The following is a 56,427-nucleotide window of genomic DNA, read 5'->3' on the forward strand; positions in this document are numbered from 1 at the left end:
TCAGGGTGATTCCTCCGCAGTACCATTTGTCTTTATCGATGTGCGCACGCCTGAAGAGTATGCAGAGGGTCATGTAGAAAATGCAAAGCTGATTCCGGTTCAGGAGTTGGTTGAGCGTATCAATGAGGTGCCGAAGGATAAGCAGGTCTACGTTTACTGCCGTTCAGGCAAACGCTCTGCTCAGGCAGCAACCATTCTGGCAAAAGCAGGCTACATTAACATCGAGAATGTGCTGGGCGGTATAACTGCATGGAAAGACGCAACTTATCCGGTGGTGAAGTAATGCTCGATTCGATCAACGTGAACCAACTCTATCCGCGCTGGCTGGTCGCACGGGAAAACAGCCGTCCATTCGTGCTGATTGATGTGCGTTCGCCGGATGAATTCCGTGCTGTTCATGTGCCCGGTGCAAAACTTATCGCGCTCAATACATTGATGGCGCGTGCCAACGAGATCCCTAAAGAAGGAGATGTTTACCTGATCTGCCACTCAGGGGCCCGTTCAGCACAGGCGGCAATGTATCTTGGGCAGCAGCTTGGATATAATAATCTTATCAATGTTGATGGCGGAACCATGGCCTGGACCAATGCTGGTTATCCCGTTGAGAAGGGGGCGTAACAATGAATAACTACGGAATAAGAACGGTTTATAATGGCACTGTCGAAGCGGCAGAGGTTGCTATTACCGATGCGTTGAAAGAGGTGGGGTTCGGTATTCTTACCCGCATTGATGTTGCTGCGACGTTGAAAAACAAGATCGACGTGGATCGTAGGCCTTATGTGATTCTAGGTGCCTGCAACCCGAAGCTGGCCAATAGAGGCATAAATGCCGAGATCGAGCTGGGCCTTTTCCTGCCCTGCAATGTGATCATTTATCAGAATGAGAGTGATGAGACTGTGGTGTCGCTGATCGATCCGATGGCGATGGTCAGCATGCTCGACAAACCTGAGCTTAACCACCTTGCTGACGATGCCAGACCACTGCTACAGCAGGCGCTGGACAGCATTTAGTAGGATATAGAAAAAGAACAACATAAGGAGAGTAATATGAAAGCAAATGTAGGAACAGTTGATCGCGTACTTCGTCTGGTAGTCGGTTTGGCAGTCATTGCCTTCGGTTACATGGGTGGCCTAACTTCCCCGTGGAATATGGTAGCGATTGGTGCAGGCAGCGTATTTGTTCTGACCGCACTGATTAAATTCTGCCCGCTTTACCCGCTTCTGGGCATCAATACCTGCGGTAAAGAAGGTTAATTGAGCATTATGTACCTGGACGGTGAGTAAAGATGGCAAGGCTTACAGCTACATTTAAGGGTGGGGCGGCATTCAATATCGAATGTCGTGGCCATTCGGTCCTGACTGATCAGCCTGTAGGTAATGGTGGCGAGGATTCCGGCATGACACCGCCGGAATTTTTTGCCGGCTCACTTGCAGGTTGTATCGGCTTTTACGTTGCGCGTTATTGCCAACAGGCAGGCATCGCAACCGATGATTTGCGTGTCGATTGTGACTGGAGTGTGAGTGAGGATTCACCACGCCGTATTGGTGAATTCACCATAGATGTGCACCTGCCGGGGCTACCTGAGAAACGCAGGAAGGCTGTGGAGCGAGTGGCATCATCCTGTCTGATCCATGCAACCCTGCACCATACACCTGATATTAACATCAACCTGACAGCTGATTGATCAAAAGGAATGAGGAGGACTTAACCTGATGAGTATTGAGACACTTGAACAGGCAATAGAAGAGACACAGGCGCAACTGGATGGACGTGAATCCAGAAGGCTGATTGCCTGGGCCGTTGTGACAATAGTCCTCTTTTTTATTCCGATTGTACTGTTTTTTAAGCTTGCAGAAGGCACTCCTTATGAAACCAGCTATGCACCGATTGTGCTGGTATGGCTAATGGTTTCAATGGGCGTGGGCAATCTCATTGCAACAGCCCTGATTGCACCAAGAACTGTAGAGCTCAAACTTGCAGTGGCTACAGCATCATCTGTTCTGTCCCTGGTAAAAGATCGTGAGCAGGCAACCCCTCAGCCGCATAGTGACTGAAGGGTCAATACGTTGCTTGTAACAGAGACCATATTGAATTTGTGTGGCTGCACAGATGCGGTGGAGCAGCCTGATTACAGAGATATTTGATGAGCAGTCGGTTCAATCCCCAGTTCACCTATTACCGGCGCGACAAGCTGGCGGAGGTGTTCTTCTCAATATTCCTGGTCGGTCTCTTCTTTCCCAGGCGCATGTTCAGTGGTCTTCCAGAGGCTAAAAACCTAAAGGATAGTGGCATCTTATTGGGGATGTACCTCGCTATTCCCTCGATTCTGATGACCACTACGTTCGGGGCTGTAGCATCTACTATGGCGCCGAATATGGTGATTGGCGCTCTGATCTTCATCTCGATTCTGCCGCTATCGCTGGCTATTGGTCTTTCCACCTCACTGCTGTGGAGTAAATGGTTGAGCTGGTCGTTAAGCAGGCTCAGCGGCAAACCTGTTTCTATGATCTCGGTGTTTCAGGTTTGTGCTTATAGCGGTCCACCCTTTGTGATTGCCTGGGGGCCGTACCTTGGGCCAGTGATGGCACTCTGGAATCTAGTTCTGAACTGGAAGGGACTTCGTTTTCACTGCAGGGTGGATGGGTGGAAGGTGCTTCTGGCCATGGTTAGTGGGGTTGTTCTGCTTGCCCTGATGATCTTGATCCTTGCCATTGCACTGTTTCTGCTTCTGCCTGAAAATGTAAATATGCTGCTTGAATCGGTTGCGTTGATACTGCAGCAGAGAGGGTGGTTATAAGGGGGCAGAGATGCTGGCTGATGGAATAAGGAGTGGTTATCTTCCGATCATCTCCTGAATGGATTGAGAGAGCTGATCGAAATCGACGGGTTTATTGAGTACCTGACAGCGCTCATACTTTATTTCCTGATCAATAACATGGTCTTTGTCATAACCTGTGACAAGAATGACCGGCACCTTATCATCGAGAAGGCGAGCCGCACCGAGCAGGTCGGGTCCTCCCATGACAGGCATAATGACATCGGAGATTATCAGGTCGATTCTATTCTGCGGTACCTTGAATAAATCCAGGTTCTGCTGCGCCTTGAATAGATCCAGTGCTTCTTTCCCATTACCAGCTTCAATTACATGGTATCCCATGCTGGAGAGCACTTCACTTATTGTGCTGCGAACACTCTCTTCATCATCAACAAGAAGGATCCTCCTGCCTCGACCGATTTCATTTGAAGGGTACTGTTCATCTGGTTTTGTTTCCCTTTCGACGTTGCTTATGGGTAGGTAGATACGGAAATCCGTACCCTTGTTTACTTCACTTTCAACCTCAATTGCACCGTTATGTGTCTGCATCGCACCGTAGAGCATCGCCAATCCTAATCCTGTACCTTTGCCAACTTCCTTGGTGGTGAAAAACGGCTCAAAGATCTTGTCGACCACGTCGCTGGGCATGCCATAACCATTATCCTTAATGGAAATACAGGCAAAAGACCTATCCTTAAGCTCAGGGTGGTTCTCTATGAACAGCTGATCTGCTTCAAAAGGGGTAAGGCTGCATCGAATTGTCGGATGCGGAATGCCGGCTACGGCATCAACAGCATTGCTTAGCAGGTTCATTAGCACCTGCTGCAACTGGGTGGCATCGCCTTTGATATGCAGTATTTCTTCGCAGATTCTGGGCTGATGGTCGATATTTTCCGGAATAAGCGTTTTGGCTAGTTTATATCCTTCATCCATGAAACTGTTGAGGGAGAAGGTGCGCATGGAAACCATGCCTTTTCGGGCAAATGTAAGGAGTTGCTGCACCATCTCAGCGGCACGTGTTCCCAGCTTCTCAATGTTAGCCAACTTCTCCTTAGCATTGGGATGATCCATCAGCTGCATCTTGGCCAGAAAGACGTTACCCTGAATGGCGGCCAGCATATTGTTGAAGTCGTGGGCGATGCCTCCGACCAGCGTACCGACTGCTTCCATCTTCTGAGCTTGGCGCAGCCGCTCCTCAAACTGTTTGCGTTCGCTGATATCGCGGACGACACTGAAAAACACCTTCTCTCCATCCAGTTCAATAATTCGAGCATTGATTTCAACCGGCATGATGGAGCCGTCTTTGCGGTAATGGGCTGTTTCAAATGTCGCCTTGCCATGCTTATTAATCAGCCCCAGACGTTCAGGCACCTTGGCTGCAAATTCGGGTGGATCCAACTCGGTGAGTTTCATGGCGAGCATTTCATCTTTTGCATAGCCCAGTCGCTCATATGCAGTTTTATTGATATCGATAAATTCACCCTGCATATTGATAATAAACAGGCCATCACTTGAGGAGTCAAAGAGTTCTCTAAAGCGTTTTTGGCTTGTTTCCAGCAGGTCCTGCTGTCGTTTGCTTTCGGTGATATCTTGAATGACGGCCAGAACGGACGGTTCCTTGTCCTCTTCCAGCACAGGAGCAGATGCAATATGCAACATGCGACGTTCACCGGATTTGGTTACGATTCCGAAATCAAGACCCTGATTAATCTCTCCATCTAGTACTTTCTGCATTGTTGAATGCGCCTTGATCCTTTCGGATTCATCGGCATACATAGTTTGCAGCCAGCCCATCCGGTTAATCTCTTCACGCGAGTATCCGGTGATATCCTGCATGCGGCGATTCCAGATAAGGAAATCTATAAAGGTTTCGGAATTGCTGAGGCGCCACAAGACAACGCCTTCAGCTGCCTGATCAAGAAGCTGGCTGCGGAAATTAGCTTCTTGAAGCAGCCTCTCTTCCGCCTTCTGTCGCTCACTAATATCACGGCCGACTGCCACAAGCAGCTGGGTGTTGTTTTCCATAAAGGGTTTCAGGCGAATTTCGACTGCAAATTCGGAGCCATCTTTACAGGCATGAATCGTTTCGATTACACCGAACTCATCATTTTCACTGATCACCCGGTCAAAAGCCTCTTCCAGGTGTTCTCTAGTGAAATAAGGTTTGATATTGCTTGGGCCCATGGTGAGGAGTTCTTCACGTGAATAGCCCAACCGTTTGCAGGCTCCTTCATTGACATCAATGAACATCATCGTGTTACGATCGATGAGAAAGATCGAGTCTGCACTGTTATCAAGTGCGATGCGGAATCGCCGCAGGGCAGCTTCAGCTTTTTGACGCTCGCTTATGTCCCTGTCGAAGGCAACGTTGTAGGCCTTGTCGCCGAACTCGATGTAGTTGGCGATGACCTCTATGGGAAACCGTTCACCATTTTTACGACGGTGCTGGGTTTCAACAGGAACCGATTTGTTGTGTTTAAGATCTTCCCAGTGTTCGTCCCACACCTCCATCGGGAAGAGGGGGTCGATATCCGGGATGCTCAGTTGCAATATCTCTTCCTGCGTATAACCGAGCGTTTCACAGCCAGTTTTGTTAATGTAGCGGATGCGTGCTTCGGAATCGAGATAGGTGATATTAAGCGGCGCATTATCCATGACAAACTTGGCTAGCTGCAACTCCTCTTCAGCCTTCTTGCGCTCGGTAATATTTCTGCTGAATGAGATGTTGTATTCTTTATCACCGAATTTGACGAAGTTGGCCGAGACCTCAATGGGGAAACAGCTTCCATCTTTACGACAGTGCATAGCTTCAAACATGAGAGTGCCTTGCTGCTGTAATTTCTGCCAGTGGGTAGGCCACTCTTCAGGCTGAAGGTTAGGATTGAGGTCGTAGATCGACATATTAAGCAGTTCCATCTTCGAGTAACCGTGATCACAGCATGCCGATTCGTTGACGTATTGGATGCGTGCCTGCTCATCAATCCAGAGAATGCTATCGGGAGCGCTATTGGAAACAAACTGGGTCAGCAGCAACTGCTCCTCCTGCTGTTTCAGTTGGGTAACATCCCTTATTGTTCCTTCCACGCCTGTGACATTTCCCTGCGCATCTCGAAAATAGTGAGCGTTGGTCGAAACCCAGATGATTTGACCATCGACTCTTCTGATCTGTGCCTCAAAATTACTGACGCTTCCATCACCTTCACTCAGTTCACAAAGGAATTGTTCGCGTCTACTTTCATGGAGATAATACTGTGCAATAGGTTTTCCCAGTAACTCATCTGGTTCGCAAGCCATTAAAATGCCTGCTGATGGCGAAACCATTACGATTCGACCTTCAATGTCGGTGCGGTAATAAGCATCCTGCAAGCTGTTGAAAATATTTTTGAGTGTTTTTTCAGAGTTTTGTAGTGCAACCTGTTGCTGTTTTTCGTGGGTAATGTCTTCGTAAACACCTAAAATACCGATGACGTTTTGTGCATTGTCACGCAGCGGAACCTTGGATGTGCGCAGCCAGACTGTTTGTCCATCTGGGGTGCTCTGCACCTCTTCATACCCGAGTCGGGAAGTGGCGGTTTCCATGATACTGAGATCATCTGTTTGGTACGATTCGGCCTGATCTTTCCACACCATCTCAAAATCGGTCTTGCCAATCAACTCATCCGGGTGGGAGAGGCCAGCATCCCAGGCAAAAAGGGTGTTGCAACCCAGATAGCGGCACTCCCTGTCCTTCCAGAAGATGCGAGTCGGTACGCCTTCAACAATATCCTGAAGTAGGTTAAGCTGATTGATGATCTCTTTCATTCAGGCCATCCTTTCTGTTTATGCTTCGTTATCTCGATGGCTCCATGCCTTGGTTGATAGCTCCTGCTAAAGGTCTTGTTTTATAGTTATCAAATATCTGCAGCCAGTATCGTGCCACTATCATGATCCGTTAGTATCCATTTGAAAAGTCAGGCTATGCATGCATGGGGTGGAAGGGCGTTTACTTCTACTGTAAGCGAGTGGATGGGGGATGTTTGCTACCAGGGAGGGGCGTCATCCTGATGCTGGCATAATCAAGGTGACTATTGTGGCTACACTTTTTTGCTTCTGCCCAAAAATATGAATATGCTGCTCGAATCACTTGCGTTGTTAATTCAGTAGAGAGGTTAGTTATGACTTTGCAGAAGGAAGATCGGTGAGTCCGCTTTTTCAATCCCTGTTGATCTATGCGCTTGTTCTTGTCGTTTTTGCCACGATGGTCCATTCCAAAGGACGTCACTTCAATACCATTCATCCACTTGAGATTGCCTTTCTGTTTATGCCATGGCTGACGGTAGTCGGTATGGCCTATATCTTTTTTGGCTCGATCGATGCGCTCTATGAACGTACCGGCGTCTGGACCTTTTTCTGGATCATGCAGGTGATCGGGGCAGGGGTTGTCGGCAGCTTCGTTCTGACACCGCGTTACCTCGTTAAGGCCGATACAGTGGCCGCCAAGCTGCTGGTTAATGTGATTGCAAGCCTGAGCATCTCTGGGATCTTTGCGATGTCACGCGTCTTCCTTTTTGCACTATCCGGTGATGCCTACTTCAACGGTTGGCCGGTGGAATAAAGGACAATTAATCCGGGGCTATCAGAGCCTTTGGATTGGCAAAAGCTGCCATGAGAAAAAACATTTTCAGGCAGAGCAGGCCAACCAAAAAACCACTGGCAAGTGACACTGTTCCACCGGGAACATCGGAGCCGGTAAAGATAAGTCGCGGCAGCAGGGTGAGGCCACCAAGAAAACCGCCAATACCGGCAATCATGATTACGGCGACAGGATGAAACTCCATCTCCATGATACCCTGATGGATACTGCCGAAGGTCAGAGTAATGTAGATTAGTACCATCAGGAATGGCACTGCCATCACCACCGGCTCCCATATTTTCCAGTTGATACTGCGCTCCCTGCCCACCCAGAGGGTAAGGCCACCAACCAGTGTGGCTGGCACGGCATAGGAGATGAGGGTCAGAGAGGTAGGGGAGATCATTGATGGTTAGCGCTGCAGTCTCTCTGAACAGCTCTCAGCCTGGATATGTGCAGTACGGATTCATCTCCATCCTGCGCAGAGGTATCCACTATCGAGATGCTGATTCGAACGCGTTTCATGGTTAGAAATATATACACTTGAGTAACGTTGACTACAAATTACAGGCCTTTAGTCTTCATTGAATCGAATTCAAAGGAGTTTGCCTTGAAAAAGTCATCAATGATTACCTTAGCATTACTGGCGATGTTCTCCGTAGCAGCAGTGGGCTGTTCGGACTCATCCAAGGATGCACCCGCCAGCCAGCCAGCAGTACAACCTGAAGCGCAGCCTGCAGCTGCACCGACACCACCTGTCGATCTTCCAGAGGGCATGGGTGTTCTGCCATCCGATGTTCCTGTTCCCGCGGATAATCCGCAGACCGATGAGAAGGTAGAGTTGGGTAAAAAACTTTACTTCGAACCGGCTCTCTCCAAGAGCGGCATCTTCTCCTGTAACTCCTGTCACAACCTCGGAACCGGCGGCGTGGATAATGAGCAGTTCTCCATTGGTCACAAATGGCAGCGCGGTGGCCGAAATGCACCAACCGTACTGAACGCAGCATTCTGGAGCGCACAGTTCTGGGATGGTCGCGCACCACAGCTTGAAGATCAGGCCAAGGGTCCACCACTGAATCCCATTGAGATGGCCAGTATAGGTGAGGCTGAAGTGGTTGCTCGTCTGAGTGAGGCAGGTTATGGACCGCTGTTTGATAAGGTGTTCGGTGCCAATGCCTTAAGCTTTGACAACATGGCTAAAGCCATCGCCGCATTTGAACGCACTCTGATCACGCCGGATGCACCTTTTGATCTCTACGCTCAGGGTAAAGGAGAGATCAGTGAATCAGCCAAGCGTGGCATGCAGAAGGTGGCCGAAGTCGGTTGCACCTCCTGTCACTCCGGTGCTCTGTTCACCAACAACAGCTTCCAGAAGTTTGCCTATGGCACAGATGAAGGCGTGAAGTCTGTGAGTGGCAAGGGTGAAGATGACCACCTCTTCCGTGTACAGTCCTGGCGCAATGTGGCGCTTACAGCCCCATATTTCCACGATGGTAGTGTTAAAACCCTTGACGAAGCGGTACGTGTGATGGCCAAGGTCCAGCTTGATACCGAACTCTCTGATGAAGATACGGCGGATATCGTCGAGTTCCTGAAAACGCTCACCGGCAAACAGCCGCAGGTGACATACCCGGTCCTGCCACGTCCTGAGGGACATGCCTTAAGCTGGAGTGACTGATCTTCTGATCGTGTAATCATGAAAGGGCCTCTTCGGAGGCCCTTTTTTTCTCTTAAGACGTATTGAGAAGATCCTCCCCGCGATACTGCAGAGCCTCGGCAACATGGGTGGCATTGACACCTTCTGATTCGGTCAGGTCGGCAATGGTGCGGGCGACCTTCAGAATACGGTGATAGCTGTGGGCGGAAAGAGCAAAATGGACTACCCACATTTCAGTAGACGTTTATTATCTTCTAAAAAGCTCTTCTCATAGTCAACTGGTGACGCGGCGGATGATGAAGGTTATTTACCGTTCTGAGCTTTCCTTCTGGCGGTAGTCATTAATATCGACCTGTTTCTCATCCAGGAACCTCTGCCCGTAGTTTAGGTAGAGCTTTCTATCGACAAACAGATCGAAGATGTCGGGATCAATATGCCCTTCATTTTTCATGCTTTCCAAGATCGACATCGCTTTTGAGAGAGGCATAGGGGCTTTGTAGGGACGGTCCATTGCGGTCAGGGCTTCAAAAATATCCGCTACACCCAGAATACGGGCCTGAATGGACATCTGATCACGCGTAAGCCCGTTGGGGTAACCCTTGCCATCCATTCGCTCATGATGACCGCCGGCAATCTCAGGAACATTGCACAGATGTTTGGGGAAGGGGAGCCCTTCGAGCATACGGATGGTAGAAACAATATGGTTGTTGATAATCTCCCGCTGCTCATCAGTCAGTGTTCCCTTTTCAACATTCAGGTTATATACCTCATCCTCTGTAATGAATGGGTGAACTTTTCCGGAACTATCTCGCCAGGGGTACTTTGCTGCGATAGCGCGAATCCGGGCCTGTTTTTCCGGCGCCATGAATTCGCCACCCGTATTACACTGGTGCAGAAAGGCGATATCTTCATCAAGCTGCGACCAGGACTCCTGTAGCCGCTCAACGATTGAATCCGGCTCTTCATCCAGCCTCTGCTGAAGTTTTTCGATGAGCATATCGCGCCTTACCACTTCATGGCGCAGATCCAGAAGATTTATACGGTCATAAATGCATTCCAGCTTCGTTGATTTATCAACGATATGGACCGGTGTCGTGATCTTACCGCAGTCATGCAGCATGGCTGCAATTTTCATCTCATACATCTCTTCTCTTGAGAGGTTGAAATCGCCAAGTGCGGATTGCTTTTCATCATTTGCAGCCTGAGAAATCATCATCGCCAGTTCAGTGACACGACGGCAGTGGCCACCGGTATAGGGTGACTTTTCATCAATGGATTTGGATATGACATTAATGAAAGATTCCAGCAGCAGCTGTAGCTCTTCATTGAGCTGTTTGTTGGTCAGAGCAACAGCGGCTTGTGAGGCGAATGATTCTGCCAGTTGCTGATCCTCTGCTGAGAAGCTGATGATCTCGCCGCTGACCGGGTCTGTAGCATTAATCAGCTGGAGAACACCGATCAGCTCCTTCTTCTGGTTATGCATTGGCACGGTCAGGAATGACTGGGAGTGGTAGCCGTTTTTGGCATCGAAAGTTTTAGTGCCGGTGAAGTTATAGCCATCGGCTTGATATGCATCCGGGATATTGATGGTGGTGCTGTGCAGCGCCACATTGGCTGCAACAAGGTGGTCATTGGGCTGGCCACGCATATTGTAAAGGGGGATAGGCTCAATGTTGGTCAGGTTGCCGTCAGCACTGCTTAAATGAATATCCAGAGAGTCGGTTTGCATGACCTCGAAATAGAGCTTGTTTTCCCTGTGCAGATAGAGGGTGCCTGCATCGGCATATGTAAGTGATTTGGCACTGATCACTATCTCCTTGAGCAGCTCTTCAGTGCTCTCCTGTGATGATAAGGAAATGCCGATCTGATTGAGCTGTGTTACGCGGTCGAGAAGCTTCGTGGACTCTGCATTCATGCGCGAATTGGTGATATTTGTTCCCGCCTGAAATGCCAGTGCCTCAGCCAGAAGAAGGTCCGCTTCTGAGAATGACTCAATATTGCCACTCTCTTTATCAATGCTGTTGATAAGTTGCAGAACGCCGATGACATCCCATGTTTGATTGTGAATGGGTAGTGTCAGCAGTGACCTTGTCCGGTAATTCATCTTTTCATCAAACTTCTTAATGCCTGATATTCGAACGCCTTCTGCAGCATAGACATCCGCAATATTGGAGCTGCTATTTTCCAAGGCTGCCCGGGCAGCAAGATTTTCCTGATTCGGAGTACCTTGCTTGTCATACAGGGGGATGGGGTCGAAAGAGGAGGTCTTCTCAGAGGCCTCTACATGTGAAATGTTCAGCGACTCATTCTGCATGACTGAAAAGTGGAGATGCTTATCGCTACCCAGCAGGTAGATGGTGCCACCATCAGCCCCGGAAACCTTCCGGGCCCCAGTCAGCAAAGAAGAGAGCACATCGCCCGTACTCTGTTTCGTGGCAAGCGTATGCGCGATGTTCTGAAGTTCCGAGAACCGGGTAAGCAGCCTGCCTTTCATACAACTTCTCCTCTTAGGCTATTGATGATCATCGGTTTCCAGGGTTGCCCATCACAGTCATAAATCGATGATCCCTATTCCTGATATGGAATGGTACATCCCTTGCGAGCTTCTCTGAAATGATTCTTGCGCGTTGTCTGGGGTTGCCGTGGGTGCCGGATACCCCTGTGCCTATGCTGCTAAGTTTGCTCAGAACACGTGGAAAGCGGGTAGGGTCGTAACCCGCGGTGCGCAGCATGGACAGTGCCACCAGATCCGCCTCTTGCTCTTTTGAGCGGCTGTAACCCTTGGCGGCAAAATCGACCATCATGCCCGAAAGGTTGTTCAATCCGCCGGCAAGATCTGCCAGTTTTTTCACATCTTCCGATGCATATCGATCACTCGCTTCACTGAGAATATCCTTCATCAATTTGTCCCTGTACTGCTTTTTGACCGAACTGATGGGGTGATCGAGAACGAGGTGGGATATTTCATGCGCAAGAATCGCTGCCAGTTCGTCCTCGCTCTCCGTTTTTGCGACAAGCGCGGTAGTGATAAAGATGAATCCGCCCGGCACAGCATAGGCGTTCACACGGCCTGGTTCATCGAGCACAATAAAGTGGTAGCCTGCATAGAGCTCCGGCCTTGCCGAGGCCATTGCCAGGGTCTGGCCGATTGCAGAGACGTAGTTCTGCAGACCCTTCCGGCTGAGCAGGCGGTGATCTGACAGCAGGCGTGCGCCGCTGGCGCGCCCGATGTAATAACGTTCCTCTTCGGAAAATGACCGTGTTGCCTTGGATACGGTCTGGCCGTATTCAAGTACCTTGCCTACATCAATGTTCTGTAAATCTTCGAGACTGAAGTTAAAGGCGTGGAGTGCAGATGCCGGGAATAGCAGCAGTATTAGCAGAGCAAGGGGTTTTCTACTCATTTGCATACTCCCCAAGCCTTCCTTCCTTGCGGAAACCCTTCAGGCTTGTTTCAGGGCGTGTCACGGTGGAAACCTGTTCGGCCCTGTCCATCAGGTCGTAACGCAACCTTCTGTTCTTGCGGTTTTCCCTTTCGACCTCAGGCGAGAAACCTTTGGTGGCAGCAGCCATATCCGACTGGGTCACTTCCCCGGAGCGGGAAAAGCTTGTGAAGCCTGTGGATTTTACTACTGATTTTGATGAGATATAACCAGTGTTGCGACCGTCATTGACCTTATAGTAGATGCCTGAAGTGCCAAGATAGGTGACAGCTGCGCCTTTTGGAAGGGTTCTGATTAAGCTGCTGCCAAAGGCTCTTGGCGCACTTTTCATGACCGCTTCGGAGAGTGCGATGCGCAGAGTACTTCCTTTGTTAATATTGTCCGCTGCACAGGCTGGCGAGAGAAGCAGGAAAAAAGCGGCCAGACTGCTACTTAGAATCAGCTTTAAATACACCATTCCAATCTCCTTGGGATTCTGTTTTATCCAACGCCTCTATTCTGCGCAGAAATTCGATTGCGGGTGGGTCGCCCGGAACCTGATCGAACACTGCTGTGAAGTTTGTCTTTGCAGAGACGAAGTCACCTTTACGATAGCATGTTAAACCCTCTTCGAACAGCAGGGTGGCGGCTAAACGGTTTTCTGCAACGTCGCCTTTTTTGCCAAGAAGCTCATAAACATGAACCGGTTTTTTCTTGCCAACCACCTGAATGGCATCGAGCTCCCTGACGGTGAACTGATCGCCTGCAAGGACCTTGGTTTTTTGCGAAATCATCAGATGGGTGCCGTAGAACTTGTTTGCCGCCTCAAGACGGGAAGCGAGATTCACGGCATCGCCCATGATGGTGTAGTTCATGCGGGTGCGTGACCCCATATTACCCACCAGCATCAAACCGCTGTTGATGCCCATTCGTACGTAGAGTTGATCCTTGCCTTCAGCAGCCCATTTGCCGCGCAGCTCTTCAAGCCTCTGCTGCATCTCCAGTGATGCCAACAGGGCAAGGTGGGCATGATCATCCCTGTAGATCGGGGCGCCCCAGAAGGCCATGATCGCATCACCCTCAAACTTATCTACGGTGCCGTGATACTTGCCGATGATGTCGCACATTTCGGTGAGGTACTCATTGAGCAGCGAGACCAGCTCTTCAGGCGTTAGCTTCTCAGAGATCGTTGAAAAACCTGCAATATCGGAAAAGAAGGCGGTCATGGTCCTAACCTCACCACCGAGTAACAGGCGTTCAGGATTATCGACCAGTGCCTTCACCACATCGGGTGAGAGGTACTGGCCGAATGCACTGGTAACAAAGTGGCGCTGCCTGGCCTCAACCATATAGTTAGAACCGGTCGCCAGAATAAAGCAGCCGATGAGGTTGACCGAGGTTGCCGCCATATCGATCAGCATGCCATGGTGTTTGAACAGGTATACCGCAACACCATTGACCAGAAGTAAAAGCAGGAAGGTGAAAGAAAAACCGGTGGTGGCGCGGTACTTGGCTGCAACAAAGGCCAGGAGCATGGAGGTGAGAAAGAGAATGGGCAGCACATATACCGCCTCATATCGACTCACCAGAAAGCCACTCTCCAGAATATTATGGATCGCGGTGCCATGGTAGTGAGCGCCGGGATCATTCGCCTTGTTGAACGGGTTAGGTCTGAAATCTTTCAGTTCGGTCGCATCGGCCCCGATAATAACGACCTTGTCTTTAAACAGCGCCGGGTCGTAGTAGGGGGCGTCACCCTCATCCATTCTGATCTGTGACTTGATGACCCTAAGTAAGAGGTATTTGTCGTAGATGCTGGAGTCGCCAAAATAGAGGGGGCGTGCCATGCCTTCGGAATCAAGCGGAATCCGCCGCTGGACCGAGGGGCCGGAGAGCAGCAGGTCGCTTCCCTCCATTTGATAGGAGGTAATGTTGAGTATAGAGGCTGCTGCAGCAAGAGAGAGTGAGGGATGGTAGCGATTGCCGCTGCGGACCAGCAGGGGGATACGCCGGCCAACCCCATCACTATCCTGCACAAACTTTACATCCCCAAGCCCTTTTGCATGGTTTGTGAGTTCTGAAACAGGTGCTCTCAGGTAAGGGGTGTCATGAAACATCTTTTCATCAGCACCTTCAACATGTAACGCGAACCGTTCTGTTATCAGCCTGTTATTCTCTGCTGCTTTTTCTGACATGCTGCTTTGGCGATTGCTGGAGAGTTTTGCCAGTATGACGCCTGCATCCTCGATGGCATTTCCGAAGCCGGTATCATCTTCAAGACCATGCACTGATCTCTCCGTGAAAATCATATCGAAAACAATTTCGCTGGCGCCTGCGTTTTTCAGGAAGCGTACCGCTTCAGCGTAAGCGGAGCGCGGCCAGGGCCAGCTGATACCGTCCACCTCGTCAGCCTCGATCAGGCTGGCATCAGTGATCAGAAGGTATACGACAGGTTTGCTGGCAGGGGGTGAAGAAAACTGGATTTGCAGCAGGTCTGATAAGGCATCGTGGGCAGATTGAAAGGCACCACTAAGGTAGAACATGGATAGTAACGAGGTGAATGCCATGCATAACAACAGCAGCCGGGGAGTGCTTGAGGCACTCCGCTTAACTGCTACAGAGGGGCCAAGATTAATCTCCGACTACCTGATGCTGAAACAGCTGGTGCTGATGACAGCAGGAAAATCGAAGGAGGGACTCCTCCTGAGCACTTCTGGCACAAAGCTTTTTAAAGAGGGCTGAGTTTGATCGTTTTAACATACTACTATTCTAGACCAACATCTGATCATTTTCATGAATAATCCCAAATCCAACCCTTGGAAAATAGCCCGGATCAGGGAATTTAACTTTCACTATTCAAATAACCCTAAGATGCAGGCATTTAAATAAGGGGTGACGGAGGTGTGAAGCTGTTGTTAATGGGAGAGTTTTTTGAGCTGGGCTTCCAGTTCGGCAACCCGTGAATCCAGAGCATGCAACTCCTCTTTCGCTTTTCTCAGCATTGCTTCCTGCACCTGCATGCGTTCATGCGTAACGACATCGAACTGTGACAGGGCATTTTCGACAATGCTGCGTACCTGTGCTTCGGCACCCTGTTTCAGGCCGCCAAGCATGCGAATGCCACCGGCAATTTTCTCCGCAATATCATCCAGTGGTTGCTGATTATCTGACATCTTCTACTCCGATTTACTCAGGATTATTTTTCTTTTCTGCTTCTCGTCATCGTCAATAATAGTGCCTTTCAGGTAGGCGGTCTCTCCTGAAGGCAGCTTGACCTTCAGCCACTGTTTGACGTTGCTGTTGCTTGCTTCAAGGCGGGCACCAGGGCGAGCCCATCCAACACGTGGTGATTTACTGCTGGGGTCCTGTCTCAGGCTGTTGTACTTCTTGGCATCGAAGCGGGCCTTCTTTGGAAGGTTCTGCAGTTGGCCATCAATCATCTCGATGATGGCATGTTCAACCGATGCTTCACGCGTACTCTGCTTGGCCTTTACATAAACTGTGGTCAGCGCAGGCGTCTGTATTCTCAACGTGATTTCACCATCGAGACGTTCGTTGCCGAAACCTATGCCGTAACCCCCGTCACTCTGGATCTCCAGTATATCAACATCCAGTTTCATTGCCTGAAGACTCTTCTGCACGGCAGTCAGAGTTTTGCGCATGCTGGCGGGATAACTCCTCTCTTCACCTACAAACTGACTTCCCACAAACTCAAACAGTGTACCGGGGATGGCGGACACAGCAGATAAGGCGACACAGCCTGAGCACGAGAGAAGCAGGAGAACGGCTACAGTCCGAAGTATCATGATGTGCCCCATTGCTTTGCCTCAGGGTTAGAGATGTTCAGGTGGTCGAATACGCGATCAACGAGAAAGTCGGTGATCTCTTCAAGCGATTGGGGACGATGATAAAAAGCAGGCATGGCTGGCATTATATCTACTCCCAAACGGGAAAGCTTCAGCATATTTTCCAGGTGAATGGACGACAGCGGTGTTTCCCGGGGCACGAGGATCAGCTGTCGCCTCTCTTTAAGTATCACATCGGCAGCACGTTCAATCAGGTTGTCCGATAAACCTGCTGCAATCCGGCCGAGCGATCCCATCGAGCAGGGGATGACCACCATGCGCTTGATGCCTGCAGAGCCTGAGGCGGCGGGTGAAAACCAGTCGTTCAGTTCATAGCAGCGAATAAGAGAGGAGGGGATATCAAGGTGGCTGGATAGTGCTGTAACCGTAGCGTCCGTTCCACCGGGGAGTTCCAGATCAGCTTCCTGTTTGAGCACTACCCGTGCAGCATCAGAGAGCAGAATGTGCTGTGGTACGCCTGCCAGGGCAAGACGCCGAATCAGTCGCAGGCCATAGGCAGCACCTGATGCGCCGGTCATGGCCACGATTACCGATTCCTGATGTGTGCCGGTGTTACTCATGATCTGCCGCCCTTGAATTTACTGTTGCCTGAAACTGTAAAAGATATTCAGATAAGGGCAATGCCCGGTATTCCTGTTTCATCATCCCTTGCCGATCGCCACTCTTACTCTCCGGAGCCTTCCAGCAGTAAGTGAAATCACATTGAGAAGCTTTCTCCAAGATAGAGGCGGCGGGCATCAGGATGGGCAATAACCTCATCTGAAGTGCCGTGCACGATGATCTCTCCAGCACTCATTAGGTATGCCCGGTCGCAGATAGAGAGCGTGTCGCGGACATTATGGTCGGTAATAAGGATGCCGATCCCCTTGGTTTTCAGCTCGGCGATAATGGCCTGAATATCCTCAACAGCAATCGGATCGACACCTGCAAACGGCTCGTCCAGCAGCAGGAAACGTGGCTTGCTGACCAGAGCACGGGCAATTTCGGTGCGCCGGCGCTGACCGCCCGACAGGGTATAGGCTTTCTGGTCCTTCACCCCTTCAATACCGAGTTCGATGAGAAGGTTTTCCAGCTCCTCCTCAATCTGCAGATCCGGAAGGTTCAGCGTTTCGAAGATGGCCAGCAGGTTTTCACGAACAGTCAGTTTACGAAAGATACTCGCCTCCTGCGGCAGGTAGCCGATGCCGCTGCGAGCTCGTAAATGCATCGGTTGTGCCGTGATATCTCGATCATCAAGTGAGACCTGGCCGCTGTCGGCGGTAATCAGCCCGCATACCATGTAGAAGCTGGTGGTTTTTCCTGCCCCATTCGGCCCTAGCAGGCCGATGCATTCTCCGGAGAAGAGGTCGATATCGACGCCAGAAACCACCTGTTTGTTGCGATAACTTTTACACAATCCTTTGGCGGAGAGGTGGTGGACAGTACTCATTTTACTTTCCTTTTCTGGGCAGGAGTGTGTGGCTCATCTGAATCGATGGTCATATGCGTTCGGCCGCCCTTGTCAGGTTGAACAACGGTTTTTTCACGAGCCATGTCATGTACGATGGTTTCACCCTCAATGCGGTTGCCTGCCTGTTCCAGTACGGCATGGCCAATCAGGGTCAGGATATTATTCTTTTGATCCAGAATCGCTCTGTCCGACCTGCCGGTGATATCTTTCTGGAGGAGTCGGATATGGCCGAAGGCTTCTGCCCGATCCAGCTTGTTGTTTTTATAGTAGGCAAGAAGCCTGTCACAATAAATCTCGAAGTCATCTCGCTTTAGGTGAACCTTATTGATGAATTCCGCCCGTTCGCTTTTATGCAGAAAGGTCATCTTATCCGATTCAATCTCCATCGGCCCGGCCCAGAGCTGGGTCGGTATTAGAAAGAGTACTACGATTGCCAGAATCCTGATCACTACTTCACTCCCTGCCATTTCGGATCGCTATCCTGAATCCAGATGCCACCATCTACAGTGATCCGGTCACTGCTTCGCTGCAAGTGCATATCTTTACCCCTAGCCGAGATTGTTTTCCCCTTGATGGAGAAGCTCTCGGGTATGTGGACTTCATCCATCGTACTGTCGTAGATCAGCGACTCTGTCTGCATCGCCCATCCTTCGTAGTTGACGTTCACCTGGCTCTGAAAGTGGATATTACGCTGCAGAGGTTCAAACCATGCCTGCTCACCGTTGATGATCACCTCACGATTCTGCTGGGTGAAGAGTGTCAGCACAGGCAGGATCAGATGCATTTTTCCATCCAGCTGCTGCTTGGCCTCTTTGGCACGCAATTGCCAGATAATTTTCCCATCCTTGCGTTCGACAATAACAGGACTCTCCACCTCGGTTTTAGGCTTCTCGGTTGATTCCGTTGCTTTATCAACCTCTGCTGGGCCTGAGAACCACATCAGGACAATGGCCAGTATGATGCTTCCCACTGAAACAGTGAGACTAGCCCATTTTGCCCATCGCCAGATTTTCATCAGGGGGCTGTATTACCAGCCGCAATCTTCAGGGGAGACGTTGTAACGCTTGAAGACGACCTCATCCCAGGCATCTATTGCCAGCAGCAATCCCTCTGCTGCCTGACGGATGGCACCGCGTCCCCCCGGATGATCTGAAATCCAGTCGACATGGTTAAGCACCGACAGATGCGCATCGGCAGGTGCCAAACTCAGGCCGCATGCGTACATCGGTGGCAGGTCGATGACATCGTCACCCATCATGGCGCATTGCGAAGCCGGGATGCCGGACTCATGTTCCAGCCTTGCCAGTCCCTCAGCCTTATTCAGACATTTCTGAATCACATATTCGATGCCCAGGTCGGTTGCGCGCTGTTCAACAACGGGAGAGATGCGTCCGGTAATAATGGCAACCTGTATGCCTGCCCGCTGTATCATCTTGATACCATGGCCATCACGCACGTTGAATGCCTTATGTTCATCACCATTTTTGTCCATGATGATGGAACCATCGGTAAAAACACCATCGACATCGAGAATCAGCATGCGGATATCAGCCGCTTTATCTAAAGGGAAATCAAATCCTTTTTTCTGGCTCATCAGATGCCTCCATGGAGAATATCATGCATGTGTACGATGCCGACAACCTTCTCTTCATTTTCCGCACAGACGAAGAGCACCATGATCTTACGCTCTTCCATCAGGTGCAGTGCTTCACTGGCCAGCTTGCCAGCATCAATCTTCATCGGGTTCCTGTGCATCAGTTCACGCACCGGCGCATCAAGGTCCATATGGCCGGACTCCAGAATACGACGCAGGTCACCATCGGTGAGGCAACCGGTCATGTTGCCATTCTCATTGATACCGGTAATACCGAGCCTGTGCCTGCTCATCTCCATAATGGCATCACGAAGTTTGGCATCGTGAGCAACCATCGGCAGGGCATCGCCTTGATGCATGACATCGGCCACACGCAGCAGTTTTTTGCCGAGGCTTCCGGCTGGATGCACACGGGCAAAGTCCTCTTCTTTAAAGCCGCGCTGATTCAGGATGACCACTGCAAGCGCATCGCCCAGTGCCAGAGTTGCAGTGGTGGAAGCGGTAGGGGCAAGGTTCAGTGGACATGCTTCGAGGGTGACAGGGATATGCAGTACTATATCGGCATGTTGTGCCAGCGTTGACTGCTTGTTGCCGGTAATGGCGATTACTTTTGCGCCGCGCCGTTTGATCTCCGGAAGCAGGCCGCACACCTCCCGGGTTTCGCCACTGTGAGAAAGGGCTAGAACTGCATCGGAGCCGGTAATCATGCCAAGGTCACCATGCTGCGCTTCAGCGGCATGCACGAAGAAAGCCGGAGTGCCTGTCGAGGCAAACGTGGCGGCAATCTTTTTGGCAATGATGCCCGATTTTCCCATGCCGACGACAACAAGCCGCCCTTCAATATCTAGGACTGTTTCAACGGCCTGTGTAAAGCTTTCATCGAGCGCATCCCTCTGTGCTTTCAGTGCATCAATTTCGATGTTGAGTACTTCGGTGGCTTTCTCAAGCCACTTTTTCTGTCTTTCAATTATTGTCATATTAGCCCCAGACTAGCGGTGCAGAATTTTCTTTCAGACGACCCAGAAGCGGGGCGGTTTGGGTCTGGAAACGCTGCTTCTCTGTAGTTGCCACCGGCTGCGCCGGAGGGTGTTTTACTGTCAGTGGATTCACCGCGCGGCCACGGGAGCGGAACTCGAAGTGCAGGTGCGGCCCTGTTGCCAGACCGGACATGCCGACATAACCGATGATTGCACCCTGACGTACCTTCATGCCTTTCTTAATACCTTTAGCGTAGCTGCGCATATGTGCATAGGCACTGGTGTGATTGCGGTTATTGTGGCGTATCGAGATAAAACGGCCATAGCCGTTTTTCCAGCCGACAAAGGTGATGAAACCGTCGCCAATGGCATGGATCGGGGTGCCGCTCGGGGAGGCGTAATCGACACCGCGATGGGCGCGGGTGTAACCGAGTACGGGATGTTTGCGTTTAGTTTTAAAGGTTGAAGAGATACGGGAAAACTTCACGGGCGCTTTCAGGTAAGCCTTGCGCATGCTTTTGCCTTCAGGCGTGAAATAGTCGACCTTGCCTTCGGCCTGTTCATAACGAACGGCCTGGTACTTCTCCCCCCGGTTGATAAATTCAGCTGCCAGAATACTGCTCTCCAGCATTCTCCCCGCATCGTTATAGCGCTCTTCGTAAACCAGTTGGTAGCTATCACCGGCACGCAGGTCACGGGCAAAATCGATATCCCAAGCAAAGATATCAACAAGATTCATTGTGGTGCGCTGATCCAAGCCAGCTCGTTCAGCAGAGGCAAAGAGGCTGTCCTGAATGGTGCCGAAGGCGACCCGCTGGCGGGAATAGACTTTGCGCTCATCCAGCGTGGCCTGCCACTCATCGGCTCCATTCTGTTTCTGCAGGTGCAGCCGTTTTGCGCCATCGATATTGTAGAATATGGAAGTGCCGCCGCCGCTGTCGATACGGGTGAAGCTCTGGCCAACCCTGATGTTTCTGAGCTTGTAGATCGCATTGGCTTTGGTGATCAGGGCATGACTGGTCGAGTAGTCAAAGCCGAGATTGACCAGTGCCGAGATGGCATTGTCGCCTGCCTTAACGGTAGTAGTAGTGGTTCTGGTTTGTTCTCCTGCCTCCAGATCTACCTGCGGTGAAATCCACTCCTCCTGAGGAAGGGAGACGCTGGCATCAACATCACGGCCACCACCACTTACAAAGAGCATGATGGCAATAAAGCCGATGGCTGTACCTACCAATGGGAACCAGCCGGGGGCTGGGATGCGCGGCAAGCTGGAGCCTGTCGAAATTCCGCTTTGAGAGGGAAGCTTTGGTGCTTTCAGTGAAAGCGAGAACTTTGGCATGCGAGGCATCGAGAAGCGCTTGAAGCGACCTCTAGCTCTTTTTTTTCGACGACGATTCGAACCGGCTGGTTGGCCCGGTGAAACCTGATCAGAAAAATCATGTTTAAACGCGTTCGGCAAAGAGTACTCCTGATTGCTGCATCTTAAGTCTGGTGCATTGCTTGTCAAAGCTTCCGAGGGCATATTTTGGCATCAGGGATACTATTTAAAGACCAATTGATGGAGTAAACATGCCAAGTTTCGATGTTGTTAGTGAAACCGATATGCAGGAGATGACCAATGCGGTGAATCAGGTAATCAAGGAGATTACCACTCGCTATGACTTTAAGGGGTCCAAGGCCAGTATAGAGTTGGGTGAAAAAGGCATCACCGTTGTTGGCGATGATATCAACAAACTCAATACCGTGACCGAGCTTCTGCGTGCCAAACTTGTGCGTCGCAATCTTGACCCAAAGTGCCTGGAGTATGGTGACCCGCAGGATGCCAGTGGTGGTTGCAAGCGTCAGGAGATCACCATCAAGCAGGGGATGAGCACTGAACTCTCTAAAAAGATTGTGAAGAAGATCAAGGATGAGAAGATGAAGGTGCAGGCCGCTATTCAGGGCGATCAGCTGCGCGTGACTGGCAAGAAGCGCGATGATCTGCAGGCAGTCATGGCCCTTATTAAAGGCATGGAGAGCGACCGTCCACTCTCATTCACCAACTTCAGGGATTAGCAGTTGAATATCGACGCGGAGTTTCCGCTCGATGCTGATTTGGTCTATTTCAATCATGCGGCTGTCGGCGTCTGGCCAAGACGCACGGCTGATGCGATTAAAGCCTATGCAGATGAGAATGTGCGCAGGGGCGCAGCGGGTTACCTTGAGTGGCTGAAGGTTGAGGCAGAGCTTCGCGGGCGCTTGCAGCGGTTGGTGAATGCCGCTTCGAGTGATGACATCGCGCTCTGCAAAAACACCTCGGAGGCGCTTTCACTGGTCGCTTACGGACTGGAATGTCAGGCCGGGGATAATGTGGTTTCGAGTAATCAGGAGTTCCCCTCCAATCGTATCGTCTGGGAATCCCTGCATGAGCAGGGTGTTGAGCTGCGCCAGGCTGATATTTCAGGGGATGATCCGGAAGCGGCGTTAATGGCTCGTTGTGATGAGCATACGCGCCTGCTCACCATCAGCTCGGTGCAGTATGGCACGGGCTTGCGCATGGATCTGAAGCGGCTCGGGCAGTTCTGCCATGATCATGGCATTCTCTTCTGTGTGGATGCCATCCAGAGCCTTGGAGCACTGCAGTTTGATGCTCAGGCCTGCCATGCTGATTTCGTGGTGGCTGATGGCCATAAATGGATGCTGGGGCCGGAAGGGTTGGCACTTTTCTACTCAAAAGCAGAGGCGCGGGATCAACTCAAGCTATCTCAATTTGGCTGGCGTATGGTGCGGCGAGCGGGGGAGTTCGACGCTATCGACTGGACCCCGGCTCAATCAGCCCGTCGCTTTGAACCGGGCAGCCCCAATATGCTCGGCATCTATGCACTCAATGCCTCTCTCTCGCTGCTGCAGGAGGTCGGGATGGATCGGGTTGAGGTAGAGGTTCTTACAAGGTCAGAAACATTGATCGATTGGGTTCACAGCAGGGGTGAACTGGAACTGATTACCCCTGAACAACCCGGTCGCCACGGTGGCATTGTCACATTTCGTGTTCGCTCTCTGGATAACGATGGCCATGCTGATCTCTACCGCAGGCTGATGGCCGCAGGCCTGATCTGTGCGCACCGCGCTGGCGGCATCCGTTTTTCTCCCCATTTCTACTCTGATTTGAGCCGTTTTGAACTGCTATGGGATCGTATCTCAGCTTAGTCTCGCAGAACGATCAGGAATCGCGTTTTTTCTAAGGGAAATCAATGCAAGCCTTGCTTTATTAGGCTATAATCAATCTAGATATGTACAAAATTCGGGATTGAATCTGAATACCCCGCCTTACGGAGGTCTCAGGGTCATGGAAGTGAGTCTCAAGTTTGAGAAAGCGTTGGCGGATATGGACCGGGTAAGGGCCCGGGAAATCATCTTAGCCGGTGCGGATGAGGAGGGGACACTGGCGTGTGTCTCCAATATAGTAATACCAGCCCTTGAGAAGATCGGTCTGGGCTGGGAATCAGGCAGGTATGCCCTTGCACAGGTCTATATGAGCGGCACGATCTGCGAAGAGCTCGTGGATGAAATTCTTCCGCCGGCCGACCCCAACCGTATCAAGCAGCCCAATATGGGTATTGTCGTGCTTGAGGATTTTCATGTGTTAGGTGAGAGAATCGTCTACTCGATACTTCGGGCCAGCGGTTATGAGCTGCAGGATTTCGGACACGGCCTGCATGTTGATGAGGTGATTGAAAAGGTCAAAGAGCACGGTACGAAAATCCTGCTGGTGTCGGTGTTGATGCTGCGCTCAGCCCTTCTGGTTGGCGATCTGGTCAAGCGGCTGAAGGAGGAGGGGCTCGATGTGAAGGTAGTCGTGGGCGGTGCACCGTTTCGCTTTGATCACAACCTCTGGAAGGAGGTTGGGGCTGATGCCACAGGCAAGGATGGCATGGAGGCCCGGGATATTATTTCCGGAATGTTAGGGGGTGTGTCATGAATGGTGAATCAATGACCTCACTACAGCGCGTACTGACCACGCTCGGCCATCAGGAGCCGGACCGGGTGCCGTTTTTCCTGCTGCTGACGATGCATGGCGCCAGAGAGATGGGACTATCCATCGAGGAGTATTTCTCCAAGGCTGAGCATGTTGTCGAGGGGCAGCTGAAACTTCGGGCCAAATACCGGGATGACTGCATCTACAGCTTCTTCTACGCTCCGATCGAGGTGGAGGCATGGGGCGGTGAAGTGATCTATTTCGAGGATGGCCCTCCCAACTCGGGCCGACCTTTTATCCAAGATCCGCGACAGATTACGGATTTGGCGGTGCCGGATATTCATGACATGGCCTGCCTCGCCAAGGTGTTGAAGGCGACCCGGATGATCAAGGCTGAAATCCAGGATGAGGCGCCGATTATCGGGGTGGTGATGTCACCTTTCTCCCTGCCGGTCATGCAGATGGGTTTTCCCGCTTATATCAGGCTGATGTATGAGAACAGGCCGCTCTTTGAGAAGTTGATGCAGGTGAACGAGGAGTTCTGTGTTGCATGGGCAAATGCCCAGCTTGAGGCGGGGGCGACTGCGATCTGTTATTTCGACCCGGTTGCATCTACGACGGTTACCAATCGAGAGATGTATCTTGAAACCGGCTTCAAGGTGGCCCAGCGCACGATTGCCCGCATCAACGGGCCAACAGCGACCCACATGGCCTCCGGGTGTTGCCTGCCGATTGTTGATGATATTGCTCAGACCGGCACTGCAGTGGTTGGCACCAGCGTCATGGAGGATCTCGCCACCATGAAGGATGCCTGCAGAGGGAAGCTTACGATACTCGGCAACATGAATGCGATTGAGATGCGTAACTGGACACCATCGCAGGCGGAGGCGGTGGTTAAGGATGCAATTGCCAAGGCTGGTTCTGGCGGTGGTTTCATTCTTTCGGACAACCACGGTGAAATTCCCTGGCAGGTGCCCGATGAGGTGCTGCTCAATATCTCCGATGCAGTGCGTGAATGGGGCAAGTACCCACTGAAAATGTGATGGGAGGTTGTCATTAAATTATTTGTCTGCAGCTACTTCAGGACCGAGACTGAACAGGCGCTCAAGCTTGCCGGTATTGATGGTGAGGTCGTTGGTTTTCCCGCCCAGTGCGGGCGTCCACCGACAGATTGGAACAGACTTATCTCCGACAGTGGTAATGCTGATGAGCCATCTCTTGTGTTGGGGGGCTGCTGCACCACCAACCTCGATCCGCTGCAGTGGCCGGATCGAACCATCAAGGTTCATCACGTTGAGCAGTGCTTCTACCTCTTTATGCAACCACAACTGGTCAATCACTATATGGCGAAAAGTTATCACCTTATCACTCCGGGTTGGCTCTCCGGCTGGAAAAACCAGATCGAGCATGTGATGGGCTTCGATCAGCAAAGTGCCAGGCGTTTTTTCCAGGAGACAGCAAAGCGGCTGCTTCTGGTAGATACCGGCACCGACGCAGGGAGTGCTGGCAGGTTTGCTGATATGGCCGAGTATCTGGATATCCCATCGGAGCGGATTGAAGTGGGACTGGATTATTACAGCCATCTTCTCAAGCGGTTAAGCAGTGATCTTTCGACCGAGGATGCCCATAAGAGACTGGATGAGGCACTCCAGCAGCAGGCAGAGTATGCGATGGTGGCCGACCTGCTCGGCAGGCTTACCGACCAGAAGAGCGAGTATGATATCACCCATGCCTTGATTACTACCTTCCAGATGCTTCTGGCACCAAAGCAGTGCTCCTATATCCCATGGGAGGATAACGGTTTTGGCCAGCCCCTCAGTTCAGAGCCGGATCATGCCACTGCAGCACAGGCATCAATTGATCCTGCTGGCGGCGATTTTGGCTGGATTGATGAAGATGGTTTCTGGGTAAGGATCAGCAGTTCAGATGAGACCTTCGGTTTTATCGCGATTGAGAAGATCGCTTTTCCTCAGCATCGGAGCCGCTATCTCAATATGGCGCTCTTGATCCGTAACGTGGCAGCGCTGGCGATCAACCATGCCCGTGATTTCCAGACAATATCCGATCTCTCGCACGATTCAGGTAAGGGCGAGGTGGCCCGTGAGGTGATCCACAATGCCGGCAATGTGCTTAACAGCATCAATATCTCCGTACAGCAGCTGCAGTCGCAGCTTGAGAAAACCTCGGTCAGAAGCCTGCCTGCTATCGTGGCGCTGATGCAGGAGCAGGGGGAGAAGCTTGGTGAGTTCATCACCTCGGATCCAAAAGGCAAACAGATACCGGCCTATTTCGAGCAGCTTGCCCAAGCTGTGGCGGGCGAACAGCAGCAGTGGCGGGATGATCTCATGCAGATGGCCGAACATGTCGAACATGTGAGGGCCATCATTCAGTCACAAAGCGGTTCGCTGGAGAGTAACGAGGTCAAAGAGACGATCAGCCCGGCGAAACTCCTGAATCGCTCTCTCGGTCATTTTACCGAACGTATTGAAGAGCTTAAAATCGACCTGCAACGGAAAACAGGCACTGTTCCCACCTGTGCACTGCAGAAACACAAGGTGATGCAGGTGCTGGAGAACCTGTTGAAGAATGCGATTGAAGCGCTTGCTTTGGTTGGTGATCGACCTCGAAGGATTGAACTGAAAATAGAAATGGTTGGAAATGACCGATTCTGTTTTGAGATCTGCGACAACGGCCCCGGCATCAGCGGGGAGCTGAAAGAGAAGGTCTTCTCACACGGCTTCTCCACCAAGGAGGGCCACTCGGGGTTTGGGCTGCACAGCGCAGCTAATCTTGCCGTTGAGATGGGTGGCCGGTTAATCCTTTCCCATAGTGAAGATGGGAAGGGAGTCTGTTTTAGGCTTGAGTTGCCGATGGTGACAAATCATGCCGTGGAGTAGCGATTTGGAAGAGATCAACAGAAGGGTCCTCGTTATCGATGATATGCAGGATATCCATGCCGACTATCTACGAGTTCTGGTTGAAACGACTGAATCATCAGCCGTAGATGCTCTTGCCTCTGATATTCTCGATGGCGGTTATGAAGGGGCCGTCTCCAAGGCAGGTTTTGATGTGGATTGTGCCTCTCAGGGCCAGAAGGGGGTGGAACTTGTCGAGAAAGCGCTGGCAGAGGGGCGCCCCTATGCCGTCGCTTTTGTTGATGTGCGTATGCCACCGGGCTGGAATGGCATAGAGACGATAAGGCATATCTGGCAGGTCGATCCCGATATCCAGATAACCATTGTGACCGCCTATTCCGATTACAGTTGGGGGGATATCACCCGGGACCTGGGCGATACAGATCAGCTGCAGTTATTGAAGAAGCCATTCGAGAGCATCGAGCTGCTCTCCATTGCCACTTCCCTGTCGCGCAAATGGGATCTGATGCACAGAATGAAGTTGATTGAGCAGGAATTTACCATTATGGATGGGCATGGTGAGATGATCTTGCTGCTGGATGGTAAAGGGAGTGATCGTGCTGTAGGAGAAGGGGTGTTAGAGAGCCTTGGTTACAAGGTGTTGGCTGCATCAGATGAGCAGGAAGCGGTGGCGCTGTTTAATGCGAACAGGGACCTTGTTGATCTTGCCCTGATAGACTTGAACAGTGGCGGTGATGCTGTGAAACGCCTGCAGGAGTTGGCCCCTGAGCTGAAAGTGATCCTTTGCGACCATGATCCGGGCAATCATCTGGGCTATGCGAAACGGGCAGAGGAGAGCATCATTGTGAAACCGTTCAGAATGAATATCTTGAGCCAGAGGTTGCGCCATGAGTTGGAGACCTGAGAGATGGATGCGATGAACCGGAGGGTTCTTGTCATTGATGATATGCCCGAATTGCATGCCGATTATAGGCGTGTTCTGGCCCCGTCTTCCGAATCTTCTGCATCCGACTCGCTGGCTGCAGATATTCTCGGTAATTACGCGCCGCCCGAGGCAGTAAAACGTCCGAACTTTATCGTTGATTGCGTCAGCCAGGGTGAAGAGGGACTGGATATGGTGGAGAGGGCGCTGGCCGAGGGTAGCCCCTATGCCGCAGCCTTTGTCGATGTGCGCATGCCACCGGGGTGGGATGGCATCGAAACGATTAGGCGCATCTGGCAGGTAGATCCCGATATTCAGGTCACTATTGTTACCGCCTACTCCGACTACAGTTGGGAGCATATGCAGAAGGAGCTGGGTGCCACAGACCAACTGCTGGTATTGAAGAAACCGTTCGAGAGCATTGAGGTTCAGCAGATCGCCGCAGCACTGACCCACAAATGGAATCTGATGCGCAGGGTAAAAGAGCAGCAGCATGAGTTGCAGGAAAAGAATCTTGCACTAAGAGCGGAACACGACTTTTCGGTTGGCCTGCTCAATGCCGCCCAGACGATTGTGCTGCTGTTGAACAGGGATGGAACCATTGAATATATCAACCCATTCATGGAGGCGTTGAGCGGTTATACGCTGGATGAGGTGAAGGGAAAGGACTGGTTTGACACCTTTCTGCCGAAAGCGGATCACAATGAGATTCGCAAACTTTTTTCTGAGGCAATAGAAGACATACAGACGCATGGCAATATTAATCCGATTGTTGCCAGTGATGGCCATGAGATTCTCATTGAGTGGTATGATAAAACGCATCGAAATGAAAAGGGGGAAGTCATAGGCCTGCTCTCCATCGGTTACGATGTCACCGAGCGCAAACTGGCTGAAGCTGAACTGTTGCAGAGTAAAGAGCGATTCAGGCAGGTGGTTGAACAGGCTTCCGATGGGATTTTCATGGCGGACATCAACGGGCAGTATGTAGATGTGAATAGTGCCGGTTGTCAGATGCTCGGTTTTGAGCGCAGCGAAATCATTGGTAAAACCATTGTTGATCTGATTCCTCCAGAAGATGTGCATCGCCTTCTGGAATCAAAAGAAGAGATGATTGAGGGCGCTGCTCATACCTCTGAATGGAGACTGAAAAGAAAAGATGGCACATTCGTTCCGGTTGAGGTGAGTGCCAACATCCTTCCAGATGGCCAGTGGCAGGGGTTTGTCAGAGACATCAGAGAACGAAAGAGAGCCGAGGCAAGGATTCGTAAACTGTCACAGGCGGTAGAACAGTCAGGTGAGGCGGTGGCGATTACTGATCTTGAGGGCACCATCGAATATATCAATCCGGCCTTTACTGCGCTTACTGGATACAGTGAAGAGGAGGCAATCGGGCAGAACCATCGCCTTCTCAAGAGTGGTGACCAGCATGGCGATGCCTACCGGAAGATGTGGGAGGTGATTTCGACAGGCCGGGTGTGGCAAGGCAAGGTGATTAACAGGGCGAAGTCGGGTGATCTCTATCCTGCGATGCTCACCATATCGCCGATCAGGGGTGAGGATGACAACATCACCAATTACATCGGTATCCAGCAGGGGCTGAAGGAGTACGAGGAGTTGGAAGAGCAGTTCCACCAGGCCCAGAAAATGGAGGCGATCGGAACACTTGTCGGCGGCATTGCCCACGATTTCAATAACACGCTGGCGGGTATCACCGGCAACCTCTATCTCGCTAGGAGAAAGGCTGCTGAGATGCCGGAGGTGATCAGGCACATTGATAGTGTCGAGAAACTATCATTCAGTGCTGCAGCGACGATTCAGAAGCTGCTCGCCTTCTCCCGCAAGGGGATCGTCCAGATGCAAACCCTATCGATCTCATCCTTCCTCAAGGAGGCAGTCAAACTGCTGAGGGTTTCCCTGCCGGAGAACATTGCATTCAAGCTGGATGTAAAAGAGGTGGGTATGCTGGTTCGCGGCGATATCAATCAGCTGCAGCAGGCACTGATGAACTTGATCAACAACGCCCTCGATGCGGTTGAAGCAGTGGAGTCACCGATCATTGAAATGGTGCTGGAGAGATTCCATGCCGATGACTCTTTCCTACAGCATCACAAGGCTGTCGAGGGTGAATATTTCGCTCTGATCCGGGTCAGGGATAACGGCAAGGGGATCAGCGAAGAGCATCTTGATCATATCTTCGAGCCTTTCTTTACCACCAAGGATGTAGATAAGGGAACCGGCCTTGGCCTCTCGATGGTCTATGGCACAATTACCAGCCATGGCGGTGTGATCGATGTCGAATCAGAGGTCGGTTCCGGAACAGAACTCTCGATTTATCTGCCACTTGTGACTGCTGAAGAGGATGCCGCTCTCCCTGCTGCAACGGATGAGGTGGTGATGGGGCAGGGCGAAACGATCCTGCTGGTCGATGATAACGGGAGCGTGTTGGAGATCGGCAGGGATATTCTCGAGGGGCTGAATTATCACGTGATTACAGCCGAGGATGGGCAGCTTGCAGTGGCAAAATACCAGAGCCGTTTTCAGGAGATTGATCTGGTGATTCTTGATGTTGTGATGCCGCATCTTGGAGGCCCCGAGGCGCTACGGCTGATCAGGGAGATCAATCCTGATGCTAAAGCGATCTACGCTACCGGTTATGACAAGTTGAGTGCGCTTGGTAAAGAGAGGGCTGAGATTGATGAGCCAGTGATCTCCAAGCCTTATGCAGTGAGTGATATGAGTCAGGTCATACGTCAGGTGCTGGAGGGTTAAAGCCCGAAGGCAGGAATAGTTTGCTACAATAAGGGTAAATGGAGAGCGCTATGAATAAACTTTTTGTTACACTATTACTGCTGTTCACATTCGGGATTCTGCCTGCTTATGCCGCCGACTATAAGATGGTCAAACCGGAGAAGGTGGGGCTCTCCTCCGAGCGGCTGAAGAACATGGATCGCCTGATCGACCGTTATGTTGAGGAGAAGAAGATCGCAGGCGCGGTGGTGATGGTGGCGCGCAAGGGCAAGATAGCCTATTTCAAGGAGACGGGACTGGCCGATGTCGGCAAGCCGATGCAGAAGGATACGATCTTCCGCATCGTCTCGATGACCAAGCCGATCACCAGTACGGCGATCATGATGCTCTATGAAGAGGGTAAGCTGCTGCTCTCCGACCCGGTAGCCAAATATATCCCCGAGTTCCGCAACCAGAAGGTGCTGGTGCCCAACCCTCCAGGTTCCGACTTCCCCTATCACCTGGTGCCAGTGAAACGTGAGGTGCAAGTCCGCGACCTGCTGGCTCACACCTCCGGCATCCTCTACCTCTTCCTCAACGATGTTTACCCCAACCCGACCCGCACCATGGTTACCGACCTCTACAAGGAGGCAGGCATCACCGATGGCTTCTGCAGGCCGGATGAAACGATCGGTGATATGGTTAAAAGGCTGGCGAAACTGCCGCTCTACGCCCATCCAGGTGAGGTATGGGACTATGGCCTGAACAGTGACATCCTCGGTTATCTGGTTGAGGTGGTTTCGGGCATGAAGTTCGATCAGTTTGTCGAGCAGCGAATCTTCAAACCGTTGAAGATGAACGACAGCCACTTCTATATCCCCGAGGAAAAACTGCCGAGGCTTGCTGCAGTCTGGAAGAGTGACTGGAAAGGTTCACTTGTGCGCGCTGATGATAAGCCGATCATCTCAGGTGATCTCTGCCTGAATCCTGCTGATGCCGAAGCGCTCTCCGGCAAATATCTGGCCGGTGGTGCGAATGTGCTCTCCACGGTTTACGATTACTTCCGCTTTGCCCAGATGTATCTTAACGGTGGTGAACTCGATGGTGTTCGGCTCTTAAGTCGCAAGACGGTCGAGCTGATGACGGCAACGAATCATATTGGTGAACACGACGCGGAGTTTCTGCACAGTAAAGGGTGGAAGTTCGGCTTGGGCTTTGCCATCCAGGCCGATCGTGAGCATCCTGTGGACAGTGGTGATGTCGGTACCTACGAGTGGGCCGGTATCTACTCCACTCGTTTCAGTGTTGATCCGAAAGAGGAGAAGATTACCATCTTCATGAGCCAGACCAATCCTTTCGGTCATCACTTTGAACTTTGGGACAAGGTGCTGGTGCAGTCTGCATCGGCAGTAGGAGATTGATATGAAACAGAGCATTTCAAAAACCGGAATTGTTACACTCTCCCTGCTGTTTCTGGGTTCTCTGCTGTTTGCAACAACGGCATCGGCAACCGGCCCAAGGGTAACCAAGGCACTCTTTGCAATTGATAAGGATCAGGTTCATGCCCTCGAATTTCCACCATTTCTCTCCACAGAAGTGGCCGATGGCGGCCTATTCTCCGAGATTGTGAACAGTGCTTTAGAGCAGGCGGGTGTTGATGCCGTGATTACCACCCATCCGGTGCAGCGCATGGTGAAATACTACCTGCTGCAGGAGAATGCACTGGCGGTGATGGGGCGTCACCTGAACTTCAGCAGTGAGGCCAGGAAAAGTCTTATCCTCATCCCTGTTGCGGTAATGACTGAGAATTTCTACTACTATAAACCGGCATACCCGAACGGGCTGGAGTGGAGTGGTAACCTGACTTCGCTGCAAGGCAAAACCTATGGCGCCCACAAGGGCGAGGATGTTGCCGCCTTCAAGGCTGCCGGCATTGCAGTGAAAGAGGGCAGGACGATCGCGCTACTGAAGATGATTGCGAAAGGGGAGGCCGATTTTGCAGCTATTCCCGCCCTGACGACCAGCTGGCTGCTTGATAAATACATGGCTTCCGAGAAGGGTGATTTCGCGGCCATGCAGAGGCCTGCCGGCACGGATGTCATGTATGTTGTTTTCAACGGTAAACATCCGCAGGGCGCTGATGATGCAGCCAAATTCAGAAAGGCCCTGACGGCTATGGTGAATGATGGTTCCTATGCAGCAATCATGAAGAAACACATTGGCAATGGCGAGATGTTGAAGCTCTACATGGGTAATCTGAAAGGCGAGCTGGCTAAATAGAACCAGGAGAGGTTGATGGTGATGTTCTACCGGGTGATGACAGGCATTCTGCTGCTCCTGACAACAGGGGTGTCGGTAGCCCTTGCCGATGATACCGGACTGTCTGTCAGCCTTGATGCCAACGAAAGCCCGCCATACTGGTCCCAGACGATGGTAAAAGACGGCATGTGCGGTGAGATTTTGCATGCAGCCTCTGAAGCGGCCGGTCTGGTTTCGCATGTCCAGTACAAGCCACTGACGCGTATGATAGAGGATGATACAAACAACGATCTTGGTAATCCCGAGTTCTACATGGGCAATCAGGATTTTGCCGCTGTAATCCCGGTCTGCGTCTACCATGTGGGACTCTTCTATTATCAACCGAACCATAAGAATAAGCTCGCTTTCACCAGCATCGAGGATCTGAAGGGGTACAAGGTCGGAATCCTGAAAGGGACACTGGTGGATCAATCCTACTTTGAAAGAGCGGGTGTAAAATTTGAGGAGAGTTATTCTCAGGCATCACTGTTCAAAAAGCTGCAGAAGGGACGCATTGATCTGGTAATCGAGATCGACCTGGTTGGCATGAAGATTATCAACCGGCTTTTCCCTGATAGTCATAATGACTTTGTTGAATCCATCATCCCCGGTTCAGATATGCCTATCGCCATACTGATATCTTCCGGCTATCCCGATGCGAAACGGATCGGAAGCCTCTATAGAAAAGGTATGAAGAAGATCAAAGCCAGCGGCTTATATGTGCAGATTCTTGAGTCCTACTATGGTGCAGGGCAGGTTCCGGATGAATTGATGAGCGATCTTGAGCGGCATGAGGCTGTTTACAACTATGATGAACAGGAGTGATTGAGGTGCCGAGATTTTTCAACAGCATCAGGATTCGAATTACAGTGGCGCTGGTTTCCGTGGTGCTGGCTGGGGTTACCTCTTTTGAGTTTTACGAGTATAGCAGTGCAAAAAACGAGGCGATTGCTGAGTTGAATGTGGAGGCCGAAAAGAAGGTTTATCGCCTTTCTGAGAGCCTAGTGGTGCCCCTATGGGAAATTGATAATGTCTGGGCGATGAGGGTGATCAGCAATGAGATTACCGATAAGGCCATCTATGCCATTATCGTGAATGCAGATGGTAACCTTTTTGTGGGTAAAAAACGGGATGAGAACTGGTATCCGATCAGCGCCATGGACGATATCAAAGGCGATTATATCAGCGTAGAGCGTGAGATCAGACGCGAAGGCGAAGAGATCGGTAACGTAAAAATCTATATGACCAAAAAGTTTCTTCTGGATGAGCTGCAGGAGGCTGCACTGGTCGAATTTTCCATTGCACTGCTTCTGGGGCTTGCGGGGCTTCTGGTTCTATCTGTGATGCTCAACCAGATGGTGATTGGGCCTATACAGCAGATGCTCAAATCCACCGAGGCCATTGCTTCCGGCGACTACTCCGGCGAGATCAACGTGAGTCAGGATGATGAGATCGGCCAGCTTGGAAAGAGCATCAATGTTATGGAACAGAGCATCCGGATGCGTGAAGCCGAGCGCGATAGTGCGCTTGCCTCAGCCTCTGAGAGCGAGTCCAAGACTAGGGCCCTGATTGAAAATGTTCATACTGCGGTGCTGGTTCGTGACAGGAATACAAGGGTTACGACCTGTAATCCACTTGCTCAGGAGCTGTTCGGTCTGAGCGAAGATCAGATTCTGGGAAAATCCAACTTTGACCAAGGGTGGCAGTTTGTCGACGAGCAAGGTCTGCAAATGGACTCTGTCGATTATCCTGCCAGCAGGGTTCTGCGCACGGGTAAACCGGTGCGCAACGCCACCTTAGGGATCAAGGGCTCGAATGGGCAGCCGCTGATCTGGGTGCTGGCCAATGCCGAACCTGTGTTTGATGAGAAGGACGAGATCAGTTCGGTGATTGTCTCCTTTGCCGATATCTCCCCGTTGAAAGTGGCCGAAGAGGCTTTGAAGGAGGGTGAGAGGCGCTTCAAAAAGCTGGTGCAGCTGTTGCCGGTTCCGCTGGCCTACGTGACAAAAGAGGGCGTGTTTGAATTTTTCAATGATCGGTTTGTAGAGACCTTTGGCTACACGCATGAGGAGCTTCCGACAATTGAGCAGTGGTGGGAGCTTGCCTATCCCGATGCCGAGTATCGAAAGTGGGTGATGGCAACCTGGGAGGCAGCAAGCCAGAAAGCCAGTGAGAAGGATGAAGACATCCAGCCGATTGAATACAACGTGACCTGCAAGGGTGGTGAAGTCCGCACCATAGAAATCTCCGGCGTTTTCATTGGCGATCATCTGCTTGCAACGCTGCTTGATTTGACTGAACGCAAGCAGTCTGAGGCAAAACTGCAGCGTTTCTCACAGGCACTGGAGCAGTCAGGCGAAGCGATCATGATTACCGATGCCGATGGCATCATCGAACATATCAATCAGGCATTTACCAATATCACCGGCTATTCGGAAGAGGAGGCACTGGGGAAGAATCCGCGCATACTCAAGAGCGATCAACAGGATGCCCGCTTCTTTGAGAGGATGTGGAGTACTATCGAAGAGGGGCATGTCTGGCAGGGTAAGTTGGTTAACAGGAAAAAGAGTGGCGATCTCTACCCTGCGATGCTGAGTATCTCACCGATCAAAAATACGGTGGGAGAGATTACCAACTTCGTTAGCGTGCAGCAGAACCTCGAACAGTTCGAGGCGCTTGAGGCCCAGTTCCATCAGGCACAGAAGATGGAAGCGATCGGTACGCTGGTCGGCGGCATTGCCCACGACTTTAACAATGCTCTGGCAGGCATCACCGGTAACCTCTACCTGGCCAAACGCAAGGTGGCCGATCTTCCGGACGTGGTGGCACGCCTGGAAAGTGTGGAGAAACTTTCATTCCGCGCAGCTGCAACGATTCAGCAGCTTCTTGCATTCTCCCGTAAAGGTATCGTGAAGATGGCTCCGATTACGATCGCCGCATTCCTCAAGGAGGTGGTCAAGTTGCAGCAGGCCACCATCCCGGAAAATGTCACGGTACTGCTTGAGATTGAAGAGAGCGGTATGTATGTGAAGGGCGATGTGAATCAACTGCAACAGGTGATGATGAATCTGATCAACAATGCCTACGATGCTGTGGCCGGTGTTGATGATCCATCCATCACCATCTCACTTCGCAAGTTTCTACCGGATGACCGTTTTCTTGAGGGAAATAGCGAACTGACAGCCGATGAGTACGTTGCTATCAAGGTGAAGGATAATGGCTGTGGCATCGAACAGGAGCATCTGGCGAAAATCTTCGAACCTTTCTTCACGACCAAAGATATAGGTAAGGGAAGCGGCCTGGGCCTCTCCATGGTCTACGGTACGGTGCATAGCCATGGCGGCACGGTGAATGTTGAATCTGAACCTGGTGTGGGTTCGGAATTCACTTTCTATCTACCTGTACTGGAGAGTGATGTGGCGTTTGAATTGGCCAGCGAAAGCGGCGAGATTGTCATGGGAAATTGTGAAACCATTCTGTTTGCTGATGATAATGATACAGTACTGGAGACCGGCAGGGACGTGCTCGAAGGGCTTGGCTATAAGGTACTTGTGGCCACCGATGGCCAGGAGGCGATCGATGAATACAGGGCACATGAGCACGAGATAGCACTGGTGATCCTTGATGTGGTGATGCCGCGCAAAAGTGGCATCCAGGCATTGCAGGGGATTCGCGAGATCAATCCAGATGCCAGGGTGCTGTTTGCAACCGGTTACGACAAGCTCAGTGCATTGGCCGATAAAGAGGCAATCAGGGAAGAAGCGATAATCACCAAGCCGTTTGCCGTCAGTAAACTCAGTCAGATGGTTAAGAAACTACTGGAGAGCTGAATATCTTATGCATCTTGGACCAGATGTTTTCTGCCATTGAAATTTTTTAATTCTCTTCACCCTTGACGCGGGCACGGACGATCTTGCACTTGCTGTAGTTGGGGCCGACTTCATCAACCTCCATGACTTTGAAATGGATGTCTTCATCGCCGCTTCTGATGATAAAGATCATGTTGCAGTGGATATGGGTTTCAGGGAAATATGCTGTGAGAATGCCTGTGCCAGGAAGGATTAGCAGGGGCCACAGCCGCTTGGTACTCATCTCCTTGCTGCCGATATCAATAGAGGCGCGCAGCAGTTTGACAGGCTGCTGGAAAAAATGGATGCCGAGCCGGATATCACCGCCTCTCTGCCGCTTCATCCAGCGAACGAAACCGAGTCTGGGTCGATCCAGCGCAGGGACCCAGTCAAGTCCAATCATGCTTCCTGTGCAGGTTGCATGGTCGTCACCATCCAGACGTTCGATGCAGGCGCCATTCTGACTGATATTGACTACATTCCAGTTTTGAATAACCTGGTCGCTCCCATCCATGTTGCTGCTGCTTTTAGAAAATGCTTTTGCGCAATCCCACTCCAGATTCAGGTGAACTCCCTCAATGGCACCACGAGGTTCTTTTTCATATTTGGAGAGCAGAGCATCCAGTATGCCTTGGCCACCAACCAGTGTGGTGCGCATCGCCTCTTCAGTTTGCAGTTCTACCCGTTGTCGCTCATGGTCCTGCTGTAGTGAATTGGTTCTTTCAACAGCAGTGGTTACGCGCTGAATCAGGGAGTCAACCTTCAGAGCGAGAGCATCGTAGGGGAGGCCTCCCTGGAAATTATTTATCAGCTTCGGAGGGATATTCGGTCGATTGATGTTGCTGATCAAACAGGTTGCACCAATTAACCCCTCAATCTTCTCATGTTGGGGGCAGAAATGAGCATCCAGCATTGAAACATGATGCTCCAGCTCCTTCAGGATTAAACGCTGTTGTTCGGGCGAGCTGCGGTAAAAATCCATGGCTCGCAGTAGCTCATGTTTGCCAATGGTGATAATTAGGCGTTTCTGTTCTGGGGAGCTCTCTGCATCAATTGATGTGGCTACATCCAGTCCGAGTTTTGCCAGGGCAAAAAACTGACGTGTAGTAATCACCATGGTTGCCTGATACTGGGCAACAGTGAGCTTGAGCATTTTCAGTGCCAGCTCAATGGCATTGGTAATCATCTCGATCAAAGGGGCATAGTAGCTGCTGTCGGTTCTTGCCTCTTTCTGCACCAGATCCACGGCGATTTTGTGTGCATTGAGAATGGCAGCTGTCATTTCGCCATCGAACAGCTCCAGCTCCTTTTCAAAGCGGCTTAATACCTTCAGGCGAAAGCTCAGTGGAATCATAGGGTTGGCATTGAGGCGTCCAAGAAAGCCCTTCATGCTGCTGCAGAGTTTTTTGCGTTCGGCTACAGAGCCGCTGTGTATGGCGTACTGGTTAAGCCTGCCCTCAATATCATCGAAGGGGAGCGTAATAGCGTCGGTCAGGAGCTCAGCCTGTCCCAGGTTGAGCCGTTGCGGATGCAGGCGTAATTCGGTGTCGAGTGAAAGCGAGATACGCTCCTGCTTAGAGCTGCTCATATTACTGAAACTCGTCTGCTGGTTTGGAAGCTTCGATTGCCGGAACTCCGGCAGCCTCTGACTGCATCAATCGCCGATGCAGATGCGCTCTACCAGCTCTTTGACCGTCGGGATGAAGCCGTTGGCATAAAACGGGTCCTGAGCGAAGCGATATGCGGCATGGCCTGCAAACATCAGGTTGTTGTCAGGGTTTTCACCATGTCCGATCTGCTGCAGCGTTTTCTGGATGCAGAAGCTACGCGGATCGGCCTTGTGGCCGGTGGTGCCTTTATCATTGGCTGCCCAGTTGCTGAATTTGCACATGGAGAGGCAGCCCATGCAATCCAGCTGATCCTGTCGAATCTCCTTTGCCTTTTCCGGTGTCACGAAAACCAGCGTGGAGTCAGGTGTCTGCAGTGCTTTGCTGAAACCCTCAGCAATGTAGCCATTGGCACGTTTGAGGTCCTGGCGGGTCAGGTAGACCTCTTTGTTGCGAACGCCAAAGGTGAAGAGTTCAGAATGGTCACCGGCAGGGTGATCGACGAATGCGGTCTCTCGATCGGAGCGGTCATAAAGTTCGTGCAGGAATGTGTTGTATACGGCGGAAGAGTAAAAGCCGGTTGGTGAGAAGCGATTCAGATTGATGTCACCTTCGTTGAGTGTGAGCAGACGCTGCTTCCATGCATCTGAGATCGGGCTCTCCTGAGTGAGCAGGGGGCGTGTTCCGAACTGGAATGTGATCGGGCCAATTTCAGGGTTATTCAGCCAGTTGCTCCATTCGCGCAGGCACCAGACACCGCCAGCCATGACGATAGGAACGTGATTCAGACCGAACTCATTCATGGTTTTACGGATTGCCGCAACACGCGGGTAGGGATCTTCCGGCTTGTCCGGGCTTTCTGAGTTGGAAAGACCGTTATGGCCACCAGCCAGCCATGGATCTTCGTATACAACGCCGCCCAGAAGGTCGGGAAGTTTACGGTAGGAGCGCAGCCAGAGGGCTCGGAATGCACGCGCGGAAGAGATGATCGGGTAGTAGTGAACATTATGTTTTGCGGCCAGTGTAGCCAGCTTGAAAGGCATACCGGCGCCGCAGGTAATGCCATGGACCATGTCCTTGGCACCCTCCATTACGCCTTCAAGGACGCGCTCGGCGCCACCCATCTCCCACAATACATTCATGTGCAGTCGGCCATTGCCGCCCGACACCTCATGTGCGATCTGCGCCTGCTTGATGCCACCTTCGATGCCTTGCGCTACAAGTTCCTCGAAACGCTCCATGCGGCTCCTGCCGTGGTAAACCGTGCGGATAACCTCGCCATTTTCATCAACCCTGTCTGCATTTACAGCTGAAAATGTGCCTACACCACCGGCGGCGGCCCAGGCGCCGGAGCTTAGCCCGGTGGATACGGCAACGCCTTTGCCACCCTCAATGAGCGGGAGGACTTCTTTACCGGAGATCATGATGGGCTGAAGGTCAATAGACATGTGGGCTTCCTTAAGTGGGCTTCCTTCATCCGTGAAGGAGAAACTTTTTCAAAACAAACGACATGGGTTGCAATAAGTCGGTGAATCTACCAAAGGTGGTCAAGGGTGGCAAAGGGCGGCAAAGTAAAACGATGTAATGCTTAAGTTCGGCTGTTAGATTCTCGCCATGGAAAAGTTGAACTGTTTTGCTGTAACACTTCCCGGTCTTGAAAAGATCGTGGCTAAAGAACTGGAATCACTCTCAGTTGATGAAATTAAAGTGGATGATGGTGGTGTCCGCTTTCAGACGACCATGGATGGCCTGTTTCGCGTTAACCTGCGTCTGCGCTGCGCTACACGCGTTCTGATCCGCCTCGCTGAGTTCAGAACCCATTCGTTCCCTGAGTTGTATAACAAGGCAAAAAAAATCCAGTGGGAGCGTTATGTCTGTGTGAACACAGAGCTTGATGTGCGTGCCTCATGTCACGGAACCAAACTGCTGCATACCGGCCGTGTCGAACTGGCTGTTACCGATGCGATCAGGAACAAGCATGCGTTGCCTGAATCGCCCATCAAACATTCTGCGATGCAGCATCAGGCTGTTCTTGTGCGTATGGATGATGACATCTGTTCGATCAGTATCGATACATCGGGTGAACGGCTGGATCGGCGCGGTTATCGCCTGCATTCCGGCAAGGCACCACTGCGCGAGACCATTGCCGCAGGTATACTATACTGGGCCGACTGGCAGCCGGATGAACCATTGCTGTTGCCGATGTGCGGATCCGGCACCTTTGCCGTTGAAGCGGCATGGATGGCGGGGCACCGCGCTGCCGGACTGGATCATGACTTCCCATTCAAACAGTGGCCCTGCTTCAAGGAGAAGCGCTGGAAACGTATCTTTGCCAAAGCCGAAGCGATGCACAAAGAGGTGCAGTTAGAGATCTTTGCCAGCGATCTGGATAAAGGCATTCTAAGGCAGGCCGAGAAAAACGCTGCAACAGCAGGTGTTGGAAAACAGATCCACTTTGCGGTTCAGGATGTGAACAGGCTATCTCCACCTGATGGGACTGCATCTCCGGGTCTGATTGTCTGCAACCCCCCTTACGGGGATCGCATCAAAGGCGATGTGAGCGGTATCTACCGTCAGTTGGGCCAGCTTTTCAAGGCTTCTTTTGAAGGCTGGCGCATGGTGGTGATTGTGCCCGATCAGGGTTGTGAGAATGATCTTGGTCTGCCGGTGAAACGGCGCCTTAAAATCAAACACGGCGGTAAATGGGTGCATATCCTGCAGCTTTGACACCCTCCCCATGAATTAATTCAGGGGATTCCTTTCAGGCAAAAGCTAAAATGCGAGGCTGTATCGCTGCAACCACAGGTTTCTGTTTCATAGGGGCCGGCAACCCGGCTTCTCCACAGACGAAGGCGGCATGTCCTGCCGCTAAAATATTATATGCTGCGTTTCGGTCTGCATTGGCCGTATGGCCGCAGGAAACGCAGTGGAATTTACTTTGAGAAACACGGTTTTCTTCGGTCGTTTGGCCACACTGATTGCAACGCTGGCTGGTGTAGGCGGCTGATACATACTCAACAAAACCGCCTTTCCAGAGCTGCTTGTACTCCCAGCATCGCCGCTAACATCGACCAGCCAGAATCCAGGATGAACTTGTTCAATCCTGACTTTGCTTTGACGTTTACGCCGTTTTCTCAATCGTTCCTTTCGCAGATTTCGACATTCGGGATGTGCCAAGCTTTTCCATGATAATCATAGCGTGGTTGTTGCTGATTTCAGTGGTGGCTTTGTGCAGCGCATCTTTACGAATGTTAGCGATCTTTGAGTGGATGGCTTGAATCTTCTCCTTCTGTTTGTGCCAGTTATTTGAAAGCTTTATTTTGCGGGCAAGCAGACGTTGCACTCTGGCCAATCGCTTTTCATGCCTCCGGTAAGGCTTTTCACCCACATAATCCTTGCCGTCCGAGCAGGCAGCCATGATATGAACACCGCGATCGATGCCGACTGCAGTTGAAGATGCGTGGACCGGATCAACTATTTCCTGCTCGCAAAGGATCGAGACGTACCAGTGTTTTCCATTCCGAGAAACCGTTGCTGATTTCATGGTACCAACCAGTTCCCGAGGCATGCGAAACTTCATCCAGCCAAGTTTTGGAAGCTTGATTCGGTTGCCGGCCACATCAAATCCTTGCGGAAAGATGAATGAATCATGCTCGCCTTTCTTTTTTGAAACGAGGCATACGTTTGTTGGGTTGATTCTTGTCGAAACAATCACGCATAGCGCGATCCAGATGCTTCAGCGTTTGAATCAAAGACTGGCTCGGCGCTTCATTCAACCACAGCATTTCGTCCGATTTTTCCCACAGGTTGACCATGCTCCAGTTTAATTCATGGAACCACATGATCGGAAGTCTTTGCTCCAGCCGACTTTTGATTATACGCAGGGATTGGTTCCAGACCGCACGGTTATGTCCCGCGAAACGAATCATCTCAGATTGCTGCTCGGAGCTTGGCTCTAGCCTGAATTTATAGCCCTTGTGGATACGCATGGTGTAGGGGCGAACACCTAAATAAAGCCAATGCAATCGCTTATATCCCCATGGATGAATCCAGGGGCGTTACGCGATTTCTCAGTAAGAGTTTCTGTCGGCATGATGCGTTACGAAAGATTGTTGTCTAAGAATCCGAGTTGTTTCAGCATACAAACGTGCAACAGGATATAAGAGATATCGAGAGCATGCTCTCCTGCTTTTCACCCGACTACCGGTGTGCGCGCCACTCTTTTCTTGATGCAGCAGCCCGTGCCGGAGCAGAGCTGAAAAGTTTCAACCATCCTCTTAAAGGACCTGAGGGCGAGTCGTTGGCAACCGATGTGGCTTGGCTTGGGCCGGCTGATGCTGAGACGGTACTGGTGCTGCTCTCTGCCACCCACGGCGTGGAAGGGTTCAGCGGTTCGGCGGCTCAGATCGATTTCCTCTCCAGCTTCACTGCGCTTTCGAAGGGTACTGCTGTACTGGTTGTGCATGCGGTCAATCCGCACGGTTTCGCCTGGCTGAGAAGGGTGACCGAGGAGGGGGTCGATCTCAATCGAAACTACATCGACTTTTCGCACCTGCTTCCAGTCAATGAGGGGTATGATGAACTGGCTGATGCGATTGTACCAGCCTCCCTTGACCTGGAATGCCTTCGGCTCAGCGATGCCCGGCTGGCTGACTATTATGCGCTACATGGCCGTGAGGCCTACGAGCGGGCACTCTCCGGCGGCCAGTACGATTTCCCGAATGGACTTTTTTACGGCGGTATTCAGCCGACATGGTCGAGGCAGACCTGTGAGCAAATTATTGCCGAATACGGACTGGCTGGCCGCAAGCGAGTGGCGCTGATCGATTTTCACACAGGCATAGGGCCGTTCGGATATGGGGAGCCGATCTGCGACCACCCTCCCGGGTCGACAGGGGTTCGACTGGCGCGCAGCTGGTATGGAGATGCTGTGACTGAACCAGCCCTCGGAACTTCAATTTCAGTGGCCAAGCACGGGCTCTCTGATTACGGCTGGATGCATCTGGTCGGAGAGCCGCTGGTATTCATTGCGCTGGAGTTTGGCACCTACCCGTTCGACAACATGATGCAAGTGCTGCGTGCCGACCATTGGCTTCATGCCCAGGGTCAGGTGGAGTGGCAGGCTGAGCAGACAGTGGCGATTAAGGCGGCCATTCGCAGCCACTTCTATCCAGCCACGCCAAAGTGGCAGGAGAAGGTGATAAGAGGCTCGCGCCACAGTATCCGGCAGGCACTTTCGGGTCTGGCGGCGGAGGTTTAGAAGAGCTTCATCAGGTCGTGTGTGAGAAAGAAGAATATCTCAATGGCGATCAGCCAGATGATGATCCACTCCAGCAGCGATGAATGTTTATGCTTCTGTTCATCGGCAAGCATGGCGAACATGTCGTGGATGATCTGTAACTTTTTATTGAGCACATCAACGCGAGGCGTGGTGTCTAGGTAGCTAGCCATGCGCCGGTAGTGCTCCTCAACCTCGGGGTACTCCCAGAAAAATTCAGGCGTATCAAGCAGGGCATGGTGGAGCAGGATATCGCTCTCGACAAGAAAGAGCTTGCCGCGCATGCGGGCAATCTCTTTCCTACCCAGGCGGGTGGAGCCGGATTCGGCCATGTTGCGCGGGATATAGGCAGTGTTCTCGATTGTCCGTTCGGCATAGACCTCAAGCTCAGAGAGCTTCAGTGACTGGGCGATACCGTGAGAAATGGCCAGTTTCACCATGGTACTTCCTTCGTTGATGGTGATGTGGTCGGAACGAATCCGTGTCGCAGTGTCAGCATCAATTTCGTAGGTGAAGAGGTCGGATATTTTCTCCTTGAGTGGCTCCCTCAAGAATGGGGTCAGCTGGTCGAGGATGCGCTTTTCGCTGTCGTGATCACATCCCCAGAAGACGACTACACCATAATCGAACAGGAATATATCACCGTTGGCATCATCAAGATGGATCGCATTGCGATAAGTGCAGGCGCGGTGCTGCTGCGAAAAGTGTTGCTGCATAGGCTCGGTATGGAAATGTTTGGCGAGGACATAGGCGTTGCATCGTTTCTGCATGTTACTCATCTTTATCATCCTGTCTGTCGGGCTATTCGTTGCGCATCGATTCAATGCGGTGGATAAATTCATTGATGACAGTTTCGTAAAGTCCCTGCTTCAGGACTTTATCCTCGATACCATGATCGATATTCGGATTGTCATTGATCTCGATGACGAAGATACCGTCATCATTCTGTTTCAGGTCAACACCGTAGAGCCCGTTGCCAATCAGGGCGGCAGCTTTAAGGGCGGTGTTTACCACCTCTTTGGGGACATCCTCGACAGGCATGGTCGCAAAGCCGCCGGGTACGGTAGAGCCGTCAGCCTTATGGTTGACGATCTGCCAGTGGCCACGCGCCTGTTTGTACTGACAGGCATAAAGCGGCTTGCCGCCGAGGATGCCGATGCGCCAGTCGTAGGCGGTATACATGAACTCCTGCGCTAGAATGATACGAGAGTGCGAAAAGAGCTTGTGGGCCGATTCTGCCAGCTGGGCACGGTTCTCGGCTTTGAACATGCCACGCGAGAAGGAGCCATCAGGGATCTTCAGCACCATAGGGTAACCCAACTCATCTTCAACCCGACACATGGCCTCCTCATCGAAACGATAGCGGTTCAGCGGTATGGTTCTGGGTGTCGGCAGCTTCTGGCTTGTCAGTCGCTCCCACATATAGACCTTGTTGGTGCAGCGAATGATCGATTTTGGATCATCGATCACCGGCATGCCTTCAGCCTCCGCCTTGCGGGCGAAGCGGAAGGTGTGATTGTCGATCGCTGTTGTTTCTCGCAGCAGCAGGGCATCAAATTCGGAGAGCCGGCTGTAATCCCTTTTCTGGATCAGTTCAACATCGACCCGCATCCTTTGTCCGGCACGGATGAAGCGTTCCAGTGCAGCCTTGTTTGATGGCGCCAGCTTCTCATTCGGGTCGTAGAGGATAGCAAGATCGTAAAGGGCCGGTTTGCGGCTGTCGTGGCGTTTGCGGCGCGGTATGCGCGTGTAGCTTCGAAGACTGGTCTCAAAGAAGTCAGAGAGGGCTGCGGTCACCTGATGCAGGCCCATTGGACGAATGCTACGGATTTTCCACTCTTTTCCGCATTCGATTCGCAAGCGCAGCAGCGGGTAGCGGAAGATATCGAACAGCTCCGAGGCCAGACGGCGGAAGCGGTGATCATCGCATGTGCCGAAAAAGATGTGCAGGTCGAACGAGGCCTCAGGCGGGGAGGCAAGACGTTTCATCGTGTTTTCAAGCAGCCGTTCCAGATCCGGAATGGAGAAGGCATAAAGGCTCTGGCGCGAGAGATCAACGATATCGGCAACAGTTGGCATCGGGATATCGTTGCGCGCCTCTGCCAGCAGCGAGCAGTAGTAACCGCCACTGAGGTAGGTGTAGTGTCTGCACAGGTTGATAATGCGGATAGGCCGCTTCTGAGCACCAGCCTGGCGGGTCAGGTAGTCGTTGGCCAGGGTCACTTCGAGCCCCTCAACCGCCCATTTCCAGTCCTTGATTCGGTCAACAATCACCGTGTGGCGTACCGGCATCTTACTTCTCTCCCTTGTATAGTAGCAGCGTGGCGTATTGCCGCTTGCTGCCGTAAAAACGCATGCGCTCGAACTCTGAACGGGCAACCGGAATTCCGAAGCAGGTGGTCTCCGTCTGCCCCTCGTCGACATAGGGTTCGTGGATATAGATAAAGCGACTATCGAAACCGCTGACAACAACCCAGTGCGGCGACTTGTCGCCAGTTAACCGGTAGGCGCTGATCAGCAAAACTGGGATAGCGCCATCGCGGAAGCGCGCTTCAAGTTCATCCAGTGACAGGTGCTGCTCATGCAGCGGGATTCCAAGGCGGCGAATCTCCTGCAGAAAATCATTCTGTACAATGCGAATCACTTCCCGCTTCTCTTCGTTACGCACCGAATCGACAAACATTTCTGGATCACTGGGGACGAACAGTACGGGGCGCAGGCCGCGGTGGAGAACGGAGAGTGCCAGACCATAAGGACTGCAGCCACCGTGGCCCGAGGTCATGAAAATGCTGGTTGCTTCGCGCCAGAGGCGCAGTTCCAGCTTGCGGCTGAGTTTCAGGTCAGGATCAAGCGCCTTCATCGCCATCATCAGGCTGGCCGGCCCGCAGGTAAACTCAAGCGTCTGGGCGTAGAAGGGCACGGGACTTAGCTTGGGTGAGAGATGCGGGGCCAGCGGCTTCTCCATGCGAAGGGCTGCCGCGTGATCTTCGTAGTAGTCCGGAAAGACGGCGAACTCCTTGTATCCCAACTTGCGATAGAGGGCTATGGCACTGCCGTTGTCGATATGCACCTCCAGTCGCATCGAGACAACGCCGCGATCCAGAGCTTCTGCCTCAGAAGCTGCAATCAGCCTTGCGGCAATGCCCCTGCCTCGGCATTCGGGCAGAACTGCCAGTGAGTAGAGGCGGGCCATGGAGGTGTTCTGATGGAACAGTACAAGGGAGTAAGCCAGTAACTGCTCTCCATCATCAAAAACAAAGAAAGAGGCCTTACCACGGGTGAGCAAGTGGCGAAAGCTGCGCTCTGAAAGGCGGTCGATCTCAAAACAGCAGTTTTCAAGGGTGAGCAGTGCCGAGATGTCTGCAGAACAGGCGCGTCGAATCATACTGAAAGAGAAAGAAATATTTCCATTTGCGGTAGGCTGAAACCGTACCGTTGCTGCGTCAATAGTCAGCTATTGCAGGCCGACTTCCCATGGTCAAAGTGATCAATAAGGGGTGGCTGCCATTGTCAGATAAGCTGGTGCGGGGAGTGCCCCTACAGGAAAAGCGTGTAAGCCGGATTGGCACTTTCGTTGACGTAAGCGTAGCCCAGTTCATCAAGGTAGGCTTCGAATGCCACGCTTTCCTGCGGCGGCACCTCAATGCCTGCAAGCACCCGCCCATAGGCAGCGGCATGGTTGCGGTAGTGAAACAGTGAGATGTTCCAGCGGCCAGCAGCACGGGTGAGAAACTCCAGCAGTGCGCCGGGGCGCTCTGGAAACTCGAAGCGATAAAGCTGCTCGTTCTCCACCAGCGGACAGCGGCCACCTACCAGATGGCGGATATGCAGCTTGGCCAGTTCATTGTCCTGCAGGTTCAGTGTAGGCAGGCCTGCTGCGAGCATCGCTTTTTCCAGAACATCTACCTCATCACTGTCGGCAACGCTGATGCCTGCAAATACGTGTGCCTCTTCACGGCTGGAGAGGCGATAGTTGAATTCGGTGATGTTGTAGTCACCGATGATGCGGCAGAACTCAAGGAATGAGCCCGGCTTCTCAGGAATCGTGACGGCGAACAGCGCCTCGCGGCCTTCACCCATCTCGGTTCGTTCAGCAACATGGCGCATGCGGTCGAAATTCATATTCGCACCACTGTTGATCGCCGCCAGTATCTGGCCACGAGCACCTGTGTTGCGGACATACCTCTTCAGCGCAGCTACGCCGAGTGCGCCAGCAGGTTCAACGATGGAGCGGTTCTCCTCGTAAATATCCTTGATCGCGGCGCAGATCTCGTCGGTATCCACAAGTATGATCTCATCGACATATTGCCGGACAAGTTCGAAGGTGTGTTTGCCGACCTGTTTGACGGCCACACCATCGGCGAAGATGCCGACCTGTTTGAGTGTAACCCGTTCGCCCGCTTTGATCGAATCGTACATGGCCGCAGAATCAACTGGTTCGACACCGATAATGCGGGTTCCAGGCGAATGTTTCTTCAGGTAGATCGCCATGCCAGCGGCGAGGCCGCCGCCACCGATGGGGATAAATACAGCATCAAGATCACCCGGATACTGGCGCATCATCTCTTCGGCAATCGTTCCCTGGCCGGCAATCACCAGCGGGTCGTCATAGGGATGAATGAATACCATGCCGTTCTCTTCGCAGAGTTTATAGGCGTGATCGCTAGCATCGGAGTAGCTGTCACCGAAGAGCACAACATTTGCACCCAGATGGGCAACGGCCTTGACCTTGATCTCCGGCGTGGTACGCGGCATGACGATGGTTGCGGTAATCCCAAGCTTATGACTGGCCAGTGCCACGCCCTGAGCATGATTGCCGGCAGATGCACAGATGACACCACGGGCACGCTCTTCATCGCTTAAGTGGGCAATTCTGTTGTAGGCACCACGCAGCTTGAAGGAGTGGACCGGCTGCATATCCTCACGTTTAAACACCACCTCATTACGCAGACGCGATGAAAGTTTCGGTGCAAGTTCCAGTGGAGTTTCAATCGCCACGTCATAGACGCGTGCTTGTTCGATGGCCTCAAGGTATAAATCGCTCATAGGGCGGCTTGCTACCATGAACGAGGTAAGGATTCGAGTTTGAAGATAGTTTCTGTAGATACAATTGATCGGGGAATCGCTTATGCTGAGGCCTGTTTCGAAACCTTTCGGGTTATCGATGGAGAGTGCTTTGCATGGCCTGCGCACAGGCAGCGACTGGCAGTCGGCCTTTCCGAATTCGGTATTGACCTTGGCGATGATGATTATGAATCACTGTATACGGCTGCGCTTGATTCAGCGGCACAAGATGGGGCGTCTGATGTGCTGGTGCGGATCACGATCACTGGGGGTGATGCAGGATGGGGTCTGACCAATAGAGCACTGTCGCCTGCGGCCTATATTCAGGCCATGCCGTTTTTCAGCCCCAGAAAGCCAGCAAGACTCATGTTGAAACGCTGGCCATTTCCGCTTAAGGAAAAGCGGGCCAAGTTCAGCTCCGATTATGCGGAAACCCTGCGTGCCTTGGCAGGCTGCAAAGATATTGATGTGCTATTTGAGAAGAATGATCTCCTGATCGCCGCAGCAACGGCCAATCTGTTGCTCTATCGCCAGGGGAGATGGTGGACGCCGCTGGCCGATGCCGGTGTACTGCCGGGTGTGGTTCGAAATCACCTGGTGAAAGCGGGTGTTGCTCATGAGGCCGAGTGTCCGCTTGCATGGCTTGAAGAGTGCGAGGCGCTGGCGCTTTGTAATAGTGGTATATTCCTTCGCAGGGTGGTCTCAGTCACAGATAGGAAAGCCCTTGATGGCGAACATCCTGCCTTTAGAGAATTAATAGAAGCACTGGCTGGTGAAGCCGGTATTCCAAAGGATATTTAATGAAAAAACTGATGATGTTTTCGATTGCGGGTGCGTTGCTGTTGCTTGCACCTCTGCTCTGGCTTCTCTGGCAGGCCTCGGCACTCCACCAGCCGAATTCGCCGGTTGAGGTGATGATTCCGAAAGGGGCTTCAACGATAAAAATCGGGCAACTTCTTGAGGCAAAGGATGTTATCCCTTCCAAGATCGCCTTCCGCTTTGCTACACGCCTGAAAGGGGTGTCGGCGGGGTTGAAGAGCGGTTTCTACCGATTTGAAGAGGCAGCCAGTATCAATGCCATTATCGAGCGTGTCGAACGAGGCGATGTGATGCAGTTTCAGGTCACCGTACCTGAAGGGTTGCGTAATGACGAGATCATAGCGCTGCTTGCCGCGAAAACAGGCGTTGAGATTGCTGCCTGGCAGACCGAGCTGAATAAGTTGGTGCCTGATGGTGCGGAAGGGCGCCTGCTGCCGGAAACCTACCAGTACACCAAACCACTCAACCCTGCGGAACTGCTAGGCTCGATGATCAAGGCGCAGCAGAAGGTTCTGGCTGCGTTGAGCCCAGATCCTGTTGTACAGCAGCATATTCGCATCGCTGCCTCCATTATCGAGAAGGAGACCATGCTTGATCGCGAGCGACTGTTGGTTTCAGCTGTGATTCGCAATCGATTGAAAAAGGGGATGCCACTGCAGATGGATCCAACCGTGATCTACGGCATCTGGAAAACCACCGGCAGCTTCTCAGGTAATATCCACAGGAAGGATCTCTCCACAGATACGCCGTGGAACAGCTATACCCGAAGGGGATTGCCGCCGACGCCGATCGGCAATCCGGGAATTGCCTCATTAAAGGCTGCTGCAGCACCTGCCGATGTCGATTATCTCTACTTTGTTGCTGACGGTACCGGAGGCCATAAGTTTGCCACCACCCATGAAGGGCATCTAGCCAACGTGGAACGCTGGATCAAGATCGAAAGGGAGAAAAATGGTAAATGAACCTACGCTGGTGGTCGAGATTGAACTACCCGTTAAACTCTCTTTCCGTTTTCAGATGCTGCTTGAGGGCGAGGATGGGCTGGCTGTGGTGCGCTGTTACGATCCTGAACATAAAAAACAGCAGCTCTGGACTACACCTTGCCAACGCACCGATCTGCTCGACTGGCTGACGACACTGCCCGAGGCGCTTGAGGTCAAGGTGCAGGCTGAGTGGATCTGGGGTGACGAGATCGCGAGCAGAAAAAGTTTGCTTGGCTGAAAGATCAATACCGGGTAGGCCCGAGTTCAGGGTTCTTGACTAACTGCCCCTGTAAGTTCATTATTTTACTACTGGTATTTGCTCAGAACAGTTTAGCGGGAGGGTGAGATAAAGCTCCAGTATAAAGCTCCAGTATAAAGCTCCAGTATAAAGCTCCAGTATAAAGCTCCAGTATAAAGCTCCAGTATAAAGCTCCAGTATAAAGCTCCAGTATAAAGCTCCAGTATAAGGCTTCACTGACAATACTGCTCTTCAGTATCGCGCTTCTGACAACTCTGGTTGGAGGGTTCAGTTATTACAATGAGCAGGCGGCCGCAAATGTTGCCAGAGAAAGCCTTGAGACGCTTGCGGAAGAGGTCTCCTCCCATCTTGAGAGCCATATCCTGGATGCTGCCAGCCTTACCACCACACTCTCCTCAGCCCCGCTTGTTGCAGAAGCCCTGAACCGGAGTAACGGTGAATATGCGCAGCTTCCTGATACAGAACGTAAGCAGAGGGTAGAGCAACTCAATAAAAGGTGGATGAGTGCAGAGAGTTCATCCGACCCGTTTATCGTTAAACACCTGACAAACAGGGTTGCCGCATTCCTCAAGCAGCAGCAGATCCTTTTCCCGGGAATGTACGGAGAGATTTTTCTCACCAACCGTTTTGGCGTCATGGTCGCCTCAACAGGAAAGTTGACCACGCTGGCTCATGCAGATAAATACTGGTGGAAAGCAGCGTTCGATAAGGGTGACGGCAAAATATTTTTTGATGACCGCGGCTTTGATACCAGCGTGGGCGGTTACGTGCTCGGCGTGGTGGTGCCGATTTACCAGGGCGGCGAAATCATCGGGTTGATGAAGGCCAATATCAATATTCTTGGCCCCATCAGAACTCTTATCGACAGCATCAAGCTGAAGCATGAAATTAGCGCGAAACTTGTTCGCTCCAACGGATTGATCGTTTACGAGAAGGGTGTCGAGCCGCTGAGTGCGAAGGTGGATCAGTCCTTCATCGGCTGTGTTGGCAGCCATGTTACAGTCTCCCTGATTGATTCCGGTAGTGGTGCGATCGTGGCCTGCACCCCTGTGGCCGTCACGATTGAATCGGAGAGTTCCGGTTTTGGAGGCAAGGGGCAGTCGGTTGATCAATTGAAAGGTAATATTGATGAAACCTGGTCGGTTCTGCTTAGTGAGGAGGCGGATATTGCACTGGCCGCTGCCCATGAAACGGCGAAGGCACTTATTGTCGTCGGCCTGTTGATTGTTTTCTTCTCAGCACTGCTGGCCTGGATACTGGGCCGGATTGCAGCCAGGCCGCTTGTAATACTTTCCGATGTTGCCAAGGCGATTGGTGAAGGCGCACTAGAGACAAGAGCTCCCGAGGGGGCAGCCGATGAGATCGGCAAGCTTGCAGGCTCGGTCAACAAAATGGCAATCAACCTTCAGGAGACCATGGCCTCCCGCGATGAGTTGAAGCACGAAATTGAATTGCGTAAAAAGGCTGAAGAGAGCCTGCGGCTTCTCTCCTCCTCGGTAGAACAGGCGCGAGAGGCGATCAGTATCACTGACAGGCATGGAATAATTGAATATGTTAATCGGGCCTTCACCCTGGTAACCGGCTATGGCGCGGAAGAGATCATCGGTAAAAACCACAATATTCTAAGCAGTGGCACTCATGATGCTCATTTTTACAGGCATATGTGGGAAACCATCAGTAGTGGCCGGGCCTGGCAAGGGCGCATTGTGGACAGGAAAAAGGATGGTTCGCTCTATCCTGCCATGATGACAGTCTCACCAATTGCCGATGAAACTGGTGAAACCACCCACTTTGTCGGTATCCAGCAGAGCCTGAAAGAGCATGAAGAGATGGAATCGCAGTTGCGCCACGCGCAAAAGATGGAGGCGCTTGGAACCCTGATTGGCGGCATTGCCCACGATTTCAAAATAACAGGCCACAATAGTCAAGCCGTCTTCACTAAACTATCTAGACTTGCATTCTGTTAAGCTGTCAATAGTTCTCTAACTTTTTTGCTGAGTTCATCGATCTTAAGCAGAAGATCAGTATGAAAGCGATATGCGCGACATGTTGGTCTGTTTTTCATCATTTTTTTCTTGTCATAATTTCATTCTTCGAGTGTCGAGCTAAGTGATAAAGTCAATCGATGGGTACGGCTAATGCTAAAAGGGGGGAGGCAGGCAGGAATGGGGACCTGCCTGCCTGATCTGCCGAGCCTTTGGGGAATTAGGGAGGGCCCGGCAGATTTTCGATTACAATTTATCATTCTGCGCGACTGTTTTTGTTGCGGGCATGGCGGGTGTTGTTTTCAGCAGCTGCCTGATTTTTTTGATCATTCTTGTCGGATTTAATGGTTTGTTGACATAGAGATCAGCGCCAGCCTCAACTGCGTATGCAACATGCTCCCGTTGGGTCAGCCCCGATAGCAGAATGATCTTGGTCTGGTGGAGCTTGCTATGCTTGATCATTTTGCATACATCGAGCCCAGAGACGTTTCCCGGAAGTGTAATATCTAGGATAACCAGATCATGTTTGTGCAGTGCATAGCTATGCATGGCCTGAAATCCGTCAGTCGCATAATGCAGGCTATAGCTGAGCAGGCTCATCGATTTATGAAAGAGATCGCGTACTTCGTTGTTCTCATCAACTATCAGTATTTTCTTCTGCATATATAATTCCTGCCATAGTTCCACCTTTTCTCAGGCGGTACGTCCTTATTGATGTGAGGTAAAGCTGCCTGCCTTCCCATTGAACTGTTATTTTTGTTCGGCAGGCAGCTAGCCGCTGTTACCGGTGATCAAACATAGATGCCCTCGGAGGCTTGCCTGTAAGCATAAATCGCTGTCCGGGTGATAATATAAGCTGCGGGTGCATTGATTTTCCGCCGGGAAGGCTTTGGCGTGATATCAATAATCTTGGCGTCAGATTCTACCCCTCTTTCAATGCACTCATTAGTGACGATGCGACCGGTTTGACTGCTTCTTTTCAGCTTAAAACCAAACATGAATGTGATTTCCATGCGTAACTCTGTTTAAGCAGGCAGGAACATCTGTTCCTGCCTGCTCCATATGCCGAGTCTGGGGGGGTGAGGTTTAGACCCGACATATTATTGCTGTATGAGTCTGGAAAACATCATCTCGTCAATGAGCTTTTCCAGAATTTTTCTAAATCTTTTCAGGTCTATCGGCTTTTGCATGAGATAGGCATTTTGAGGCAGGTCGCCGATTGCATATACATCTGATTCGGATAGCCCGGTTACCACGATAAATGTTATTTCATTTCCCTGCTTTACAAGGCCTTGCATGATGCTGTAGCCATCAAGCTTGGGTAGCCTCAAATCCAGAATCATGACATCTGGCTTATGTTTCATGACTGAGCGTATGGCGCTGTACCCGTCTTGAACGAATTCAACATCCAGAGGAAGTCCCCATGCATGGATGGCCATCTGGATCAGTGAGGATACATCCGGGTCATCTTCGACGACGAGCACATCCAGACACTCGTTCGAGATCGAACTTTTGATGGGGAAAAAACGCTGCTCGCCTGGCTGGCTTCCACGAAAGAATTTATCTTTTTTCATTATCGTGCCAACTTATGTATTTCTCTGATCAGGGCCATCGGACTGAATGGTTTTGTGATATATGCATCTGCACCGGCATCATAGCCTTTGGAGATATCAGCAGGTTGCGACATGGCTGAGAGAAGGATGATCTTGCAGTTGTGCTTGCCGTTCTTTTTAAACTCCGCGCAGAGATCCAGTCCGCTTTTGTCACCGGGCAGCATGATGTCGAGGACCACCAGATCCGGCAGTTGCTTTTCAAATTGAGATGTTGCCTGATCAGAGTCGCCAGCCTGATAAAGATCATAGCTCATCATGTTCAGCGAAAGGAAAATAAGGTTCCTTACTTCTTCATTGTCATCCACGATGAGAATTTTTTTTGTAGCCATTTTTCCTATCATATCACTGCCACCTTTGGATGCTCCTTATTGTTCAAGCAGGCAAATCGCGCCATTTCAACTGCGGATAGCGGCTTGCTGATCAGGTAACCCTGAATCTGGTCGCAACCGTGCTGCTTCAGATAAAGCAGCTGCTCTTCGTTTTCCACGCCTTCAGCAATGGCTTTGAGGTTCAGTGATTTGGCCATACTGATAATGGCGTTTGTGATAGCGGATTCTTTTCCTGTGCAGATCATATCTACGAATGCCTTGTCTATCTTCAGCTTATCCATCGTGCTGAAGCGTTCCAGATAAGCCAAGCTGGAGTAACCTGTGCCAAAGTCATCAATGGCTACTTTGACGCCGATTGCTGCAAGATCGCACATCAGGTCTTCTGCTGCCGATGGGTCCTCAATCATACAGGATTCAGTTAGTTCCAGCTCCAGCAATTGGGGCGGAAAGTGTGTCTTGCTCAGTGTCTCCAGAATATCCCGGGGGAAATTCTCATTCAGTAGCTGCATTGCTGATACATTCACTGCGATATTAAACGGAGGAATTCCTTCGTCCAGCCATTGCTTGCCTTGCAAGCAGGACTCTCTGAGGACCCATAGGCCCACTTCATAGATGACTCCCATTTTTTCCAGTAGCGGGACAAAGATGGCTGGTGATATATATGTGCCATCATCCTGCTTCCAGCGCAGGAGTGCTTCTACGCCGACAAGGGAGTTGTCATGAATCGAATTCTGGGGTTGGTAGACTATTTCAAAGGCCATTTGGTCAACGGCAAGTTTCAGTATGGCTCTCAACCGTTCATGACTGTCAGCATCCTCCATCATTGTATCGCTAAAGGCAGTGATTCTTGTGTTATTTTCATGGGTGCTGTTGTGGAGAGCAAGCATCGCCTTGTTCGTACTAACGGTGTTTTCTTCAATGCCGTTAACGGTGTAATAGCCACAGCAGTAATCTGAACTTAATGTCCCGTTTTTAATCTCATATTCCGAGGAGATTATTTTGCCTATTTTTACAAGCTTGTGGATGAGTTCATCCATGTCATAATATGTGAATGCAGCGGCGACTTCATGGTTTCCGAGGCAGGCAATTGACTTCTCGCCTATATAGTTTCCAATATTGAGTCCCATCTCTGCGAGGATGGAATATATGGACTCCTTGCCGTAGAGGTCGCATAATCTGGAAAAGCCTACAATGCGGTAGATTGCAACCACATAACCATCAATCGCTCCTTCCTTTAGCCTGTCCTGAAGGCTATCCAGATGATGACTGAATGACAGTTGGTTAGGCAGGGAAGTTGCAGGATCATAATTCATCAGGTATTCGATGTGATTGTTTCGTTGGATGGATGTGGTGATATCCACAATGTGAATGATGAAAAAGACAGTATCTGTTTCTAATGGTGAGCTTGCAGTAATGGATAGCCGGGCAGGAAACACGCGCCCTTTTAATGATATCAGGTCGAGCGCCCCCCCCC

56 protein-coding genes and 1 pseudogene (2 of these 57 running past the window's edge) are annotated in these 56,427 nt (G+C 51.5%); 27 read left to right on the forward strand and 30 right to left on the reverse strand.

Features of this window, described 5'->3' with window-relative positions; translation table 11 throughout:
• From Ga0123461_RS05190 to Ga0123461_RS05220, 7 genes are all read left to right on the forward strand, one after another.
• A protein-coding gene (locus Ga0123461_RS05190) for a rhodanese-like domain-containing protein (RefSeq protein WP_100277357.1) crosses the window boundary here: on the forward strand, positions 1-283 show its 3' portion. It extends 137 nt beyond the left edge of the window; 283 of the gene's 420 nt are visible here — the last part of the coding sequence; its start codon lies beyond the left edge, outside the window; its stop codon occupies positions 281-283.
• Positions 250-618, forward strand: coding sequence for a rhodanese-like domain-containing protein (locus tag Ga0123461_RS05195; RefSeq protein WP_232710378.1), 369 nt, complete (start codon positions 250-252; stop codon positions 616-618). The genes Ga0123461_RS05190 and Ga0123461_RS05195 overlap by 34 nt, the downstream gene beginning before the upstream one ends.
• 2 nt (positions 619-620) lie before the next feature.
• Positions 621-1,010, forward strand: a complete 390-nt coding sequence (locus Ga0123461_RS05200) for a DUF302 domain-containing protein (protein WP_100277359.1) — start codon at positions 621-623, stop codon at positions 1,008-1,010.
• Between the two features lie 36 nt (positions 1,011-1,046).
• Positions 1,047-1,253 carry a YgaP family membrane protein gene (locus Ga0123461_RS05205; protein WP_100277360.1) on the forward strand — a complete coding sequence of 69 codons (207 nt, stop codon included), beginning with the start codon at positions 1,047-1,049 and terminating at the stop codon, positions 1,251-1,253.
• 32 nt (positions 1,254-1,285) lie between these two features.
• On the forward strand, positions 1,286-1,684 hold the full coding sequence (locus Ga0123461_RS05210; RefSeq protein WP_100277361.1) for an OsmC family protein: 399 nt from the start codon (positions 1,286-1,288) through the stop codon (positions 1,682-1,684).
• A gap of 28 nt (positions 1,685-1,712) precedes the next feature.
• Positions 1,713-2,054: a hypothetical protein gene (locus Ga0123461_RS05215; RefSeq protein ID WP_100277362.1), complete on the forward strand. Its 342-nt coding sequence runs from the start codon at positions 1,713-1,715 to the stop codon at positions 2,052-2,054.
• An 89-nt stretch (positions 2,055-2,143) separates the two neighbouring features.
• Entirely contained in the window at positions 2,144-2,797 is a 654-nt protein-coding gene (locus Ga0123461_RS05220) for a YIP1 family protein (RefSeq protein ID WP_100277363.1), read from the forward strand.
• Between the two features lie 36 nt (positions 2,798-2,833).
• Here Ga0123461_RS05220 and Ga0123461_RS05225 read toward each other — a convergent pair whose 3' ends face one another.
• A complete protein-coding gene (locus Ga0123461_RS05225; protein WP_100277364.1) occupies positions 2,834-6,616 on the reverse strand; it encodes a hybrid sensor histidine kinase/response regulator in 3,783 nt (1,260 codons plus the stop codon).
• Between the two features lie 376 nt (positions 6,617-6,992).
• Between Ga0123461_RS05225 and Ga0123461_RS05230 the strand changes: the two genes are divergently transcribed.
• On the forward strand, positions 6,993-7,409 hold the full coding sequence (locus Ga0123461_RS05230; RefSeq protein ID WP_100277365.1) for a hypothetical protein: 417 nt from the start codon (positions 6,993-6,995) through the stop codon (positions 7,407-7,409).
• A 7-nt stretch (positions 7,410-7,416) separates the two neighbouring features.
• On the opposite strand, the gene Ga0123461_RS05235 is transcribed toward Ga0123461_RS05230, so the two are convergent.
• Positions 7,417-7,830: a hypothetical protein gene (locus Ga0123461_RS05235; RefSeq protein ID WP_100277366.1), complete on the reverse strand. Its 414-nt coding sequence runs from the start codon at positions 7,828-7,830 to the stop codon at positions 7,417-7,419.
• 204 nt (positions 7,831-8,034) lie between these two features.
• Here Ga0123461_RS05235 and Ga0123461_RS05240 point away from each other — a divergent pair, with 204 nt between their 5' ends.
• Positions 8,035-9,102: a cytochrome-c peroxidase gene (locus Ga0123461_RS05240; protein ID WP_232710379.1), complete on the forward strand. Its 1,068-nt coding sequence runs from the start codon at positions 8,035-8,037 to the stop codon at positions 9,100-9,102.
• 52 nt (positions 9,103-9,154) lie between these two features.
• On the opposite strand, the gene Ga0123461_RS05245 is transcribed toward Ga0123461_RS05240, so the two are convergent.
• From Ga0123461_RS05245 to Ga0123461_RS05265, 5 genes are all read right to left on the reverse strand, one after another.
• Positions 9,155-9,313: a magnesium chelatase subunit ChlI family protein gene (locus Ga0123461_RS05245; RefSeq protein ID WP_100277367.1), complete on the reverse strand. Its 159-nt coding sequence runs from the start codon at positions 9,311-9,313 to the stop codon at positions 9,155-9,157.
• A 75-nt stretch (positions 9,314-9,388) separates the two neighbouring features.
• Positions 9,389-11,575, reverse strand: a complete 2,187-nt coding sequence (locus tag Ga0123461_RS05250) for an HD family phosphohydrolase (RefSeq protein ID WP_100277368.1) — start codon at positions 11,573-11,575, stop codon at positions 9,389-9,391.
• A gap of 28 nt (positions 11,576-11,603) precedes the next feature.
• Complete coding sequence (locus Ga0123461_RS05255) at positions 11,604-12,485, reverse strand: M48 family metalloprotease (RefSeq protein WP_157819236.1); 882 nt, start codon at positions 12,483-12,485, stop codon at positions 11,604-11,606.
• Positions 12,478-12,981, reverse strand: a complete 504-nt coding sequence (locus tag Ga0123461_RS05260; protein ID WP_100277370.1) for an SH3 domain-containing protein — start codon at positions 12,979-12,981, stop codon at positions 12,478-12,480. The genes Ga0123461_RS05255 and Ga0123461_RS05260 overlap by 8 nt, the downstream gene beginning before the upstream one ends.
• Positions 12,953-15,046, reverse strand: coding sequence for a CHASE2 domain-containing protein (locus Ga0123461_RS05265; RefSeq protein WP_198507135.1), 2,094 nt, complete (start codon positions 15,044-15,046; stop codon positions 12,953-12,955). The genes Ga0123461_RS05260 and Ga0123461_RS05265 overlap by 29 nt, the downstream gene beginning before the upstream one ends.
• On the opposite strand from Ga0123461_RS05265, the gene Ga0123461_RS05270 reads away from it, so the two are divergent.
• On the forward strand, positions 15,045-15,245 hold the full coding sequence (locus Ga0123461_RS05270) for a hypothetical protein (RefSeq protein ID WP_198507136.1): 201 nt from the start codon (positions 15,045-15,047) through the stop codon (positions 15,243-15,245). The genes Ga0123461_RS05265 and Ga0123461_RS05270 overlap by 2 nt on opposite strands.
• Before the next feature lie 173 nt (positions 15,246-15,418).
• Here Ga0123461_RS05270 and Ga0123461_RS05275 read toward each other — a convergent pair whose 3' ends face one another.
• From Ga0123461_RS05275 to Ga0123461_RS05315, 9 genes are all read right to left on the reverse strand, one after another.
• Entirely contained in the window at positions 15,419-15,676 is a 258-nt protein-coding gene (locus Ga0123461_RS05275) for an accessory factor UbiK family protein (protein ID WP_100277373.1), read from the reverse strand.
• 3 nt (positions 15,677-15,679) lie between these two features.
• On the reverse strand, positions 15,680-16,165 hold the full coding sequence (locus tag Ga0123461_RS05280; protein WP_232710381.1) for an SH3 domain-containing protein: 486 nt from the start codon (positions 16,163-16,165) through the stop codon (positions 15,680-15,682).
• A gap of 140 nt (positions 16,166-16,305) precedes the next feature.
• Positions 16,306-16,929 (reverse strand): UbiX family flavin prenyltransferase, encoded by a 624-nt coding sequence (locus Ga0123461_RS05285; protein ID WP_100277374.1) that lies wholly within the window; start codon positions 16,927-16,929, stop codon positions 16,306-16,308.
• Between the two features lie 137 nt (positions 16,930-17,066).
• A complete protein-coding gene (gene lptB / locus Ga0123461_RS05290; RefSeq protein WP_100277375.1) occupies positions 17,067-17,798 on the reverse strand; it encodes an LPS export ABC transporter ATP-binding protein in 732 nt (243 codons plus the stop codon).
• Positions 17,795-18,286, reverse strand: a complete 492-nt coding sequence (lptA, locus tag Ga0123461_RS05295; RefSeq protein WP_100277376.1) for a lipopolysaccharide transport periplasmic protein LptA — start codon at positions 18,284-18,286, stop codon at positions 17,795-17,797. The genes lptB and lptA overlap by 4 nt, the downstream gene beginning before the upstream one ends.
• Positions 18,268-18,789: an LPS export ABC transporter periplasmic protein LptC gene (gene lptC, locus Ga0123461_RS05300; protein ID WP_232710382.1), complete on the reverse strand. Its 522-nt coding sequence runs from the start codon at positions 18,787-18,789 to the stop codon at positions 18,268-18,270. Before lptC ends, lptA begins: the two co-directional genes overlap by 19 nt.
• Positions 18,790-18,846: 57 nt before the next feature.
• The gene (locus Ga0123461_RS05305; protein ID WP_100277378.1) at positions 18,847-19,413 is read right to left on the reverse strand and encodes a KdsC family phosphatase; all 567 of its coding nucleotides are present in this window, start codon (positions 19,411-19,413) and stop codon (positions 18,847-18,849) included.
• Positions 19,413-20,390, reverse strand: coding sequence for a KpsF/GutQ family sugar-phosphate isomerase (locus Ga0123461_RS05310; protein ID WP_100277379.1), 978 nt, complete (start codon positions 20,388-20,390; stop codon positions 19,413-19,415). The genes Ga0123461_RS05305 and Ga0123461_RS05310 overlap by 1 nt, the downstream gene beginning before the upstream one ends.
• A gap of 1 nt (position 20,391) precedes the next feature.
• A complete protein-coding gene (locus tag Ga0123461_RS05315; protein WP_232710385.1) occupies positions 20,392-21,849 on the reverse strand; it encodes a M23 family metallopeptidase in 1,458 nt (485 codons plus the stop codon).
• 110 nt (positions 21,850-21,959) lie between these two features.
• On the opposite strand from Ga0123461_RS05315, the gene Ga0123461_RS05320 reads away from it, so the two are divergent.
• The 4 genes from Ga0123461_RS05320 (at position 21,960) to Ga0123461_RS05335 (ending at position 25,388) form a co-directional block, all read left to right on the forward strand.
• On the forward strand, positions 21,960-22,445 hold the full coding sequence (locus Ga0123461_RS05320) for a YajQ family cyclic di-GMP-binding protein (RefSeq protein WP_100277380.1): 486 nt from the start codon (positions 21,960-21,962) through the stop codon (positions 22,443-22,445).
• 3 nt (positions 22,446-22,448) lie between these two features.
• Positions 22,449-23,576, forward strand: coding sequence for an aminotransferase class V-fold PLP-dependent enzyme (locus Ga0123461_RS05325; RefSeq protein WP_100277381.1), 1,128 nt, complete (start codon positions 22,449-22,451; stop codon positions 23,574-23,576).
• Between the two features lie 139 nt (positions 23,577-23,715).
• Positions 23,716-24,348, forward strand: a complete 633-nt coding sequence (locus Ga0123461_RS05330) for a cobalamin B12-binding domain-containing protein (protein ID WP_100277382.1) — start codon at positions 23,716-23,718, stop codon at positions 24,346-24,348.
• Positions 24,345-25,388 (forward strand): uroporphyrinogen decarboxylase family protein, encoded by a 1,044-nt coding sequence (locus Ga0123461_RS05335; protein ID WP_100277383.1) that lies wholly within the window; start codon positions 24,345-24,347, stop codon positions 25,386-25,388. The genes Ga0123461_RS05330 and Ga0123461_RS05335 overlap by 4 nt, the downstream gene beginning before the upstream one ends.
• Before the next feature lie 18 nt (positions 25,389-25,406).
• Here the strand turns inward: Ga0123461_RS05335 and Ga0123461_RS05340 are convergent, their stop codons facing one another.
• On the reverse strand, positions 25,407-25,685 hold the full coding sequence (locus tag Ga0123461_RS05340; RefSeq protein ID WP_198507182.1) for a hypothetical protein: 279 nt from the start codon (positions 25,683-25,685) through the stop codon (positions 25,407-25,409).
• Between Ga0123461_RS05340 and Ga0123461_RS05345 the strand changes: the two genes are divergently transcribed.
• From Ga0123461_RS05345 to Ga0123461_RS05375, 7 genes are read left to right on the forward strand one after another with little or no spacing between them, the layout of a single operon-like run.
• On the forward strand, positions 25,566-27,242 hold the full coding sequence (locus tag Ga0123461_RS05345; protein WP_198507137.1) for an ATP-binding protein: 1,677 nt from the start codon (positions 25,566-25,568) through the stop codon (positions 27,240-27,242). The genes Ga0123461_RS05340 and Ga0123461_RS05345 overlap by 120 nt on opposite strands.
• A complete protein-coding gene (locus tag Ga0123461_RS05350) occupies positions 27,229-28,125 on the forward strand; it encodes a response regulator (protein ID WP_100277386.1) in 897 nt (298 codons plus the stop codon). Before Ga0123461_RS05345 ends, Ga0123461_RS05350 begins: the two co-directional genes overlap by 14 nt.
• A gap of 3 nt (positions 28,126-28,128) precedes the next feature.
• Entirely contained in the window at positions 28,129-30,912 is a 2,784-nt protein-coding gene (locus tag Ga0123461_RS05355) for a hybrid sensor histidine kinase/response regulator (protein WP_100277387.1), read from the forward strand.
• A 50-nt stretch (positions 30,913-30,962) separates the two neighbouring features.
• Positions 30,963-32,291 (forward strand): serine hydrolase domain-containing protein, encoded by a 1,329-nt coding sequence (locus Ga0123461_RS05360; protein ID WP_100277388.1) that lies wholly within the window; start codon positions 30,963-30,965, stop codon positions 32,289-32,291.
• Between the two features lies 1 nt (position 32,292).
• Positions 32,293-33,150: a substrate-binding periplasmic protein gene (locus tag Ga0123461_RS05365; RefSeq protein WP_100277389.1), complete on the forward strand. Its 858-nt coding sequence runs from the start codon at positions 32,293-32,295 to the stop codon at positions 33,148-33,150.
• Between the two features lie 15 nt (positions 33,151-33,165).
• Positions 33,166-33,993, forward strand: a complete 828-nt coding sequence (locus tag Ga0123461_RS05370; RefSeq protein ID WP_198507138.1) for a substrate-binding periplasmic protein — start codon at positions 33,166-33,168, stop codon at positions 33,991-33,993.
• 5 nt (positions 33,994-33,998) lie between these two features.
• Positions 33,999-36,998 carry a PAS domain S-box protein gene (locus Ga0123461_RS05375; protein ID WP_157819240.1) on the forward strand — a complete coding sequence of 1,000 codons (3,000 nt, stop codon included), beginning with the start codon at positions 33,999-34,001 and terminating at the stop codon, positions 36,996-36,998.
• A gap of 46 nt (positions 36,999-37,044) precedes the next feature.
• Here the strand turns inward: Ga0123461_RS05375 and Ga0123461_RS05380 are convergent, their stop codons facing one another.
• Positions 37,045-38,604, reverse strand: a complete 1,560-nt coding sequence (locus tag Ga0123461_RS05380; RefSeq protein WP_100277391.1) for a hypothetical protein — start codon at positions 38,602-38,604, stop codon at positions 37,045-37,047.
• A 66-nt stretch (positions 38,605-38,670) separates the two neighbouring features.
• Positions 38,671-40,071 (reverse strand): NAD(P)H-dependent flavin oxidoreductase, encoded by a 1,401-nt coding sequence (locus Ga0123461_RS05385; RefSeq protein WP_100277392.1) that lies wholly within the window; start codon positions 40,069-40,071, stop codon positions 38,671-38,673.
• 166 nt (positions 40,072-40,237) lie between these two features.
• Between Ga0123461_RS05385 and Ga0123461_RS05390 the strand changes: the two genes are divergently transcribed.
• Positions 40,238-41,350, forward strand: a complete 1,113-nt coding sequence (locus Ga0123461_RS05390; RefSeq protein WP_100277393.1) for a THUMP domain-containing class I SAM-dependent RNA methyltransferase — start codon at positions 40,238-40,240, stop codon at positions 41,348-41,350.
• A 34-nt stretch (positions 41,351-41,384) separates the two neighbouring features.
• Here the strand turns inward: Ga0123461_RS05390 and Ga0123461_RS12785 are convergent.
• Positions 41,385-42,612: pseudogene (locus tag Ga0123461_RS12785) on the reverse strand (RNA-guided endonuclease InsQ/TnpB family protein).
• A 158-nt stretch (positions 42,613-42,770) separates the two neighbouring features.
• Here Ga0123461_RS12785 and Ga0123461_RS05405 point away from each other — a divergent pair.
• Positions 42,771-43,883, forward strand: coding sequence for a M14 family metallopeptidase (locus tag Ga0123461_RS05405; RefSeq protein WP_232710386.1), 1,113 nt, complete (start codon positions 42,771-42,773; stop codon positions 43,881-43,883).
• On the opposite strand, the gene Ga0123461_RS05410 is transcribed toward Ga0123461_RS05405, so the two are convergent.
• The 4 genes from Ga0123461_RS05410 to ilvA all read right to left on the reverse strand — a co-directional run bounded on the left by Ga0123461_RS05410 (position 43,880) and on the right by ilvA (position 48,947).
• Positions 43,880-44,680 (reverse strand): RMD1 family protein, encoded by an 801-nt coding sequence (locus Ga0123461_RS05410; RefSeq protein WP_157819242.1) that lies wholly within the window; start codon positions 44,678-44,680, stop codon positions 43,880-43,882. The two genes, Ga0123461_RS05405 and Ga0123461_RS05410, sit on opposite strands and share 4 nt — an antisense overlap.
• Positions 44,681-44,702: 22 nt before the next feature.
• Entirely contained in the window at positions 44,703-46,193 is a 1,491-nt protein-coding gene (locus Ga0123461_RS05415; protein ID WP_100277396.1) for a RimK family protein, read from the reverse strand.
• Between the two features lies 1 nt (position 46,194).
• Positions 46,195-47,286, reverse strand: coding sequence for a GNAT family N-acetyltransferase/peptidase C39 family protein (locus tag Ga0123461_RS05420; RefSeq protein WP_100277397.1), 1,092 nt, complete (start codon positions 47,284-47,286; stop codon positions 46,195-46,197).
• A 152-nt stretch (positions 47,287-47,438) separates the two neighbouring features.
• Positions 47,439-48,947, reverse strand: coding sequence for a threonine ammonia-lyase, biosynthetic (gene ilvA, locus Ga0123461_RS05425; protein WP_100277398.1), 1,509 nt, complete (start codon positions 48,945-48,947; stop codon positions 47,439-47,441).
• A gap of 39 nt (positions 48,948-48,986) precedes the next feature.
• Between ilvA and Ga0123461_RS05430 the strand changes: the two genes are divergently transcribed.
• From Ga0123461_RS05430 to Ga0123461_RS05440, 3 genes are read left to right on the forward strand one after another with little or no spacing between them, the layout of a single operon-like run.
• A complete protein-coding gene (locus Ga0123461_RS05430; protein WP_157819243.1) occupies positions 48,987-49,766 on the forward strand; it encodes an aminotransferase class IV in 780 nt (259 codons plus the stop codon).
• Complete coding sequence (gene mltG / locus Ga0123461_RS05435; protein ID WP_100277400.1) at positions 49,766-50,746, forward strand: endolytic transglycosylase MltG; 981 nt, start codon at positions 49,766-49,768, stop codon at positions 50,744-50,746. Before Ga0123461_RS05430 ends, mltG begins: the two co-directional genes overlap by 1 nt.
• Entirely contained in the window at positions 50,736-51,005 is a 270-nt protein-coding gene (locus tag Ga0123461_RS05440) for a DUF4911 domain-containing protein (protein ID WP_100277401.1), read from the forward strand. The genes mltG and Ga0123461_RS05440 overlap by 11 nt, the downstream gene beginning before the upstream one ends.
• 233 nt (positions 51,006-51,238) lie before the next feature.
• Here Ga0123461_RS05440 and Ga0123461_RS12550 read toward each other — a convergent pair whose 3' ends face one another.
• Positions 51,239-51,385: a hypothetical protein gene (locus tag Ga0123461_RS12550; protein WP_157819244.1), complete on the reverse strand. Its 147-nt coding sequence runs from the start codon at positions 51,383-51,385 to the stop codon at positions 51,239-51,241.
• 141 nt (positions 51,386-51,526) lie between these two features.
• Here Ga0123461_RS12550 and Ga0123461_RS05445 point away from each other — a divergent pair, with 141 nt between their 5' ends.
• Positions 51,527-52,993 carry a PAS domain S-box protein gene (locus Ga0123461_RS05445; RefSeq protein ID WP_100277402.1) on the forward strand — a complete coding sequence of 489 codons (1,467 nt, stop codon included), beginning with the start codon at positions 51,527-51,529 and terminating at the stop codon, positions 52,991-52,993.
• 264 nt (positions 52,994-53,257) lie between these two features.
• Here Ga0123461_RS05445 and Ga0123461_RS05450 read toward each other — a convergent pair whose 3' ends face one another.
• From Ga0123461_RS05450 to Ga0123461_RS05470, 5 genes are all read right to left on the reverse strand, one after another.
• Entirely contained in the window at positions 53,258-53,674 is a 417-nt protein-coding gene (locus Ga0123461_RS05450; protein WP_100277403.1) for a response regulator, read from the reverse strand.
• 128 nt (positions 53,675-53,802) lie between these two features.
• Entirely contained in the window at positions 53,803-54,024 is a 222-nt protein-coding gene (locus tag Ga0123461_RS05455; protein ID WP_100277404.1) for a hypothetical protein, read from the reverse strand.
• Between the two features lie 87 nt (positions 54,025-54,111).
• Positions 54,112-54,585: a response regulator gene (locus tag Ga0123461_RS05460; RefSeq protein WP_100277405.1), complete on the reverse strand. Its 474-nt coding sequence runs from the start codon at positions 54,583-54,585 to the stop codon at positions 54,112-54,114.
• Positions 54,585-54,953 (reverse strand): response regulator transcription factor, encoded by a 369-nt coding sequence (locus Ga0123461_RS05465; protein WP_157819245.1) that lies wholly within the window; start codon positions 54,951-54,953, stop codon positions 54,585-54,587. Before Ga0123461_RS05465 ends, Ga0123461_RS05460 begins: the two co-directional genes overlap by 1 nt.
• An 8-nt stretch (positions 54,954-54,961) precedes the next feature.
• Positions 54,962-56,427: the 3' portion of a putative bifunctional diguanylate cyclase/phosphodiesterase gene (locus Ga0123461_RS05470; protein ID WP_157819246.1), read on the reverse strand. The gene runs 277 nt beyond the window's last position; 1,466 of the gene's 1,743 nt are visible here — the last part of the coding sequence; its start codon lies beyond the right edge, outside the window — the gene reads right to left on this strand; it ends in the stop codon at positions 54,962-54,964.

The sequence above is a fragment of the Mariprofundus aestuarium genome, assembly GCF_002795805.1.
Classification (GTDB): Bacteria; Pseudomonadota; Zetaproteobacteria; order Mariprofundales; family Mariprofundaceae; genus Mariprofundus; species Mariprofundus aestuarium.

What these genes read in the sequence shown, in the direction of transcription:
- Ga0123461_RS05195 (WP_232710378.1), top strand. Translation starts at nt 250, where the DNA reads ATGGAAAGACGCAACTTATCCGGTGGTGAAGTAATGCTCGATTCGATC.
- Ga0123461_RS05200 (WP_100277359.1), top strand. Translation starts at nt 621, where the DNA reads ATGAATAACTACGGAATAAGAACGGTTTATAATGGCACTGTCGAAGCG.
- Ga0123461_RS05205 (WP_100277360.1), top strand. Translation starts at nt 1,047, where the DNA reads ATGAAAGCAAATGTAGGAACAGTTGATCGCGTACTTCGTCTGGTAGTC.
- Ga0123461_RS05210 (WP_100277361.1), top strand. Translation starts at nt 1,286, where the DNA reads ATGGCAAGGCTTACAGCTACATTTAAGGGTGGGGCGGCATTCAATATC.
- Ga0123461_RS05215 (WP_100277362.1), top strand. Translation starts at nt 1,713, where the DNA reads ATGAGTATTGAGACACTTGAACAGGCAATAGAAGAGACACAGGCGCAA.
- Ga0123461_RS05220 (WP_100277363.1), top strand. Translation starts at nt 2,144, where the DNA reads ATGAGCAGTCGGTTCAATCCCCAGTTCACCTATTACCGGCGCGACAAG.
- Ga0123461_RS05225 (WP_100277364.1), bottom strand. Translation starts at nt 6,616, where the DNA reads ATGAAAGAGATCATCAATCAGCTTAACCTACTTCAGGATATTGTTGAA.
- Ga0123461_RS05235 (WP_100277366.1), bottom strand. Translation starts at nt 7,830, where the DNA reads ATGATCTCCCCTACCTCTCTGACCCTCATCTCCTATGCCGTGCCAGCC.
- Ga0123461_RS05245 (WP_100277367.1), bottom strand. Translation starts at nt 9,313, where the DNA reads ATGTGGGTAGTCCATTTTGCTCTTTCCGCCCACAGCTATCACCGTATT.
- Ga0123461_RS05250 (WP_100277368.1), bottom strand. Translation starts at nt 11,575, where the DNA reads ATGAAAGGCAGGCTGCTTACCCGGTTCTCGGAACTTCAGAACATCGCG.
- Ga0123461_RS05255 (WP_157819236.1), bottom strand. Translation starts at nt 12,485, where the DNA reads ATGAGTAGAAAACCCCTTGCTCTGCTAATACTGCTGCTATTCCCGGCA.
- Ga0123461_RS05260 (WP_100277370.1), bottom strand. Translation starts at nt 12,981, where the DNA reads ATGGTGTATTTAAAGCTGATTCTAAGTAGCAGTCTGGCCGCTTTTTTC.
- Ga0123461_RS05270 (WP_198507136.1), top strand. Translation starts at nt 15,045, where the DNA reads ATGGATAGTAACGAGGTGAATGCCATGCATAACAACAGCAGCCGGGGA.
- Ga0123461_RS05265 (WP_198507135.1), bottom strand. Translation starts at nt 15,046, where the DNA reads ATGTTCTACCTTAGTGGTGCCTTTCAATCTGCCCACGATGCCTTATCA.
- Ga0123461_RS05275 (WP_100277373.1), bottom strand. Translation starts at nt 15,676, where the DNA reads ATGTCAGATAATCAGCAACCACTGGATGATATTGCGGAGAAAATTGCC.
- Ga0123461_RS05280 (WP_232710381.1), bottom strand. Translation starts at nt 16,165, where the DNA reads ATGCGCAAAACTCTGACTGCCGTGCAGAAGAGTCTTCAGGCAATGAAA.
- Ga0123461_RS05285 (WP_100277374.1), bottom strand. Translation starts at nt 16,929, where the DNA reads ATGAGTAACACCGGCACACATCAGGAATCGGTAATCGTGGCCATGACC.
- lptB (WP_100277375.1), bottom strand. Translation starts at nt 17,798, where the DNA reads ATGAGTACTGTCCACCACCTCTCCGCCAAAGGATTGTGTAAAAGTTAT.
- lptA (WP_100277376.1), bottom strand. Translation starts at nt 18,286, where the DNA reads ATGGCAGGGAGTGAAGTAGTGATCAGGATTCTGGCAATCGTAGTACTC.
- Ga0123461_RS05305 (WP_100277378.1), bottom strand. Translation starts at nt 19,413, where the DNA reads ATGAGCCAGAAAAAAGGATTTGATTTCCCTTTAGATAAAGCGGCTGAT.
- Ga0123461_RS05310 (WP_100277379.1), bottom strand. Translation starts at nt 20,390, where the DNA reads ATGACAATAATTGAAAGACAGAAAAAGTGGCTTGAGAAAGCCACCGAA.
- Ga0123461_RS05320 (WP_100277380.1), top strand. Translation starts at nt 21,960, where the DNA reads ATGCCAAGTTTCGATGTTGTTAGTGAAACCGATATGCAGGAGATGACC.
- Ga0123461_RS05330 (WP_100277382.1), top strand. Translation starts at nt 23,716, where the DNA reads ATGGAAGTGAGTCTCAAGTTTGAGAAAGCGTTGGCGGATATGGACCGG.
- Ga0123461_RS05335 (WP_100277383.1), top strand. Translation starts at nt 24,345, where the DNA reads ATGAATGGTGAATCAATGACCTCACTACAGCGCGTACTGACCACGCTC.
- Ga0123461_RS05350 (WP_100277386.1), top strand. Translation starts at nt 27,229, where the DNA reads ATGCCGTGGAGTAGCGATTTGGAAGAGATCAACAGAAGGGTCCTCGTT.
- Ga0123461_RS05355 (WP_100277387.1), top strand. Translation starts at nt 28,129, where the DNA reads ATGGATGCGATGAACCGGAGGGTTCTTGTCATTGATGATATGCCCGAA.
- Ga0123461_RS05360 (WP_100277388.1), top strand. Translation starts at nt 30,963, where the DNA reads ATGAATAAACTTTTTGTTACACTATTACTGCTGTTCACATTCGGGATT.
- Ga0123461_RS05365 (WP_100277389.1), top strand. Translation starts at nt 32,293, where the DNA reads ATGAAACAGAGCATTTCAAAAACCGGAATTGTTACACTCTCCCTGCTG.
- Ga0123461_RS05370 (WP_198507138.1), top strand. Translation starts at nt 33,166, where the DNA reads ATGGTGATGTTCTACCGGGTGATGACAGGCATTCTGCTGCTCCTGACA.
- Ga0123461_RS05380 (WP_100277391.1), bottom strand. Translation starts at nt 38,604, where the DNA reads ATGAGCAGCTCTAAGCAGGAGCGTATCTCGCTTTCACTCGACACCGAA.
- Ga0123461_RS05385 (WP_100277392.1), bottom strand. Translation starts at nt 40,071, where the DNA reads ATGTCTATTGACCTTCAGCCCATCATGATCTCCGGTAAAGAAGTCCTC.
- Ga0123461_RS05390 (WP_100277393.1), top strand. Translation starts at nt 40,238, where the DNA reads ATGGAAAAGTTGAACTGTTTTGCTGTAACACTTCCCGGTCTTGAAAAG.
- Ga0123461_RS05410 (WP_157819242.1), bottom strand. Translation starts at nt 44,680, where the DNA reads ATGAGTAACATGCAGAAACGATGCAACGCCTATGTCCTCGCCAAACAT.
- Ga0123461_RS05415 (WP_100277396.1), bottom strand. Translation starts at nt 46,193, where the DNA reads ATGCCGGTACGCCACACGGTGATTGTTGACCGAATCAAGGACTGGAAA.
- Ga0123461_RS05420 (WP_100277397.1), bottom strand. Translation starts at nt 47,286, where the DNA reads ATGATTCGACGCGCCTGTTCTGCAGACATCTCGGCACTGCTCACCCTT.
- ilvA (WP_100277398.1), bottom strand. Translation starts at nt 48,947, where the DNA reads ATGAGCGATTTATACCTTGAGGCCATCGAACAAGCACGCGTCTATGAC.
- mltG (WP_100277400.1), top strand. Translation starts at nt 49,766, where the DNA reads ATGAAAAAACTGATGATGTTTTCGATTGCGGGTGCGTTGCTGTTGCTT.
- Ga0123461_RS05440 (WP_100277401.1), top strand. Translation starts at nt 50,736, where the DNA reads ATGGTAAATGAACCTACGCTGGTGGTCGAGATTGAACTACCCGTTAAA.
- Ga0123461_RS12550 (WP_157819244.1), bottom strand. Translation starts at nt 51,385, where the DNA reads ATGGCTCTCAAGATGGGAGGAGACCTCTTCCGCAAGCGTCTCAAGGCT.
- Ga0123461_RS05445 (WP_100277402.1), top strand. Translation starts at nt 51,527, where the DNA reads ATGAGTGCAGAGAGTTCATCCGACCCGTTTATCGTTAAACACCTGACA.
- Ga0123461_RS05450 (WP_100277403.1), bottom strand. Translation starts at nt 53,674, where the DNA reads ATGCAGAAGAAAATACTGATAGTTGATGAGAACAACGAAGTACGCGAT.
- Ga0123461_RS05455 (WP_100277404.1), bottom strand. Translation starts at nt 54,024, where the DNA reads ATGGAAATCACATTCATGTTTGGTTTTAAGCTGAAAAGAAGCAGTCAA.
- Ga0123461_RS05460 (WP_100277405.1), bottom strand. Translation starts at nt 54,585, where the DNA reads ATGAAAAAAGATAAATTCTTTCGTGGAAGCCAGCCAGGCGAGCAGCGT.
- Ga0123461_RS05465 (WP_157819245.1), bottom strand. Translation starts at nt 54,953, where the DNA reads ATGGCTACAAAAAAAATTCTCATCGTGGATGACAATGAAGAAGTAAGG.